The sequence below is a fragment of the Streptomyces sp. NPDC043746 genome, assembly GCF_056436485.1.
In genome coordinates, this window is sequence record NZ_JBWKCM010000002.1 from 264637 (window position 1) to 322307 (window position 57671).

The window sequence follows — 57671 nt, forward strand, 5'->3', positions numbered from 1 at the left end:
TCACGGGAGGCCGCTGATGTCCGCTCCCGACGTGCTGCACACGCTGCTCGACGAGGCCGCTGCGGCCGTGCCCGGCGACCGGGTCGCGCTGGGTTCGGGCACGGGCTCACTGACGTACGGCGAACTCGTGGCGGCCACCGTCGCCGCCGCGCACCGGCTGCGCCGCGAGGGGGTGCGCCGGGGCGACCGGGTGGTGGTCTCCACCTCCGACCCGCTCGCCGCCGCCATCGCCGTACACGCCGCCTCCCGAACGGGCGCCCTGTTCAGCGTGTTGCACGAGCAGGTCCGCGGTCGCCCGCTGGAACACGTACTGGCCGACTGCGAACCGGCCGTGATGGTCACCGACGACCCGGAGGCGGCGGCGACGGCGGCGGCCCACGGCGTACGGGTGCTGGCACCGCGGGACCTGGGTGAACCGCCGTCCTCCCCGGGCGGGTTCGAGGGCGGGCCGCTTCCGGTGGACGGGGCCTGCCTCATCTACACCTCCGGGACGACCTCGCTGCCCAAGGCCGTCGTCTGCACCCACCAGCAGATGCTCTTCGCCGCCCGCGCCATCCACAGCAGGCTGAACTACCGCGCGGACGACGTCGTCCACAGCCCGCTGCCGCTCTCCTTCGACTACGGCCTCTACCAGATGTTCCTGACCTTCCTCGCCCGCGCCCGGCTGCACCTGGGCAGCGTCGCCGAGGCCGGGCCCCCGCTGCTGCGGAGCCTGGAGCGGAGCGGGGCCACGGTGCTGGCCTCCGTGCCGTCCGTCACCGACCGGCTGGCGTGGCTGGTGCGCCGGGCCCGGCGACCGCCCCGGCTGCGGCTGCTCACCAACACCGGAGCGGCCCTGGACCCGGGCACGGTCGCCGCGCTGCGAGCGGCGATCCCCACGCTGAGGGTCCAGCTCATGTACGGGCTGACCGAGTGCAAGCGGACCACGATCATGCCGCCCGACGGGGACCTGGAGCGGCCCGGGTCGTCGGGCAGGGCGCTGCCCGGCACCGAGGTGTTCGTCGTCGACGAGGACGGGACCCGGCTGCCGCCGGGGGAGGTCGGCCAGTTCGTGGTGCGCGGCCCGCACGTCATGGCCGGGTACTGGCGGCGGCCGGAGCTCACCGCCGAGCGGTTCCCGCGCGCCGAGGGCCTCTTCCCCGAGCTGCGTACGGGGGACTACGGGTGGCTCGACGAGGACGGCTACCTGTACTTCTCCGGGCGCCGCGACGACCTCTACAAGGAGCGCGGCTTCCGGGTCAGCGCCACCGAGGTGGAGGCCGCCGCCCGGCGCGTGGCGGAGGTGGCCGACGCCGCCGTGCTGACACCGGGCCCCCGGACCGGCGGCAGGGCCGTGCTCGTCGCGGTGACCGCGCTGGACCCCGCCGACGTCCTGGACCGGATGCGCGGGTTCATCGAGGAGTACAAGATCCCGCGCCGCTGCGTCCCCGTGGCGGCCCTGCCCACCAACGGCAACGGCAAGGTCGACCGGCGCGCGCTCGCCGACCTGGCGGACGCCGGTGCCGGTGCCCGGACAGAAGCAGGCGCCGACGACTCCGTACCGACGAACCGGAAGGGATGAACCCTATGGACCGCACCGATGTGACCACCGCGCTGGAGACCGCGCTCAGTACGGTGCTCGACCGGCCCGTGACCGGACTGCAAGGCGGCACACGGCTCTTCGACGATCTGCACCTCGACTCCACCACGATGCTGGAGATGCTGATGGAGCTGGAGGACTCGCTCGGTCTGGAGGTCGACCCCGAGGAGCTGGACGCGGACGACTTCGAGACCGTCGACACCTTCACCGACTTCGCGCTCGCCCGACTGGCCGGGCAGCAGCGGAGTTCGGGGAAGGCCGCCTGACCACCGCGCCGTAGCCGTTCCATCAGCCGAGGGAAGGAAGAACCGCCGATGATCGTCCGCTCCTTCAAGGACATCGAGAACACCGACCGGCATGTGAGGTCCAAGTCCGGCACCTGGGAGAGCAAGCGCATCGTGCTCGCCCGGGAGGGCGTCGGGTTCTCGCTGCACGAGACCACGGTGTACGCGGGCACGGAGACGTCCATGTGGTACGCCAACCACATCGAGGCCGTCCTCTGCGTCGAGGGCGAGAGCGAGCTGACGAACGACGAGACCGGGGAGAGGCATCTGATCACCCCGGGCACCATGTACCTGCTCGACGGGCACGAGAAGCACACGCTGCGGCCCCGGACCGACTCGCGCTTCATCTGCGTGTTCAACCCGCCGGTCACCGGGCGCGAGGACCACGACGCCGACGGCGTCTACCCGCTCCTCACGGAGGAGGCCGTATGACCGCCCCCGCCCCCGCCACCTCCTCCGCCCGCCTCCGGCCGGAGTTCCGGGCCCCGCGCGTCGAGGACGCCCCCGCGCTCTGGGAGCTGGTCGACGGGACCGAGGAGCTGGACAACAACAGCCCGTACTACTACGCCCTGTGGTGCCGGGACTTCGCCGCCACCTCGCTCGTGGCCACCCTGGACGGCGAGGTCATCGGCTTCCTCACCGGGTACGTCAGGCCCGACGAACCGGACACCTATCTGGTGTGGCAGGAGGCGGTACGGCCCCGGCACGGTATCCCGATGCTCGGCGTACAGCTCTTCGAACGGGCCGCCGACCGGGCCGTGGAGCGGGGCGCGCGCTTCATCGAGGCCACCGTCTCCGCCGACAACAAGGCCATCATCATGGTGCTGAAGAAGGTCGCGAAGCGGTACGCGGCCGAGGTGGAGACCCGGGTCCTCTTCCCCGGTGACCTCTTCCCGGGCGAGCACCACGACGAGGTGCTGTACCGGATCGGTCCGCTCGCGCCGCGGGGCGGGTGAGTCGACGCGGGCCCCCGCCCCGGGCCGCGTACCGCGTCACCCCGTGCCGGTCTCCTCGCCGGTCCCGCGGAAGGTGGTGCGGTACGCGCGCGGCGAGACCCCGAGCGCCTCGCGGAAGTGCTGGCGCATCGCCGTGCCCGTACCGAAGCCGGCCGCCGCGGCGATCCGGTCCACCGGCTGGTCCGTGCGCTCCAGGAGGTGCCGCGCGTGGTGCAGCCGCTGGGCGGCCAGCCAGCGCATCGGGGTCTGGCCGGTCTCCTGGAGGAAGCGGCGGCTCAGCGTCCGTACGCTGACCGCCGCCTCCCGGGCCAGATCCTCCAGCGTCAGCGGCTCGCCCAGGTGGCGCAGGGCGTAGGTGCGGGCGGCGGCCGTGGGGCTGGCACCCGGTTCGGGGACGGGCTGCTCGATGTACTGGGCCTGGCCGCCGTCGCGGTGCGGCGGGACGACGGTGCGCCGGGCGACGGTGTTGGCGATCTCGCTGCCGTGGTCGCTGCGGATCATGTGCAGGCAGAGGTCGATCCCGGCGGCGACCCCCGCCGAGGTGAGGACGTTCCGGTCGTCCGTGTAGAGGACGTCCGGGTCGACGTCGACCTCCGGGTAGAGCGTGCGCAGCTCGTCGCAGGACTTCCAGTGCGTCGTCGCCCGCCGCCCCGCCAGCAGCCCGGCCGCCGCCAGGACGAACGTACCCGTGCAGATCGACGCCACCCTGGCCTCCGCCGGGATCCGGGCGAGCGCCCGGCGCACCGGCTCGGGGACCCGCCCGCGTTCCTGCGGACCGTAGTCCTCCACCGCCGCCGGTACGAGCACGGTGTCGGCGCTCTCCAGCGCCTCGGGGCCGTGGCGCACGTTCACGGTGAAGTCCGCGTCCGTGGTGGTCTCGCCGGGGTCGACGGCACAGGTCACCACCGAGTACAGCGGTCGGCCGGTGGTGTCGAGCGCCGTCCCGAACAGCCGGTGGACGATGCCCAGCTCCATCGGCAGCAGCCCCGGACGTACGAGCGTGACCACCCGGTGCACCGGGTGGTCCGCGGCTGCCGCTGGCCCTGTTCGCCCTGTCTGCTCCCGTTTTCCACTCCCGGTCGTCATGGCCAGATTGTTTCACTACATGTCCAGCTGGCCAGTGGTGGACGATCACCGACCTGCCGAGGATGAGGAACATGGACGAAGAAACGACCGGAAACACCGAGGCGCCACGGCCCCGGCGGATCCACCGCGCGTGGTGGGTCGCGAGCGCCGCCGCCCTCGCCATCGTCGTCGCGGGTGCCTTCTCCACGATGCCCGGCATCCTCATGAACCCGCTCCAGCAGGAGTTCCACTGGTCGCGCGGGACGATCGGGGTCGCCTCGGCGGTGAACATGGTCCTGTACGGGCTCACCGCGCCGTTCGCCGCCGCCCTGATGGACCGCTTCGGCATCCGCCGGGTGGTCGTCGCCGCCCTCAGCACCGTCGCCGCCGGGTCGCTCCTCACCACCGTGATGACCGCGCCCTGGCAGTTCACCCTCTTCTGGGGCTTCCTCGTCGGCCTGGGCACCGGCTCCATGGCGATGGCCTTCGGCGCCACGGTCACCAACCGCTGGTTCACCACCCGGCGCGGCCTGGTCACCGGCATCCTCTCCTCGGGCAGCGTCTTCGGGCAGATGGTGTTCCTGCCCGCGCTCGCCTGGACCATCGACCACTACGACTGGCGGCCGGCCCTCGTCACCCTCGCGCTCGTCGCGCTGGCCGTCGCGCCCGTCATCTGGCTGGTCCTGCGCGACCATCCCGCCGACATCGGCCGGAGCCCGTACGGCAGCGCGGAGTTCGTCCCCAAGCCGCCCCCCGTGGGCGGGGTCGCCCGCCGCACCCTCGCCGTGCTCCGCGACGCGGCCCGCACCAAGCCGTTCTGGCTGCTCGCGGGGGCCTTCGCGATCTGCGGGGCCACCACCAACGGCATCATGTGGACGCACTTCACCCCGGCCGCCCACGACCACGGCATGGCCATCACCACCGCGTCGACCCTGCTCGCCCTCATCGGCGTCTTCAACGTCTTCGGCACCATCGCCTCCGGCTGGCTCACCGACCGCAAGGACGCCCGCAGGCTCCTCGCCGTCTACTTCGCGCTGCGCGGAGTGCTGCTGGTGCTGCTCCCGCTGATGATGGCCGCCACGGTCAACCCGGCGATGATGGTCTTCGTGGTCGCCTTCGGCCTCCTCGACCTGGCCACCGTCCCGCCCGTCATCGCGCTGTGCCGCACGTTCTACGGGGACGACAGCGCCATCGTCTTCGGGTGGGTCAACGCGGCCCACCAGGTCGGCGCCGCCCTGGCCGCCTTCCTGGGCGGCGCGGCCCGGGACGCCTTCGGCAGCTACGACCCGGTCTGGCTGCTGCTCGGTGCCGCGTGCGCGCTCGCCGCGCTGGTCTCGCTGACCATCCGCCGCGACGTCGCCCACCGCTACCCCTCCCCGTCCGGCACGCCGGGCCCGGACCGGGACCGGGGCCACGAGCAGGTGCCTTCCGGCAAGCGCCGGCGTTGAGCGTCAGTCCCCCGGCGGTCCGGATGCTCCGCCGGGGGATCGGCTCGGCGTTCCGGAGCGGCCGGGCCGGTCGCCGCCTACGGCGGTGCCGGTTCCGCCGGGCGGGCTCGGCACGCGAGCGGGCCCGCCCGGCGGCAGGCCGAAGGGCCCCGGGGCGGCCCGGCCTTCACGGTCGGCGGGAGCCACCGCGACCACGGGTTCCGGTCAGCGCACGTCGACGAAGTCGGTGGCGGACGTGGCGGGGCCCGTGGTGGAGGAGCCCTTGTACGTCCAGCGCCAGTGGCCGTCCACCGATGCGGTGACGGTGGTCTTCAGGGCGCCCGCGGAATCCGACTGCACGGTCTTCACGCTGGTGTAGGCCGAGCTGCCCTTCTTGCGGAACTGGAGGGTGGCACTGCCCGCGACGCCGGTGTACTTGCGCTTCGCCCAGTCGGCGCGGGTCAGCTTCCCCGTGACGGTGAGCTTCTTGCCCTTCTTCACCGGCTCGGGGGAGGCGTCGACGGTGGCCTTGCCCCAGCGCTTGACCTGGACGCCGCCGGAGGCCGTCCTGTGCTCCTCGGCCTTCCGGGTCCCGTTGGGGTTGAACAGGCGCATCACGAGGCCGATCTTCCAGGTCGTGGCATCGCTGTTCGTGCGCAGGTCGTAGCGCGGCTCGATGTAGAGCGTGCCCTCGCAGCGGGCGCTGCGCGGACCGGTCGCGTAGCAGATGGACGTACCCATCCGGAGGGCGGTGTCGAACTCGGCCTTCGCGGGGGTGGTGTTCCGGTACAGGAAGGGATGCGCTTGGAAGCGGCCTCCATCGGGCGTGTACCCCGGAGGCAGGGAGATGTTCCACGTGGCCGGGGGCTCCTGCACGTCCGAGGTGCCCACCACGATGGGCTTGCCCTTGTTGATGACGACGTTCGTGATGGAGATCCCGGTGGGCGCGGCCTGCGCCGACGGGGCGGTCAGCGAGGCGAACACCACGGCTCCCGCGACGGCGGCGGCGACGCTGGTTCTTCGGATCTTCGGGCTCCTGCTGCGACCTGGGTTCACTGCGCACCTCTTGGCTGTACGGGCGGTGGGCGCCGACTGCCGGGCCCCTACGGGCGGCAGGCGGCGCGACAGCGTACCAACGCGGCGATCACGGGCGATCGTCGCGGACTCGAGGGCGTGGGTGGGGGCTAGTCGGCGGTCACGGCGCCGAGGAAGGCCGCCCAGGCGGCGGCGGGGAGGACGAGTGCGGGGCCGTGGGGGTTCTTGCTGTCACGGACGGGGACGACGCCGGGGAATCCGTCCGCCACCTGTACGCAGTTGCCACCCTCCTGGTTGCTGTAGCTGCTGCTGCGCCAGGCGGCGCCGGTCAGGTCGGGACGGGACGCGGCTTCCACGGTAATCGGCCTCCAGCACGGATCGGATCAGGTCGAGCGACATCAGCGGCGGGAGCGCCATCGCCCTGAGGTGATCGTAGGTCAGAACGAACCGTTCGACCTCGTCCGGTTCCTCGGTCAGCCGACCGCTGTGCGCGCCCTCGGTGTAGGCCACTTCGGAGCCGTCCGGCATGACGAGCACGGTGAGGGAGCCGCCCAGCGATCCGTGCTCGCCCTGGTCGAACGGCAGCACCTGGAGGGTGGTGCCCGGCTCCTCGGCCGACCGGAGCAGCTTCTCCAACTGGCCGCGCATCACCGGCTTTCCCCCGACCGGCCGTCGCAGCACGGCCTCGTCGAGGACGATCCACAGGTGGGGGCGGTCCGGGCCGGTGAGCCGGTGCTGGCGGTCGAGCCGCGCGCAGACGCGTTCCTCCAGATGCTCGGCGTCCCGCAGCGAGTAGCCCACGCTCAGCAGCGCCCGCGCGTACTCCGGGGTCTGGAGCAGGCCGGGCACGGCGTGCGAGGCGTATTCGCGGATCACCCTGGCCCGGGCCGAGTAGGCGATGAACGCCTGCGACCAGTCCGGGAAGGCCTCCCGCTGTACGAACGGCCACAGGTCGATCAACAGGTCGTCCGCCACCAGTTCACGGTCCAGGGACCGCGTCAGCTCCAGCGTCGGTTTCGCTCCGGTCGCGCGTTCGACCTGGTTGATGCGGCTGCCGACCACATGCGTGCGGGCGCCCACTTCGGTCTGGGTGAGTCCGGCCGCCTCGCGGAGCTTGCGTACGCGGTTGCCGAAGAGGGCGGCCATGGTGGATTGCGGGTCAATTGCTCTGGCCACAGCGTTACTTCCGTTCTTTACGGCCGACGAGGTAAGGCGCTGTCACCTTTCGAGGCTAGGGCGGACGGCCGACTCTTGAGTACGGAACGTCACGGAACTCGCACGTGCGGGTGACGTGAGGAGAGTCGAGCGACGGGAAGATCGGCATGACCGGCAAGAGGGCGACCGCAGTGGGGAAGGCCGACGCGCTGGAGGCGGATCGGCCCGTCCCGCGCGGCTTCGGGCTGAACGGCAACGGGTACGGTTCGCTGGCCCGGCAGTTCCCCTCCACGCCCCGGGGCGCCCAGGAGGCGCGCCACGCGGTGGTGCGGCAGCTGGGGCACTGGGGGTTCGGGCCCATGACGGACGCCTCGTGCACCGTGGCCCTGGTCGTGGCGGAGCTGGCCGCCAACGCGGTGTCCCACGGGCAGCTCCCGGGGAGGGACTTCGGGGTGCGCGTGGACTACGAGGGGCCCGCGAGCCGCTTCCGTATCGAGGTCTCGGACGCCAGGCTCGGCCGGACCCCCGAGGAGCCGGTGCTGCCGCCAGCCGACCGGGAGGCGGGGCGCGGGCTGTTCCTGGTGGAGTGCCTGGCGTCGCGGTGGGGCTGGGAGCCCCGGAACCCGATCGGGAAGACCGTGTGGGCCGAGGTGGCGGCCGCCTCGCCCGCGCGGCCGTCATGAGGAGCTGTCCGGGCGGTGGCGGTCATGCCCGGCCCTTCGGGACGTCGGTGATCATGTCCTTCAGGGGACGCCGTGCCCCCGCTCCCGGGTTCCCCCGCGCGGACCGCGTCCCTCCGGCCGGCGGCGACCCTGACCCCGCCTCCACCGGGAGGACGACTCCCCCTAGGGGGCACCCCCTCAGAGTGGCCAGGGCCCCTTCCTCCCGGCGGAGGACGTGGCGGGCGAGGCCGTTTCCTTAACCTGTTCTTACGTCGCACCTGCGGAGCACGGCAGGGGGGAGGGTGGGGAAAACCCCACCTCAAGACTGCGCTGGGCACCATCGCGCCGGACGGTCACCTGAATCCAGACTGAGGAACGCAAGCAGCGACGCCCAGTCACCCATCGATATAGGAGACATACCGTGACATCGGCTGTAACCATTCCCAGGCACGGGGGCACTGGAGGGCGTACGGCCGTCGCGGCGCGAGCGCGGCAGGTCGTCAAGGCGTACGGCAGCGGGGAGACCCGGGTCGTCGCGCTCGACCATGTCGACGTGGACATCGCCCGCGGGCGGTTCACGGCGATCATGGGCCCCTCCGGCTCCGGCAAGTCCACGCTGATGCACTGCCTGGCCGGTCTCGACACGGTGACGTCGGGCGAGATCTTCCTCGACGAGACCGAGATCACCAAGCTCAAGGACAAGAAGCTCACCCAGCTCCGGCGCGACCGGATCGGCTTCATCTTCCAGGCGTTCAACCTCCTCCCGACGCTCAACGCGATCGAGAACATCACGCTGCCCATGGACATCGCGGGCCGTAAGCCCGACGCCGAGTGGCTGCGCCAGGTCGTGGAGACCGTCGGGCTCGCGGAGCGCCTCAAGCACCGCCCCACCCAGCTCTCCGGCGGCCAGCAGCAGCGCGTGGCGGTCGCCAGGGCGCTGGCCGCCAAGCCGGACATCATCTTCGGTGACGAGCCCACCGGAAATCTCGACTCCCGGGCCGGCGCCGAAGTCCTCTCCTTCCTCCGCAGGTCGGTCGACGAGCTGGGCCAGACCATCGTCATGGTCACCCACGACCCCGTCGCCGCCTCCTACGCGGACCGGGTCCTCTATCTCGCCGACGGCTCCATCGTCGACGAGATGTACGACCCGACGGCGGATCAGGTCCTCGACCGCATGAAGCACTTCGACGCACGTGGGCGGACGTCATGACTGTCTGGAAGACCTCCCTGCGCAACTTTTTCGCGCACAAGGGCCGGATGGCCCTCTCCGCGGTGGCGGTGCTGCTCTCCGTGGCGTTCGTCTGCGGCACGCTCGTCTTCACCGACACGATGAACACCACCTTCGACAAGCTCTTCACCCTCTCCGCTCCGAACGTCACGGTCAGCCCGAAGGACGCCGGAGCGAACGACGAGCACCCCATCGACGGCAAGCCCGCCTCCCTGCCCGCCTCGCTCGTCCAGCAGGTCGAGAAGGCCGACGGGGTGAAGAGGGTCGAGGGCGCGGCCTTCTCCATGGCGGTCACCGTCGTCGACAGCGAGAACAAGAACATGGGCTCCGAGACCGGCGCCCCCACCATCGCGGGCAACTGGACGCAGAACGAGCTGCGTTCGATGGAGATCACCTCCGGGCACGCGCCCCGTGGCCCCACCGAGGTGATGGTCGACGCCGACACCGCGAAGAAGCACCAGCTCAAGATCGGCGACGAGCTGCGCACCATAGCCGTGACCGGTGACATCAGGGCGAAGATCAGCGGCATCGCCTCCTTCACCGTCACCAACCCGGGCGCGGCCGTCGTCTACCTCGACACCGCCACCGCCCAGAAGCACCTGCTGGGCGCTCCCGACGTCTTCACCCAGATCCTGGTGACCGCCGAGAGCGGCATCAGCGACACCCAGCTCAAGAAGAACGTGGCCGCCGTCCTCGACGACTCCGCCGCGTACAAGCTGCAGACCCAGCAGGAGGCCGCCGACGCCAACAGGGACTCCATCGGCGCCTTCCTGGACGTCATGAAGTACGCGATGCTCGGCTTCGCCGGGATCGCCTTCCTCGTCGGCATCTTCCTCATCGTCAACACCTTCTCGATGCTCGTCGCCCAGCGGACCCGCGAGATCGGCCTGATGCGGGCCATCGGCTCCAGCCGCAAGCAGGTCAACCGGTCCGTGCTGCTGGAGGCGGTCCTGCTCGGCATCGTCGGCTCCCTCCTCGGGGTCGCCGCCGGTATCGGGCTCGCCGTCGGGCTGATGAAGCTGATGGGCGCCGTGGGCATGGAGCTGTCCACCCGCGACCTCACCATCGCCTGGACGACCCCCGTCACCGGCCTCGTGCTCGGCGTCGTCGTCACCGTCCTCGCCGCCTACATCCCGGCCCGCAGGGCCGGCAAGGTCTCCCCGATGGCCGCCCTCCGCGACGCCGGGACCCCCGCCGACGGCAGCTCCGGATGGGTCCGGGCCGGAATCGGGCTGCTCCTCACGGCGGCCGGCGGGGCCGCCCTGTGGGCGACCGCTCAGGCCGACAAGGCCACCGAGGGGTCGATGTTCCTCGCCCTCGGCGTGCTGCTGACCCTCATCGGCTTCATCGTGATCGGACCGCTGCTGGCCGGTGTCGTCGTCCGGGCGCTCAGCCTGGTCCTCCTGCGGCTCTTCGGCCCGGTCGGCCGGCTGGCCGAGCGCAACGCGCTGCGCAACCCCCGGCGTACGGGAGCGACCGGCGCCGCCCTGATGATCGGGCTCGCCCTGGTGGCCTGCCTCTCCGTCGTCGGCTCCTCCATGGTGGCCTCGGCCACCGAGGAACTGGACAAGTCGGTCGGCGCGGACTTCATCGTCCAGGACAGCGGCACCGGCCGGCCGATCGTGCCCCAGGCCGCCGAGGCCCTGCGTGCCGTGCCGGGCCTGGAGCACATGACGGACTACACCTACCTCAAGGCGAAGGTCACCGCCCCCGACGGCAGGACGGTCGACGAGGGCATCACCGCCACCTCCCCGTCCTACCGGAAGGACGTCCGCCGCACCGCCGTCTCCGGCGACCTCGCCCAGGCGTACGAGAAGAACGCCATGTCCGTCGGTGAGGACTACGCCGAGAAGCACGGCGTCAAGGTCGGGGACACTCTGACGGTCGCCTTCGCGTCCGGCGAGACCGCGAAGCTCAAGGTCGCGGCCATCACCTCCGACGACACCAACATCGACCGCGGCGCGATGTACACGGATATCGCCACGGCGACCTCCTACATGCCCGCCGACAAGATGCCGCAGAACGTGGTGATGTTCGGCAAGGCCGAGGAGGGCAAGGAGAAGGAGGCGTACGCCGCCCTCAAGAGCGCCCTCGCGGAGTACCCGGTCTACAAGGTGCAGAACCAGGCCGACTTCAAGGAGGACCTGAAGAACCAGATCGGCCAGCTCCTGAACATCGTCTACGGACTGCTCGCCCTCGCGATCATCGTCGCGGTGCTCGGAGTGGTGAACACCCTCGCCCTCTCCGTGGTCGAGCGGACCCGGGAGATCGGCCTGATGCGGGCCATCGGCCTCTCCCGCCGCCAACTCCGCCGGATGATCCGGCTGGAGTCCGTGGTCATCGCCCTCTTCGGCGCCCTGCTCGGACTGGGCCTGGGGATGGGCTGGGGGACGGCGGCCCAGAAGCTGCTGGCCCTGGAGGGGCTGGAGGTCCTGGAGATCCCGTGGCCGACGATCCTCACGGTCTTCGCCTGCTCGGCACTGGTGGGGCTCTTCGCCGCCCTCGTCCCGGCCTTCCGGGCGGGCCGGATGAACGTCCTCAACGCCATCGCGACGGACGGCTGAGGAGGCCGCCGGGGCCGGCCCGCCGGATGCCCGAGGCCGCCGGGGGTGGACGCGGCCGTCGGCTGAAGTCACCGCCCGCCAGCCTCAACTGGCGGCTGGTGAAACGGAGTTCACCGTAAGATGGTCCCCAGGCCCCGGGGTGTTCCTCCAAACGCCCCGGGGCCGGACACGTTCCCCTGACAGCGCTCTCCCAGACGGGGGAGCGCTGTCAGCTTGTTGCACGCGCGGTCGCGGCCCTGTGCAGCAAGCTGACACGACCACACCTCTGCCTCCCCGCCCCGCGCTGGCATCGTCGTCCGTGCCGGACCCACCCGGCACGGATGCCAACGCCGAAAGGGGACAACGTGTTGAGGACTTCGCCCCACCCGGAGCCGCGCCGCGCGCCCCGTACCGCCGCCGCCCTCACCGCCGGGATCGCTCTCGCCGCCGTCACCTTCCTGGCCGGACCCGCGGTGGCCGCCGCACCCCAGCAGACCGCACCCGCCTCCCCGCCCCGCGCCGCCGCGGCCGCGTCCGCGGGCCCTGCCTCCTCAGCCGGTGCGCATGAGCCCGCCACCCGGCTGATCTGCACGGGGCTGGCAGGGGCCATCGGCCATCTGCCGCCGGAATCCGCGCCCGTACGGGTGTGCAAGCTGGTCAACGGCTGGGACTAGGGCCGGGCCGATCGTGATGCGGTTTCAGCTCCTGGGCCCGCTGGCCCTCGCGGACGGCCCCGATGTCGTCGTCCTCCAGCCCTCCAAGCCCGTGATCCTGCTCGCGGCGCTCCTCCTGAACGCCAACTCCACCGTCTCCGCCGACTACCTGCAGCGGGCGGTGTGGGGCGAGGAGCAGCCCGCCACCGCCAGGGCCGCCCTCCAGACCTGCGTCCTGCGGCTGCGTCGACTCTTCGCCAAGCACGGAGTCACCGGCACCTCCATAGAGGCGGCCCCCGGCGGCTACCGGATCACCGCCGCGCCCCCCACCCTGGACCTTCTCGGCTTCCGCGACCAGGTGCGCCGGGCCACCTCCCTCGCCCGGGATCCGGAGGCGGAGCTGTACACGCTCAGGGACGCGCTCTCCCTCTGGCAGGGCTCGCTGCTCGCCAACGTACGGTCCGACGTCCTGCACCGGGACGAGGTGCCCCGGCTCTCCGAGGAGCGGCTGCGGGCGGTCGAGCGGGTCTGCGACCTGCTGCTGGGGCTCGGGCGCTGCGGTGACGCGCTGGTCGACCTCTGGGCCGCTACGCGCGTATACCCAGGTCATGAGCGGTTCCACGAACAGCTCATCGAGGCGCTCTACCGCACCGGCCGCCAGTCCCAGGCCCTTGCCGAGTACCGCAGGGTCAAGGGCTTCCTCCTGGACGAGCTGGGCGTGGACCCCTCGCCGTCCTTACGGCAGCTGGAGCTGTCCATCCTGCGTGGCGAGGATCTGGGGACAGCCGTGCCCACCGGGGCTGTAACCTCCGGGGCTGTGCCCACCGGGGCCGTGCCGACCGGGGCCGTGGCCTCTGTGACCGCCGCACCCGTGCCCGGTGTGCCTGCCCCGAAGACCGCCGCGCCGGAACCGGGGCCGTACCCGGCGCCCGCCCCGCGCGTCGCCCCGCAGGCGGCCGTTCCGCTCCCGGCAGCCGCCCCCGGGGTCGGGCCCGTCGCCGCCGTGCCGCTCTTCACCGGGCGGGCGGCCGAGGCCGAGGCCCTGGCCGCCCGCCTCACCGCCGAGCCGTCCTCCGGCACCGACGGCGGGCGGCCCCTCGCCGTGCTGGTCTCCGGCGCCCCCGGCACCGGCAAGACCGCCCTGGCCCAGCATGTCGCCCACCTGGTGCGGGACAGCTTTCCCGCCGGGCGGCTGCTCGTCCGGATGACCCGGCCGAACGGCCACCCCCGTACGGCGGATGAGGTCGCCGCCGACGTGGCCGCCGCACTCGCGCCCGGCGGAACCGTCGGGCCCGGCGGAACGGGCGGCACGGGTCATACCGGCGGCACGCGCGGGCGGGCGCTGCTGATCCTGGACGACGTGGTCGACGCCGACCAGGTCCGCCCGCTGCTCACCCCCGGCGTGTTCGCGCCAGGCCCGCCCCGGTCGCCCGCCGGAGGAGCCCCGGGGGCGCACCCCGACGGCCCGGAGCCGGCTGTCGTCGTCACCAGCCGGATGGGGCTCGGCGGCCTCATCGCCACCCACGGCGGCTGGGTGCACCGGCTTACCGCCTTCACGCAGGCGGAGTCGTACGCGTTCCTGCTCGCCGCCCTCGGCACGGAACGGGTCGAGGGCGAACAGCGGGCCGCCCACCGGCTCACCGCACTCTGCGGCCACTTCCCCGCCGCCCTGCGCATCCTCACCGCCCGGCTGCTCACCCGCCCCGGGCTGCTACTCGGGGACGCGGTCGACTGGCTGGGCGACGACCCGCTGGCCCGGCTCACCCTGACCGACTCCCCGGACCACTCGGTGAGCGGCCTCTTCGACGGCGCGCTCGGCCGCCTCGACCCCCGGCTCCGCGAAGCACTCCTGCGTATCGGCACCGGACCGCCGGAACTCCTGCGCGCGGCCGACGGCCCGGACGGCAGGGGAGGCCGCCCGGCCGTCCCCGAAGACGTACTGGAGCAGCTCGCCGACGCCGGTCTCCTGGAGGACGGGCCGCCGGGCCCGTACCGCGTCCACGATCTGCTCCGCGCCCATCTGCGAAGAACCGTCCGGATCCGCGACCGCCGCACAGAGAAGGTGTGATCCCCATGGCCGAGAGCGCCGCCCCCGCCCGCACCGCCCCCGCACCCCCCGCATCCGCCCCCACCGGAGCCTTCGACGCGCTCGCGGCGACCCGCCCGCGCATCCGCCGGGACGTCCTGTTCACCGAGACCCCCGGTGGCGTGCTCTTCCACAACGCCGACGGCGGCTTCCACCTCACCGGCCGCACCGCCTACCGCTTCGCCTCCCTCGTCGTCCCCCACCTCACCGGCCGCCACCGGCTGGACGAACTGTGCGCCGGATTCGGCCCGGCCCAGCGGGCGATGGCCGCCGAACTGGTCAAGACGCTGTACGCGCGCGGCTTCGCCCGCGACATCCCGGCCACCGAGAGCGCCACGGGCACCACCGGGGCAGCCGGGGCCACCGGAACCGCCGGGGACGACGGCCTCCCCGAAGAGATCGCCGAACGGTTCGCCGCCCAGATCGCCTACGTCGACCACTACACCGACGGCGCCCCCGCCCGCTTCGCCCGCTACCGCGCCACCCGCGTCGCCGTCCTCGGTGACGACGAGACCGCCCGCTGGTGCGCGCTGAGCCTGGTGCGCAACGGCTGCGCCCGGATCGGCACCACCGTCCCCCACGACGACGTCACCGCCGAGGCCGCCGGGGCCGGAGCGCGGACCGAGACGATCGGCACCCGAGCCGCAGCGGACACGGGCTGGCCGGAGCTGGCGGGGTACGACGTCGTCGTGGTCACCGGCGCCGGGGCGGCAGCGCGCACCCACGCGCTGCTGGCCGCCGGGGTCCCCGAGGGCGTGACGCTCATCCCCGCGTGGATCTTCGGCCGCCGCCTCGTCGTCGGCCCGCTCGCCACCGCCACCTCCACCGGCTGCTGGTCCTGCGCGCTCCTGCGCCTCGGCGCCAACGTCGACGCGGGCACCGCCGCCGAGCTGTGGAGCCAGGCCGCCGGTGCCGTACCGGTCTCCGACGACGCCCTGACCGGGCCGGTCGCGGCGATGGTCGGCAACCTCGTCGGCTACGAGATCTTCCGCCTCACCACCGGCGCCCTCCCCGCCGAGACGGCCGGTCAGCTCCTCGTCCAGGACCTCGCATCGCTGGACGTGACGAGCGAACCGGTCCACCCCCACCCCCGCTGCTCCCGTTGCGCCGCCCTGACGGCCGGCCGGGCTCCGGCCCCCGCCGCGCTGCCGAGCGCCCTCGCGCTGCCCGCCACCCCGACCGTGGAGACCGCCCGGCACGCGGAGGCGCTGGTCGAGGAGTTGAACCGGGTCAGCACGGCTCTGGTGCGCCCGTACGCGGGGATCTTCAGCCGGTACGACGACGAGGATCTGACCCAGACCCCGCTGAAGCTCAGCCGGGTGGAGGTGGCGCTCGGTGGCGGCGTGCGCCGGCTGGTCGCCGCGTTCGACGTGCACCATCTGGCGGGGGCGCGGATGCGGGCGCTGTACGCGGCGGCGGACGTGTACGTCGAGCATGTCGTGCCGCTCCCGGCGCAGGACGGCCCGGGGCGCGCCGTGCGCACCCTCCGCCCCGCCGCCCTCACCACCGGCGGCGGCACCGGCGCCGAGCCCACCGCCTGGGCGACGGCGACGTCGCTGATCAGCAAGGAGCCCGTACGGGTCCCGGCGGCGGCCCTGCGCCCCTTCGGCCCGCACAACCGGAACCGGGCGCACCTGGCGAGCCGGGCCGGTTCCGGCGCGGGTGGCAGTGCGGCGGAGGCGGCCGGGCAGGGGCTGCTCTCGGCGCTCGCGCACGACGCCCTGGTCCGGGCGGTGCGGGGAGCCGCCCCCGTGAGCCCGGTCGCGGCCGACGGCGACGACCCGGAGCTGGTGTTCCTGCTCAAGTCGGCCGCCAACCTGGACATCGCGGTGGAGCTGCTGGACCTGGGCGAGGAGGGACGCACCTCGGCCCACGTGGTCCTGGCCCGCGAGGCGGAGGGGGCTTCGGCGCAGGGCGGGTCAGCGCAGGGCCGCTGGGCGGTCGGGGCCGGGCTCTCCCGGCGTACGGCGGCGGCCTCGGCCCTGCGCGACCTGCTCGGCCAGGTCCAGCTGGCCGCCGAGGACCCGGGGGCGGTGGTCGACCTCGGGGACCCGCTGCTGGGAGACCTCGCTCCCGCCGCGATCGCGGTCGACGGGGAGTCGGTGGCGGTGAAGGGGGCGGAGACGACGTTCGACGCGGTGCTGGACCGGCTGCGTGCCACCGGGCGCGACGCGCTGTACGTGGACACCACCCCGGCGGACCTTACGGCGGGCTCCATCGCCACGGCCCGGGTCCTGGTGACGGTGGACTCCCTCATGCCGGGCGGTACCGATGCCCGTTGAGACACCCGTGGCCGCCCCGCCCGCCCTGGGGGAGTCCACCGCCCTGTTCACCGAGCTGGTACGGGCCGGGCTCGCCCGGCACGGTGAGGCCGGGGCCGCCACCGTGCCTCTGGACGTCCAACCCCTCGGCGTACGGGATGCGTTCAGGGCCGAGGGCGCCCCGCCCGCCGCCGTCCCCGTCCGCTACTACGGCCGCCACGCCGTCGTCGGCCCCTTCCCGACGGCGGAGGGGGAGGACACTCCCCGGCTCCCCTGCGCCCGCTGCCTGGAGCGCCGGTGGCAGGCCGTGCGCTCGGTGCCCCTGCGCGAGGCGCTGGAACTGGGCGCGGGGACCCGGGCGGCGGGCCCGTCCCCGTATCTCACGTCCTTCGCGGCCCAGGCGGTGGCCGGGCTGATCGCCGCCCGGCTGACCGGCGGCGGCCCGGAGACCGGGGCCTTCCCCGCCGTCCACCTGGTCGACCTCCAGACCCTGGCCGTCCGCCACTACCCGCTCGTCCCGGACCCCGAGTGCCCGGTCTGCGCCACCCCCGAGCCCGACACCGACGAGGCCGCCACCATCACTCCGGGGCCCGCGCCCAAGCTGCGCCCCGGCAGCTTCCGGGTCCGGGACATCGGGACGTACGAACTGCCGATCGAGCCGTACGCCAACCCGGTCTGCGGCTCGCTCGGCCCCTCCGTCGTCCAGGACGTCTCCTCCACCTCCACCTCCGCCACCATCGGCTGCTTCTCGATGCGCTCGGGCCCCTACCTGCGGGAGACGTTCTGGGGCGGGCACGCCGACACCTTCGCCGAGAGTGTGCGGATCGGAGTGCTGGAAGGCCTTGAGCGGTACGCGGGGATGCGGTCGCGGGCCAAGCGCGCCCAGGTGCGCGCGAGCCTGGACGACTTGCGGGCGGACGACCGGGCGGTGGTCGACCCCCGGACTGTGGGGCTCTACTCGGATGCCTTCCACGCCGCCAACCCCCGTGTCTCGCCGTTCACTTCGGACCGGCCCATCCCGTGGGTGCGGGGCTGGTCGGTGCGGGACGAGCGGACGGTCCTCGTGCCGGAGGTGCTCACGTACTACCACGCGCCGGGCCTGGAAAACCGGTTCGTGCAGGAGAGCTCCAACGGCTGCGCCTCCGGCGGCGCGTTGGAGGAGGCCGTCTACTTCGGGCTGATGGAGGTCGTGGAGCGGGACGCGTTCCTGCTCTCCTGGTACGGGCGGGCCGCGCTGCCCGAGATCGACCCGCGCACCAGCCGCCGTCCGGCCACCCGCCAGATGGTGGACCGGCTGGAGATGTACGGCTACGAGGCCCGGTTCTTCGACACCCGGATCTCCTTCCCCATCCCCGTCGTCACCGGGGTCGCCGTCCGCCCCGACGGAGGCCTCGGCCGGATGTGCTTCGGCGCCGGCGCCGGACTCGACCCGGAGGCGGCCCTCACCGGGGCGCTCTGCGAGATCGCCACGGACGCCGTCAACCTCCAGGGCCGCACCGAGCGCGACGAGGAGCGGCTGCGGGCGATGGTGGACGACTTCGACAAGGTGGCCGCCCTCCACGACCACCCGCTCGCGTACGGCATCCCGGAGATGGGCGACCACGCGGACTTCCTGCTCGGCGCCCCCGGCTCCGTACGCCAACGGCCCTCCTCCTTCGAGGAGCTGTACGGCGACGGGCCCGGCGCCCGGCCGGTCCTCCCGGTCTCCGACGATCTCCGCGAGGACCTCCGGCGGTGCGTGGACGCCGTCGCGGCCGCCGGGTTCGACGTGGTCGTGGTCGACCAGACCATGCCCGAGCAGCGGGCCCTGGGGCTGACCACGGTGAGCGTCCTCGTGCCCGGTCTGCTGCCGATCGACTTCGGCTGGACCCGTCAGCGCGCCCTGCGGATGCCCCGGCTGCGGACCGCGCTCCGCGAGGCGGGGCTGCGGACGGCGGACCTCACCGACGCCGACCTCAACCCGGCCCCGCACCCCTTCCCATGACCCGTCCCTCTCCCGTCCCTCTCCCGTCCCTCTCCCTCCCTCCCCTGCCCTCCTGCCGTGACCAAGGAGCCCGCCATGGGATACGCCCATGAATACGCCGACGCGATCATGCACCGCGGCCGGGTCCCGATGGACCCCGTCGACTACGTACCGAACTGGCAGGACGGGCCCCGGAAGGCCAAGTTCTACCCGGGCGCCGACAGCTTCCCGCTGCCCGACGCCCCGTACCCCGCCGACGCCACGCTCGACCGGGGCCTGTTCAGGGCAGGCTCCCCGGGCGAACAGGGCCCAGAAGAAAGGGGGTTCGACCTCGTGACCCTCTCCGGGATGCTCCGCGACTCCTACGGGCTCACCGGCCGCCGCCTGGGCGTCCAGGCCAACACCGACCTGCGCGCCCTGCCCTCCTACCCGCTGGCCAACTGGTCGCGCGGCACGGCCTCCGGCGGCGGGCTCTACCCGGTCGCCGTCCACTGGGTCTCCGGGCCGAGCGGCCCCGTACCGCCCGGGGTGCACTACTACTCCACCCGCCACCACACCATGCAGCGGCTGCTCACCGGTGACGTGACCGGCCGGGTGCGCGCCGCCCTGGGGGAGGGGGCGCCGGGGCCGGAGACTGACCAGTACCTGGTGCTCTCCGTCAAGTACTGGCAGAACGCCTTCAAGTACAACAGCTTCTCCTTCCACGCCGTCTCCATGGACCTCGGCGCCTGTGTCCAGACCTGGCGGATGTGGGCGGCTGCCCGAGGGCTGGCGGTCGAGCCCGCGCTCTGGTTCGACGAGGAACGGCTCGCGGGGCTGCTGGGGGTGGACCCGGAGGAGGAGGGGGTCTTCGCGGTCGTGCCGCTGAAGTGGGCCGGTCACGACAGGCGTTCGGCCCGTGTTCCCAGCGCCCCGGTCTCCGTACGCCGCAAGGACGTGGAGCGCTCCCGTACGGTCCTCACCTTCGACGCGCTGCTGCGGATGCAGGCCGCCACCTCCGCCGACGCCGCCGCCCGCCCGGCCCCCGGGGCCCTCGCCCCGGCCGCCGCGCGCCCCGTCGACCCGGCGGCGGCACAGGTGGCACTGCCGCCCGCCCGGCCGCTGGAGACCGACGTGCGCACCGCGCTCCGCGAGCGCCGCTCCAGCTTCGGTCGCTTCGACGCCCAGCAGCCGGTCACCCGCCCGCAGTTGGCGGCCTGCCTGGCCGCGGCGGTGGCCGGATCGCGGCTCGGCGGGGACACCGGTGACGTAGGGCTGGCGAAGCTGTACGTGTTCGTCAGCCATGTGGAGGGGGTGGAGCCGGGGTCGTACGCGTATGACTCCGAACGGCACAGCCTGCGGCGGGTGAAGGAGGGGCGGCCGGGGCAGTTCCTCCAGCGGAACTACTTCCTGGCCAACTACAACCTGGAGCAGGCCGGGGCCGTCCTGGTGCCGACCGTCCGGACCACCGCCGTGCTGGACGCGGTCGGGGACCGGGGATACCGCCTGGTCAACGCCACCGTCGGGGCCGTCGCCCAGTCCCTCTACACCGCCGCGTCCGCCGTCGACCTGGGCTGCGGGGTGGCCCTCGGCTTCGACAACATCTCCTACATCGAGGAGCTGGGGCTCGGCGGGACGGGCGAGGCGCCGCTGCTCATCATGATGATCGGCAACGAGCGGCCCGCGCCAGCCGACTTCCGCTACGAGATCGCCTGAGCGGGGGAGCCGGCATGAGCCTTCCGACGAACGCATCGGGTCTCCGACCCGCCTTCATGGTCCGGGTCGCCGGGCTGCCGGTCGAGAGCGTGCGGGGGCTGCGCTGCCCCGGGAGCCGCCGCTGGGCCGACGAAGTCCTCGACGAATCAGCGCAGTTGACGCTGGTCGCCAAGAAGGCCGGGGACCGGCTCCACGACCTGATCGGCGGCAGCGACGACGAACCGCTCCGCCGCGCCCTGCTCACGCTGCGCCGGGACATCTTCAACGACCGGCTGCCCGCCGCCGATCTCGCCGACGCCCTGCTCTCCCGGATCCGCGCCCTGGATCCCGCGGCAGCCGTCACCCTCACCGACTGGCTGACCGGTCGCCGCGCCCTGGACGAGCGGCGCGCCGCGGGGGCCGCCCTGCTCGCCGCCGAGACCGGCCGCAGCCGTGAGGCGCTGCGCGAGCTGGCCGGCCACGAGCGGCTGCGCCGGGGGCTGCTGCTCGCCTCACCGGCCCTGGACGCCCAACTCGACGCGTACCGGCGGACGGTCCCGGCGGATGGCGGCCGACCCGACAAGAAGCAGCGCAAGATCGAGCGCTCGCTGCTCTCCTACCTCTACCGCACGGCGTGCAAGACGAGCCCCTTCTCCACCTTCACCGGGGTCGCGCTCGGCTCGCTGACCGGCTCCGACGGGCTGCGGCTGAGGGTGGACGAGGAGTGGCGGGCGCAGGCCCGGCTCAACGTCGTCGCACTGGGCCGCCTCGCGGACGCGGTGGTCGCGGACCCGGCCCGCCGCGCCGATCTGCCGGTCGCGCCCGCGTCGGGGTGGGGCCGCGACGACGACCGGGTGCGGTATGTGCGGCGGTGGGTGACGGCGGGTGACGACGACACGGCCGTCACGTTCGACGCGGTGAAGGACCGGCTGTTCTTCCTGCGCCGCAGCGGCACCCTGGACCGGCTGCTCGGCCTCTTCGAGGAGCGGCGGGGGAGCGTGCTGCGGTACGGGGAGCTGGTGGAGTGGCTGGCCCGCGACCAGGGGGCCGCCCGTGAGGAGTGCGAGCAGTACCTCGGGGCGCTGCTGGAGGTGGGCATGGTCCAGGTGCCGTGTCTGCGGACCGAGGTGCACGACACCGACCCGCTGCGGGCGTTCCAGGGGGCGCTGGGCGGCCTGGAGCGCCCCTGGGCCGACCGGCTCGCGGACCGGCTGGAGGGGCCCGCCCGGTGCGTCGGGCGGTTCGCGGACGCCTCGCCGCAGGAGCGGCGCGTGCTGCTGGACGCGCTGCGGGCGCAGCTGCGGGCGGTGCAGGAGGAGCTGGGCGCGGAGCGGGCGAAGGTGCCGCAGACGCTGCTGTACGAGGACGTGGCGGCGGGCGGCCGGGGGCCGGGGGGCGCGGGGGCCGGGGCCCGCGTTCCCGGCGGACCGGCGGGTGCCGGGGGTGCTCCGGGCGGTGCCGCGGAGGGGGTGCGCACGGAGCTGGACCCCGCCGCCTGGGCGGAGCTGGTCGCCGGGCCGCTGGCGGCCGTCGAGCGGGTGCTGCCCGCCTTCGACCTCACCCTGCCGCAGCGGATCACCTTCGAGGGCTTCTTCCTCGCGCGGTACGGGCGCGGGGGCCGGTGCGAGGACCTCCTGAAGCTGGTCCACGACTTCCATGAGGACTTCTTCGACCAGTACATGACGTTCACCGCCGCCCGCACCCCGTACGGTGCCGACGGCACCTACGTCCCCGAGGTCAACTGGCTGGGCCTGGACCGGCTGCGCGCGCTCGACACCGCACGGCGCACCTTCACCGCCCGGATGACCGCCCTGTGGGAGGCGGCCGGACCGGAGGCGGCCGAAGTGCGGCTGGACGACGGCCTCCTGGCTGAGGTGGCCGGGCAACTCGACGGGCTGGCACCGCACTTCGCGCCGATGAGCCACCACCTCCAGATCGCGGACCGCCCCGGCGACCCGCTCGTCGTCCTCAACCGGTCCTACGGCGGCGTCTCGTTCCCCTTCAGCCGGTTCACCCAGCTCTTCGACGGGCTCGACGAACGGCTCCTCGCGGACGCCGACACCCTCGTGCCCGAAGGGGCCGTTCTGGCCGAGGTCACCGGCGGGCCGGTCACCAGCAACCTCAACCTGCACGGCAGGCTGGTCCCGTACGAGATCGTCTGCCCGGGCGAACGCGGCACCCTGGAAGCCGAGTTCAGGATCACCCTGGACGACCTCTTCCTCGTCCACGACCCCGGGGGCGACCGGCTGGCCCTGCGCTCGGCCCGCCTGGGCCGCGAGGTGATCCCCGTCTACCTCGGCTACCTGGTCCCCCTCGCCCTCCCCGAACTGCCCCGCACCCTGCTCCTCCTCTCCCCGACCTCCATGGCCCCGCTCAACGTCTGGGGCGGGGTCCCCGAGGGCGCCCCGGACACGGGCGGGGTAACCGCCCGGCCCCGGGTCCGGCACGGCTCGCTGGTCCTCAGCAGGCGCAGCTGGAGCGCCCCGGCCGCCGCCCTGCCGCTGCACCGGGCCGGGGCGCCGGAGGACGGCTGGTTCCTGGACTGGCACGCCTTCCGGCGCAGCCGCGGGCTGCCCGACCGGGTCTTCGCCACCGTCTCCGACTCCGGGGCCCGGGGCGCGACGGGGGCCAAGCCGCAGTACCTGGACTTCGACAGCCCGCTCTCCCTGGCGGCCTTCGAGGCCCTGATCAGGACCCCGGAGGCCCGGGTGGTGTTCCGCGAGGCGCTCCCCGACGAGGACGCCCTGCACACCGTCTCCGGCCACGGCCGCCATGTCGCCGAACTGGCCGTGGAGACGGCCGTACCCGCCCGCAGGAGGACCCCATGACGCTCCCCGCCGCCCCCACCCCCACCGCCCCGGCCGCCACGCCCGCGACCACCGCCGGTGCCTGGCAGGCCACCCATGTCTTCTACGCCGCCAACCCCCGCCCCTTCCTCCTGCACTGCGTCCGCCCGCTGGTCGCGGAGCTGGAGGCGGACGGGCTGCTCGCCGGCTACTTCTTCATCAACTACTGGCTGGAGGGCCCTCACGTACGCCTCCGCCTCAGGCCTTCGTCGCCCAGCGCCGAGGCCGAGGTGGCCCGCCGCACCGAGCGGGCCGTGGACGCGTTCCTCGCGGAGCGGCCCGCGCTCTACGAGGTCGACTCCGGGTTCCTCAACGACTTCTACAACAGCCTCTTCGACATCGAGTTCCCCGGCAGCGAGCGCGGCCACTACATGGACGACCAGGGCCGGATGAACCTGCGCCCCAACAACTCCCGCCACCGCGAGCGTTACGAACCGGAGTTCGGGAAGTACGGCGGCCCGGCCGGGATCGAGCTGGCCGAGTGGCACTTCCGCCACTCCAGCGATCTGGTCGTCGACGCGCTCGCCACCAAGAACCTCCACCTGCGCACGGTCCTGCTCGGCACCTCGGCCCAGCTGATGATGGTGATGTCGTCGACGTTCCTGCCGGAGCGCGACGAACTGACCCGGTACCTGGACAGCTACTACGAGTTCTGGCACCGCGCCTTCCCCGGCACCGGCTTCATCGGCACCGACGAGTACGACCGCAACTACGCCCGGACGGCGGACGGGCTGCGCGACCGGTTCGCCCGCATCCGGGCCGCCACCGCACCGCCCGGGAGCGCCCGTTCGCTGCCCGGATCGCTGGCCGGGTGGGCCGAGCACTGCGCCGAACTCCGGGACCGGGCCCGGAAGCTGGCCGTCGACGGGGACCTGGTCTTCCGGTCCTGGGACGGCGAGCGGGACGAGCGGGTCACCGATCCGGCGGTGGCGCTGCCGCTGCTGCTCTCCCCCTACATGCATATGACCAACAACCGGCTGCACGTGACGATCCGGGACGAGGCGTATCTCAGCCATGTTCTGGGCCGGGTCCTCAAGGAGTCCGCATGAGCGCGTCCGGGGGGTCCCCGGGGGCCTTTGCCGGGCTCGCCGCCTACCGGCCCGAGCTGCGCCCCCGTGTCCTGCTCAGCGCCCCGCTGCTCGACGGGGCCGCCACCGTCCACCTGATCAAGGACACCGAAAGCGGCAACTCCTTCAGGGTCGGGCCGAAGGAGCACTTCCTCATCGCCCGCATGGACGGGGAGCGGAGCCTGGCGGAGATCGGTGAGGAGTACGCGGGGGAGTACGGGCGGCGGCTGGGCGAGGCCCACTGGCAGCAGATCCTGACCAAGCTGGGGACCAGGGGGCTGCTGGCCGGAACGCCCGCCCCGGCCGCACCGGTCACCCCGCCCGAGCCGCGCACCCTGCTGCGCGGCACCCTCCCCCTGGTCGCCGACGCCGACGCCACCACCGCCCGCCTCCACCGGTCCTTCGGCCTCCTGCTCGCGCCCTGGGTGCTGGTCCCGCTGCTGGCGCTGGTGGTGGCGATGGAGGCGGTCGTCGTCGTCCGGTCCGGCGAACTGCTCGTCGCCGTAAGGGAACTGCTGACCAGCCCCGTCCTGCTGACCGGCACCGCGATCCTGCTCTGGGTGAGCACCGCGCTCCATGAACTCGCCCACGGCGTGGTGGCCCGGCACTACGGCGGACAGGTCGCGGAGATCGGGCTGCGCTGGCGGCTGCCCGCCGTCATCATGTACTGCACGGTCGACGACTACCTCTACCTGAGCGGCCGTTGGCCCCGTATCGCCACCGCTGTCGCGGGCGCGGTGATGAACCTCCTCTTCCTGCTCCCCTTCTGCGCGCTGTGGCTCTTCGCCCCGCTCGACGACGCCACGTACGAGGCGCTGTCCGCGCTGCTGCTCCTCGGCAGCATCCAGGCGTTCGCGATGCTCGTACCGCTGCCGCCGCTGGACGGCTACAAGATCGCGGGCCAACTGGCCGGGGCCACCGAACTCGCCGCCTCCACCGGCTCCTACCTGCGGCTCGCCCTGCGCCGCGCCCCGGAGGCGGCGGCCTACCCCCGCCGGGCCCGAATCGCCTACCCCGCCTATGCGTTGAGCGTGGTGCTGGTTCTCGCCGCTCTGGTCGCGGCGGCCGTCGCGGGCGTCCATCATCTGCTGACGGCCTGAGCCCCCTCCGGGCCCCGAAGCCCCGTGTTCCACCCCAAGGAGAGTTCCATGACGTCCACCACCCCCCGCACCCCGCACGACCCCCCGGTGGAACCGGCCGCCGGGCCCGCCGCCGTCGCGCTGACCGGCGTCCACAAGGCCTACGGCACCACCCGGGCGGTCGACGGGGTCTCGCTGACCGTCGAGCGCGGGGAGTTCTTCGGGCTGCTCGGGCCCAACGGGGCGGGCAAGACCACCCTCGTCGAGATCATGGAGGGCCAGCGGCGCGCCGACTCCGGGACGGTGGCGGTCCTGGGCGAGAGCCCCTGGCCCCGCAACACCGCCCTGCTGCCCCGGCTCGGCGTGCAGACCCAGAGTTCCTCGTTCTTCGTCCGGCTGACCGCCCGCGAACACCTGGCCACCATGGCCGCCCTCTACCGGTGCGACCCGGCCGCCGCCCAGCGGGCCCTGGCCTCCGTCGGCCTCACCGAGCAGGGGAGCACCCGGGTCGACGACCTCTCCGGCGGGCAGCGGCAGCGGCTCGCCATCGCCTCCGCCCTCGTCCACGACCCCGAGCTGATCTTCCTGGACGAGCCGACCGCCGCCCTCGACCCGCAGGCCCGCCGCGCGCTCTGGCAGGTGCTCCGGGACCTCAAGGGCGCGGGCCGCACCATCGTCTACACCACCCACCACCTGGACGAGGCCGAGGCGCTCTGCGACCGGGTCGCGATCATGGTCGCGGGCAGGGTCGCCGCGCTCGACAGCCCCGGCCGGCTCATCGCGGCCTCCAGCCCCACCACCCGGCTGCTCGTCCCGGCGGACCGGCTCAGCGTGGAGCGGGCCCGGGCCATCCCGGGCGTCGACCGGGTCACCGAGGAGGGCGGCTCGGTCGTCCTGGAGACCCTCACCTCGGGCCCGGTGCTCGCGGCCGTGGACGGGATCGCGGGGCTCCAGGGCGTACAGACCAGGACGGCGAGCCTGGAGGACGTCTACCTGGCGCTCACGGGTGCCGAGGCACCCCTGCCGCCTGCGTAGCCCCCCGCCCGGGCCGCCTGAGCAGCCCGCCGCCCCGCGCCCGCGAACCACCGATACGGAGACACCCCCATGAGCGCCTACACCGCGCTGAGCCAGGCCGGATACCGGGCCTACACCCGCGACCGCACCACCCTCTTCTTCACCTTCGCCTTCCCGCTGATCTTCCTGGTCGTCTTCGGGCTGATCTTCCACGGCCAGACCGTCGAGGAGAGCGGCAAGCCCTACATCAACTACATCGCGCCCGGCGTCCTGTCCTGGGGCGTCGGCAACGCCGCCGTCTTCGGCGTCGGGTTCGTCCTCATGCAGTGGCGGCGCGACGACATCCTCCGGCTGATCCGGATGACGCCCACCCCCGTCTCCGCCGTGCTCGCCTCGCGCTACGTGCTGGCGCTCGGCATCGGGGCCGTCCAGGCGGTGCTGTTCGTCGCCGTGGCCCTGCTGCCCTCCTTCGGGCTCCAGTTGGACGGCCGCTGGCCGCTCGCCGTGCCGGTGCTGGTGCTCGGCATCACCGCGTTCCTCGCGCTCGGCGTCATCGTCGGCAGCTACGCGAAGACCCCGGAGGCGGTCGCAGCCGTCGCCAACTGCCTGATGATCCCCATGGCGTTCCTCTCCGGTTCGTTCTTCCCGCTGGACGCCATGCCCGGCTGGATGCAGAACCTCTCCCGCGTCCTGCCGCTGCGCTACCTCAACGACGGAGTCTCCGGCGCGCTGACCGGCGGCGGCTCCGTCCAGGACATCGGCATCGCCTGCGCGGTGCTCGCCGGATTCGCCCTCGTCCTCGGCGCGGTGGCGCTGAAGACCTTCCGCTGGAGCGACAAGTCATGACGACGGTGACCGCCGACTCCCCCCTGGACCTGGCCCGCACCCACCTCCAGGACGCCCTGTCCGCACGGCACCGGGGCGAGCGGCCCGGCAGCCTTCCCGCTCCGTACGTCGTTCCGCTCGGGGCCGCCGACACCCTCGGCTTCGGCCGCCGGGACCCGTACGCCGACACCCGACCGGCCGCCAACGTCCAGCTCACCTCCCGGGCCGTGCTGATCGGCCCCTGGGGCGGCGGACCCGGGACCACGGCCTGCGGGCAATGCCTCGCGATGCGGTGGCAGCGGCTGCGCAGCCGGTCGGAGCGGGAGGCGCTGGAGCTGGGGTACGAGCCGAGGGGCGCGGCGTACTGGCCGGTGCTCACGCCGTACGCGGTGGACGCGGTGTGGGCGGTCTACGGGGCGGTGCTGGAGGGCGGGGCCGGGGGCGGCCCCGGTGCCCCCGGCCCCGCCCCCGCGAGGACCGCCGACCCCGACGCCACCCCCGCCGACCGCGCCCTCCCCCAGGTCACCCGGGTCGACCTGGGCACCCTCGCCACGGCCACCTTCCCGCTGCTCCCCGAACCCCTCTGCCCCGCCTGCGTCACCGAGGTCCCCGACACGGCGGAAGCCGCCCGGATGGCGCCCGCCCCCACCCCCAAGCCGTCTCCCGACGCCTACCGCGTCCGCACCCTGGACTCCTTCCCCCTGCCGACGGCCGCGCTCGCCAACCCGGTGTGCGGGGCGCTCGGTTCGAGCATCTGGATCAACCCCGCGTCCACCACCACCGCCCCGGCCGCCGGCACCCACTTCGTCCGCGGGTACGCCGGTCTCAACGACGTCACCTGGAGCGGCCAGGCCAACCGGTACACCACCAGCCGCACCCTCGCCCACCTGGAGGGCCTGGAGCGGTACGCGGGCACCCACCGCAGGCGCGGCACCTCCCCGGTCCTCGACAGCTACAACGCCCTCGCCGCCCGGACCGGGACCCGGGCCCTGAACCCCGCCGACTGCGGCTCCTACGCCCCCGAGACCTACGCCTCTGACCCCCTGGTCAGCCCCTTCGACCCGGACCGGGCCATCCCCTGGGTCTGGGGCCACTCCCTGCGCGACGAGGAACCGGTCCTGGTCCCGGCCCGGCTCGCCCACTACGGGGCCGGGGTCGACGCCGACAACTTCGTCTTCGAATGCTCCAACGGCTGTGCCACGGGCGGGAGTCTGGAGGAGGCCATCCTCTTCGGCCTCCTCGAACTGGTCGAGCGGGACGCCTTCCTCCTCGCCTGGTACGGCCGCGCCCGCCTGGCCGCCATCGACCTCACCACCGCCACCACCGCGCCCGCCGTCCGCTCCATGGTCGACCGGGCGGCCCTGCACGGCTACGACGTGCACGCCTTCGACACCCGGATGGACCTGGCCGTCCCCGTCGTCACCGCCCTCGCCGTCCGGCGCGACGGCGGACCCGGCACGCTCTCCTTCGGCGCCGCGGCCGGCTTCGACCCGGCGGAAGCGGTGGAGGCGGCGCTCTCGGAAGTGCTCACCTACATCCCGCACCTGCCCGGCCAGGTGGCCGACCGCCGCAGCGAACTGGAGGCGATGGAAAGGGACTTCACCAAGGTCCTGCACCTCAAGGACCACGCACAGCTCTACGGGCTGCCGTCGATGGCCCGGCATGCGGCCGAGTTCCTGGAGCCGGTCGCCGTCCTCCCTCTGGAGGAGACGTTCGCCGACTGGGTGCGGCTGCGCCCGCGCACCGGAGACCTGCTGGACGATCTGCGGTGTCTGCGCGACCAGTTGACGGGCGCCGGGTACGACGTGATCGCCGTCGACCAGACGACCCACGAGCAGCGGCGGATGGGCCTGCACACCGTCTCCGCCATCGTCCCGGGCCTCCTGCCCATGGACTTCGGCTGGGGCAGGCAGCGGGCCCTGCGCATGCCCCGGCTGCGGACCGCGCTGCGGGAGGCGGGGCGGCGGGCGGATGACCTGACGGAGGCGGAGATCAAGGCCGCCCCGCACCCGTTCCCGTGACCGGGCCCGTTCCCGTACGGGGCGACCGGCTCCGTCCACCCCGTACGCCGGCCCCCTCCGACCGACGGAGGGGGCCGGCGTACGCGCGCCGGGGGGAGGGCGTCAGGCGCTGCAGGAGGTGGTGCTGGTGGTGCTGGAGCAGGTGGAGGTGGAGGAGGTGGACGTGCAACCGGCGAGGACGACCTCCGCCGCGTCGGAGTAGTCCGAGATCTCGAAGGTCTCCGACTCCAGCTCCAGGATCTCGTCGGCGAGGGTGGTCAGCTCGGTCTTGGGGGCCATGGTGTTCTCCCTGGTCTCGTGGGGACCGGCCGGCGGCTCCGGCCCGGTGTCCCCGTCCTGGATCCATTGGAGGGGTGGCCGCTGTCAGATCGGCCGCGCTTTCGCTGTCACTTCGCTGGCACCCGATGACAGCGGGACGGCGGGGGCTCTGACAGCCCGACGGATCAGGCTCGTTGAGCAGAGATGAGGTGCGAAGTGGTCGCAGCGGCGAGAGCGGCGAAGAACACGAACGGCGCGGACGGCGGCGGGCGGGCGGGAGCGGGCCCGGGCGACGAGGCGCGCGCGGACGACGGCACGAGGGACGACGGACCCGGGGGCGGCGACGGGTGCGCGGGGGCGGACGCGTACGGCGACGGTTGTGCGGGGGCGGACGCCTACGACGACGGGCGAGCGGGGGCCGGAGGCACGCCCCCGCCCCGCCCCCTGCTCCGCGCCGCCCTGGCGCTCTACCTCGACCTGCACGCCCACCCCGAACTCTCCGGCCACGAGCACCGCACCGCAGGCGCCCTCGCCGCCCGGCTGGCCGAACACGGCTGCACGGTCACCCGGGCCGTCGGCGGCGGCCACGGGCTCGTCGGGGTCCTGCGCAACGGCCCCGGCCCCACCGTGCTCCTGCGCACCGAACTCGACGCGCTCCCCGTCACCGAGGCCACCGGACTGCCGTACGCGAGCACCACCCCCGGGGTCATGCACGCCTGCGGCCACGACCTGCACATCGCGGCCCTCACCGGGGCGGTGGCCCTCCTCGCCGCCGACCGGGAGAGCTGGCGCGGCACCCTGCTCGTGGTGGGCCAGCCCGCCGAGGAGACGCTGAGCGGGGCCCGGTCGATGCTGGCGGACGGGCGGCTGTACGAGCGGTTCGGCACCCCGGACGCGGCCCTCGCCCAGCACGCCGCCCCGCTCCCCGCCGGGACCCTCGCCCACGCTCCGGCCGGGGCACCCCTCATGGCGGGCAGTGTCGCGGCCGACATCACGCTGCACGGCAGGGGCGGCCACGCGGCGACCCCGCACCTCACCGTCGACCCGGTCCTGATGGCCGCCGCCACCGTGCTCGGGCTCCAGCCGGTGGTGGCCCACGCGACCGCCCCCGCCGAACAGGCCGTGCTCACCGTGGGCTCGGTGCGGGCCGGGGAGCGCGGAAACGTCACTCCGGACCGCGCCGAACTCTCGCTCACCGCAAGGGCGTTCACCGATTCGGCCCTCGACCGCCTGCTGGCCGCCGCGACCCGTGTCGTACGGGCCCAGGCCGCCGCGTCGGGTGCCCCGCGCGACCCGGACCTCACGGTGACGGCCCGCTCACCCGCTCTGCTCCCCGACCCGGCGCTCACGGCGACGGTCCGCCACGCCCACGAGAGGGCGTTCGGTGTGGGCCGGGTCCTGGACGCCGCCCCCGCGACGGCCACCGAGGACTTCCCGCACTTCGCTGCGGGCGGGGTGGCGACGGCGTACTGGCTGCTCGGCACCACCGGCGTACGGCAGTGGCGCGCGGCCCGCTCCGGGGGCGCCCCCGTGCCCCCGAACCACGCCCCCGGCTTCGCCCCCGACGTGTCCACGGCCCTCCCGGCCGGCATCACGGCGCTGGCGACGGCGGCCCGGCAGGTACTGGACCCGGGGCCGGACGGCGGCGGGCGGGCCGCACAGGGCCCCGTACGGCCCACGGCACGGGCCGCGCACCCGGCCCGCGCCCGGGAGGCGGGCTCATGACGCCCGCGCGGGGCCGGGGCGGGGTCGCCCACGTCGTCCTGGTACGCCGCGACCGGGCCGCCCCGAGCGGCTGGACCACCGTCGTACGGCTCCTGGGGCTGCTCCCCGGCCACTGGTCCTGCCACCCGGAGGTGGGCCAGGACAGGGTGGTGCTGCGGGTCGAGTTGGCGGGGGCGACGGACGCCCCGGCGGTGCGGAGGGCGGTCTCCTGCGTCCTGGCGGACACGGCGCTGCGGGGCTGGACGGAGGGGGACTGAGCGCCTGCGGGGCTGGACGGAGGGGTTGACGACGCACCTCCCCCACGGCCCCCGATCCGATTGCCCGGGACCGTGCCCCGGACGCGCGGGGCCGGGCCCCTCGAACGCCCCGGAAAGCCGTGCCCCGGACGCCCGGGACCGTGCGCGCCCGGACGGTCAGATCCAGCCCCGCTCGCGGGCGAGCAGCGCGGCCTGGGCGCGGCTGGCTGCGCCGAGGGTCTGCATCAGCTCGGCGACATGGCGCCGGTAGGTCCTCACGGACACGCCCAGCTCCCGGGCCCCGGCCTCGTCCTTGCCGACCGTGCACATCGCCACGAGGACCCGCCGCTCCATGGTGGAGAGCCCGTCGCGGGACGGCCCGTTCCCGCCGCCGGCCGCGGGCAGCTCCTCGGCCTGGTCCCAGATCCGTTCGAAGAGCGCGATGATGTTGGAGACGAGGCCGCTGCGGTGGGCGAGCAGGGCGCCCCGCGATGTGTCGCGGGGGTCCAGCGGGACGAGGGCGGCCCGGCGGTCGTAGACGAGGAGCCGTTCGGCGGTGTCGGCGGTGACTCGGATCGACGCCCCGTGGTCGGACAGCTCCCGCAGGTAGGCGGCGGTGGGCGGGTCCTGGAGGGCGACGGCGGAGACGACGTTGCGGATCTTGACGCCCCGTCTCAGACAGCGCAGGTCCAGCGGTCTGGAGCGGGCGATGTTCTCCGGGGAGAGCCGGGTGTACGGCTCCACGGAGAGGATCTCGTCCCGGGCGAAGAAGGCGAGGTCGTCGATCCGGTTGCGGATCTGGGCCAGTCCCTCCAACTGCTCGATGCCCTGCGGAGGCGGCGTACGGGCCCCCTGCTCCGCGCGTAGACCGTCAATGACGTGCCGCGACCGGGTGACGCGCTGGAGCTCCTGGTGGAGTGCGTGGAGCCGCAGGTCGATCAGGCGGGACAAGGCGGTCTCGGGGTCCTCGGGGGCGATCCGGCGGCCGTCGTCCTCCACGCGCAGCAACCCCAGCTCCCGCAGCCGGTCGATCCGGGCGCGGGCCTGGCCGGGCTCGGTGTGCAGGAGGAGGTGGAGGTCGTCGGCGGTGGTGGAGGGGTTGCGCAGGAAGTGGCGGTAGATCTCCTCCTCGGCGTCGGAGACTCCGAAGACCGCCATCTCGTTCTCGCCCACGTACGCCCCCGATACCCGATACCTGGTGTCCGCTTGAGTCCGTGCACCGCGGGGGACCGCCCCGCGGTGCCGGTCGCCGCCCGCCGTGGCGGCCGGTGGAACTGTTCGTGCGCCGGTGGATCCCTCGGAAACCGTTCGTGCCATGGTCGGCCACAGACTAGACGCTGGGATCATTCCTGTGAGGGCCCCGGACGGAACTGTGTGCCGTACGGAGATGAACGGTGGGCGACCGGCGACGAGCGGTGCCCGTGGAGCGACGGACGGAGGGGGACAGGCGCCGCCGGTACCGACGGACGGCCTCGCGTCGGCCCCAGGGCCGACCGCCCCCGCCCACGGCCGACCGCCGCCCCGCCCACGGCTGAACCCCCGCGTACGGGAACAGCGCCTGGCACCCGTGGGGACCTGGCACCCGTGGGGCCCGGAGAATCCCCACACGACCGTCCCGCCACGCCTCCCGCGCACGGTCCGGCATGCCCCCGCACCACCGTCCCGGCATGCCCGCATATCGGCCACCCTCCGGTGTGCGGGAGCGACTGTCACTACCGGGTCGTAGTCTGGAACCCCCGGCTCGTCCCACGTGTCGGGCTCTTCGCGTTGCCCCCGGCCGCGGCAGCCGGCTGCCGCGCCCACACCTGAACACCTCATGACCCGGACGGATGCCCTTATGAGCCTGCACGGTCTGCTGGATGTCGTCGTGACGGACCCGGCGATCGCCGAGGCGGTCAAGGCCGCCACCGACGGCCACCGTACGCATGTCGACCTGGTGGGTCCGCCCGGCGCCCGGCCCTTCGCGGTGGCCGCGCTGGCCCGGCAGACCGGCCGGACCGTGCTGGCCGTCACCGCGACCGGCCGGGAGGCCGAGGACCTGGCCGCCGCCCTGCGGACACTGCTGCCGCCGGACACGGTGGCGGAGTTCCCGTCCTGGGAGACCCTGCCGCACGAGCGCCTCTCGCCGCGCTCGGACACCGTGGGCCGCCGCCTGGCCGTGCTGCGGCGGCTGGCGCACCCGCGCGAGGACGACCCGGAGACGGGCCCGGTCTCCGTCGTCGTCGCGCCGATCCGGTCCGTGCTCCAGCCGCAGGTCAAGGGGCTGGGGGAGCTGGAGCCGGTCTCGCTCACCAGCGGGCAGAGCGCGGACCTGGGCGAGGTGGTGGAGGCGCTGGCGGCCGCCGCGTACGCGCGGGTGGAGCTGGTGGAGAAGCGGGGCGAGTTCGCCGTACGGGGCGGGATCCTGGACGTCTTCCCGCCGACCGAGGAGCACCCCCTTCGGGTGGAGTTCTGGGGCGACGACGTGGAGGAGATCCGGTACTTCAAGATCGCCGACCAGCGGTCGCTGGAGGTCGCCGCGCACGGACTGTGGGCGCCGCCCTGCCGTGAGCTGCTGCTGACCGACGAGGTACGGGAGCGGGCCGCCGCCCTCGCCGAGGCCCACCCGGAGCTGGGCGAGCTGCTGGGCAAGATCGCGGAGGGCATCGCCGTCGAGGGCATGGAGTCGCTGGCCCCGGTGCTGGTGGACGACATGGAGCTGCTGCTCGACGTGCTGCCGAAGGGTGCGATGGCGCTGGTCTGCGACCCGGAGCGGGTGCGGACGCGGGCGGCGGACCTGGTGGCGACGAGCCAGGAGTTCCTGACGGCGTCGTGGGCGGCGAGCGCGGGCGGCGGCGAGGCCCCGATCGACGTGGGCGCGGCCTCGCTGCGGAGCATCGCGGACGTCCGGGACCGGGCCCGTGAGCTGGGGATGCTGTGGTGGTCGACCTCCCCGTTCGCGGCGGAGGACGCCGAGCTGGACGAGGACACCCTCAAGCTGTCGATGCACGCTCCCGAGGCGTACTGGGGGGACACCGCCCGCGCGCTGGCCGACACCAAGGGGTGGCTGGCCGAGGGCTGGCGCACGGTGTACGTGACGGAGGGCCAGGGGCTCGCCTCCCGTACGGTCGAGGTGCTCGGCGGCGAGGGCATCGCGGCCCGCTTCGTCCCGGACCTGGCCGAGATCGCCCCGTCCGTGGTCCATGTCTCCTGCGGCGCGCTCGACCAGGGGTTCGTGGACCCGGCGCTGAAGCTGGCGGTGCTCACCGAGACCGACCTGACGGGCCAGCGCACGGCCACCAAGGACCTGGGCCGGATGCCGGCCCGGCGGCGGAAGACGATCGACCCGCTGACGCTGGAGGCGGGCGACTACATCGTCCACGAGCAGCACGGTGTGGGCCGGTACGTGGAGATGGTGCAGCGCACGGTCCAGGGCGCGACCCGCGAATACCTGCTGGTCGAGTACGCCCCGGCCAAGCGCGGCCAGCCCGGCGACCGGCTCTACATCCCGACCGACCAGCTGGAGCAGGTCACCAAGTACGTGGGCGGCGAGGCCCCGACCCTGCACCGGCTCGGCGGCGCCGACTGGACGAAGACGAAGCAGCGGGCGAAGAAGGCGGTCAAGGAGATCGCCGCCGACCTGATCAAGCTGTACTCGGCCCGGATGGCGGCCCCCGGCCACTCCTTCGCCCCGGACACCCCCTGGCAGCGGGAGCTGGAGGACGCGTTCCCGTACGCGGAGACGCCCGACCAGCTCTCCACCATCGCCGAGGTCAAGGAGGACATGGAGAAGACGGTCCCGATGGACCGGCTGATCTGCGGTGACGTCGGCTACGGCAAGACGGAGATCGCGGTCCGGGCGGCGTTCAAGGCGGTCCAGGACGGCAAGCAGGTGGCGGTGCTCGTCCCCACCACGCTCCTGGTCCAGCAGCACTACGGCACGTTCACCGAGCGCTACGCCCAGTTCCCGGTCAACGTCCGCGCCCTGAGCCGTTTCCAGTCGGAGACGGAGTCCAAGGCGACGCTCGAAGGCCTGAGGGACGGCTCGGTCGACCTGGTCATCGGCACCCACCGCCTCTTCTCCTCCGAGACGAAGTTCAAGGACCTCGGCCTGGTCATCGTGGACGAGGAGCAGCGGTTCGGCGTCGAGCACAAGGAGCAGCTGAAGAAGCTCCGCGCCAACGTGGACGTGCTCACCATGTCCGCGACGCCCATCCCCCGTACGCTCGAAATGGCGGTCACCGGCATCCGCGAGATGTCCACGATCACCACCCCGCCGGAGGAGCGCCACCCGGTGCTCACCTTCGTCGGCCCGTACGAGGAGAAGCAGATCGGCGCGGCGATCCGCCGTGAACTCCTGCGCGAGGGCCAGGCGTTCTACATCCACAACCGGGTCGAGTCCATCGACCGGGCCGCCGCCCGCCTGCGCGAGATCGTCCCCGAGGCGCGGATCGCGACAGCCCACGGGCAGATGTCCGAACAGGCCCTGGAACAGGTGGTGGTGGACTTCTGGGAGAAGAAGTTCGACGTCCTGGTCTCCACGACGATCGTCGAGTCCGGCATCGACATCTCCAACGCCAACACCCTGATCGTGGAGCGCGGCGACAACTTCGGCCTCTCCCAACTCCACCAGCTGCGCGGCCGGGTGGGCCGAGGCCGGGACCGAGGCTACGCCTACTTCCTCTACCCGCCCGAGAAGCCCCTGACGGAGACCGCCCACGAGCGCCTGGCGACCATCGCCCAGCACACGGAGATGGGCGCGGGCATGTACGTGGCGATGAAGGACCTGGAGATCCGGGGCGCGGGCAACCTGCTGGGCGGTGAGCAGTCCGGCCACATCGCGGGCGTCGGCTTCGACCTGTACATCCGCATGGTCGGCGAGGCGGTGGCCGACTACCGGGCCCAGATGGAGGGCGCCGTGGAGGAGGAGCCCCCGCTGGAGGTCAAGATCGAGCTCCCGGTCGACGCGCACGTCCCGCACGACTACGCCCCCGGCGAGCGCCTCCGCCTCCAGGCCTACCGCGCGATCGCCCAGGCCAACTCCGAGGACGACATCCGAGCGGTCCGCGAAGAACTCACCGACCGCTACGGCCCCCTGCCCGAACCGGTCGAGAACCTCCTCCTGGTCGCCGGCCTGCGCATGCTGGCCCGCGCCTGCGGAGTGGGCGAGATCGTCCTCCAGGGCTCCAACATCCGCTTCGCCCCCGTGGAGTTGCGCGAGTCCCAGGAACTCCGCCTCAAGCGCCTCCACCCGAAGACGGTCATCAAGCCGGCCGCCCACCAGATCCTGGTCCCGCGCCCGACGACGGGCAAGATCGGCGGCAAGCCGGTGGTGGGCCGCGAACTGCTGTCGTGGACGGGCGAGTTCCTGGCGACGATCCTGGGGTCGTAGGGCCGGCGGGGCACGGGGCGTTTCTGTACGGTGCGCCGGGTCGGCTAGGGCGCTGCGGGCCGCTTGAACGCGGCCCAGACCGTCTTGCCCACGCTGTGGTGGTCGATGCCGAAGTCCGAGGCGAGTTCACTGACGAGGAACAGGCCGCGCCCAGAACAACTGCCCTCGTCGGCGTCCTGGATCACCGGTCGGCCGTCGCCGCTGTCGCGGACCTCCAGCCGTAGGAAGTCGTCCGTCAGGTCGAGCCGAACGGCGAATTCCCGTCCCGGTGGGGCGCCGTGGAGCAGGGCGTTGGTGGCCAGCTCGGAGACGCAGAGCTGTATGTCGTCGATCAGGGCGGTGAGCTGCCACTCCGTGAGGGCGTCGACGACGAAATCGCGGGAGGCGCGGACAGAGGTGCGCCGTCGGGGAAAGAGCCGTAACTGAGACAGGGACACGGTGGTTCACCGCCTTGCTCGTGGATGGCAACGAGAGGACCGTACTGCTATTCGCGAAAGCTAGCAAGGTACTCTTTGGGGTGTTCGACGGAGTCGCCTACCGTGTGCAGCGGCACGGTCCGAACGGCGAAGGAGAAGCCATGGGTGACGGCGAGATGGTCAGTGCGTCCACTCGCTACCTGGCGCCGTCCACCCCGGGCGATGCCTGGGGAGCCGAGGCGGCGGCAGCAGGGCGGCGGGGTACGCAGAAGGTGGTGCGCGCCGGTGAAGTGGCCGTCCCGGACCGGGTGGCCGACCTGCTCGGCGTGGAGCGGGGCGGGCAGGTCGTCGAGCGGCGCCGGATCATGTATCTCGACGGTGAGCCCTGCGAGTTGACCGACACCTACTACCCCGTGGGGATCGCCCGGGGCACAGGGCTGGCGGGCACGGCGAAGATCCGTGGCGGAGCCCTCGCCCTGCTTGCCGAACTCGGTCACGTCGGCACCCGGGCACAGGAGGATGTGGTGGCCCGCATGCCGTCCGAGAGTGAGCGGGCGGCCCTGTCGCTGAAGGACGGCGAGCCGGTCCTCGAATTGACCCGGCTCACCCTGGACGCGACCGACCGGCCGATCCAGGCCGACGTGATGGTCATGCCTCCCTGGGGTCAGCGACTGCGGTACGAGATCAGGATCGGATGACGGTGCGCGGACCGGAGACAGAAGAGGCGGACGGCCGCCCTCTGCACGAGCGGATCGCGGCCGATCTGCGGGACGACATCATGTCCGGGGAGCTGGCTCCGGGGGACAGTCTTCCCTCCACCGCCCAGCTGAAGGAGAGGTTCGGCGCTGCGAACGCCACGGTCCAGAAGGCTGTGCAGCGCCTCAAGAGCGAGCGGTTGGTGGTCGGACGGGCAGGCGCGTCGGTGACCGTACGCGAACACCGCCAGCGCACGATACGGCCCGCCGCGTACATGGCACCGTCACCATCGGGCGAGCCCTACCGCTGGCTGACCGAAGCGGCGAACTCCGGCGCACGTGCCCACAGCACGCTGCTGGACGTCACCGAGGCGGCCCCTCCGGCGGATGTGGCCGACGCGCTCGGGCTCCGGCAGGGCGGTACGGCCATCCTCCGCCGCCAACTGCTGTCCATTGACGACGAGCCCGCCGAACTCGTGTCGTCCTACTACCCGCTGGACATCGCCGAAGGCACCGCCATCACCGAGCGTCGCCGGATCCGGGGAGGCACGCCCACCCTCCTGGCCTCCCTGGGGCACCCGCCCCGCCTCAGCGTGGACCGGGTCTCGGCGCGGGTCGCCACCCAGGACCAGTACCGCCTCCTCCGCCTCCCCGGCGACCTGCCGGTCCTGCGCACCCTGCGCGTGGTGTTCAGCGACCACGACCGGCCCATCGAGGCCACGGTGATGGTCAAGGCGGGGCATCTGTACGAGGTGCAGTACGAGTTCACCCCGGAATCCGGCTGAACCCACGGGCGCGGAGCCGCCGTCCGGCCGCGAGCCGCCCATGGGCGCGCACCCCTCGGGACAGGAGCTACGTCCGAGCGCTTCACCGTCGGGCGCGAACGGCCGCATTCCACCGGGGTGGGGTCGGTGGTCCAGTGGTTGCCGAACCAGAAGTCCGTGTCGACGGCCGGCAGCCGTATGGCATAGCGATCTCGGACGCCCTGTCCGCGTTCTCGGACACGCCGTCAGCATGCGGATGGGCCCGACGGGAGCGACGTCCCCCCAAGTGGAGCCGACCGAGACCAAGCGCCCGTGGCAGGGTGGGCGAATGGCGACGAACCGCGAGTACTCATCCGATCTCCACCCTAGACCGTGGGGGGACACCGCCCCGGCCCACGAAGATCTCATTGCGGCGAAGGCGCTCGTCTACGACCCCTGTGGATTCACCTGCTCGCAGCCAGTGCCCGAAGCCGAGGGTGCCGCTTACGCCGCCCACGAGTTCACACTTGACGGCCTCTTCATCCGGTTCCGCGCAGCCAAGACGACCCCCACCAAGGTCGGCCAGTTCGTCACCGTCTGGAAGAGGTCCCCGGCCGGTCCTATCCAGCCCTTCGACGCCACGGACCCCGTCGACCTCTTTGTCATCAGCACCCGCGACCGTCACCACTTCGGCCAGTTCGTCTTCCCCACCGACGCGCTCCGTCGACACGGTGTCGTATCAGCAGGCGGTTCCGTTGGGAAACGGGCCTTCCGTGTCTACCCGCCCTGGGCGACCACCACCAACCGCCAGGCCGGCAGTGCGCAGGCGTGGCAGCTGGGCTTCTTCCTGCACCTGCACGAGGGCGGCCCGGTCGACCTGACCCGCGCTCAAGAGCTCTACCACCCGCAGGCCGGCGCTGGCACGACCACAGGACCGGCCGGCCCGGCACACGATCGCTGATCGCCCACGGCCACTGATCATGCGGAATGACTCGTCTAGGATGCTCGGCGTCCCACTCCCGCCCCGCCAGGACGGCTTCACGTGACATCTCCCCGTACGTCCCGGGCAGTGGCCTCGTCCGCCCTGGGCGCCCTCACCGCGCTCGCCCTGGCCGGGTGCGGCCCCGACGAGCGCGCGGGCGGGATCGGTAGTGGGGCGTCCGTCGACGGGTTCGGGGTCAGTCCGCTGGGCAATCCCGACGGGACGGGGCCGGGGCTCGCGCCCATCGTGTCGGACGGGGAGCGGGCCGCCGCGCGGGCGGTCATCGAGAGGGTTGCCACCCAGGGGCGCGGCCCGAGGACCGGGTACGAGCGGGGCGCGTTCGGTCCGGCGTGGAAGGACGAGGTCGATGGCATTCCGTTCGCCCGGAACGGCTGTGACACCCGCAACGACCTCCTCGCCCGCGACGGCCAGGACATCGAGCACCGCTCGGGCTCCCGCTGCGTCGTCGTCGCGATGAAGCTCAAGGACCCCTACACGGGCGAGACCCTCGACTGGCGCAAGCGGCAGGCGGACCGGGTGCAGATCGACCATGTGGTGCCGTTGTCGTACAACTGGCAGATGGGCGCCGCCCGCTGGAGCGCGGCCAAGCGGCAGCGGATCGCCAACGACCCGCTCAACCTCCTGCCGGTCGACGGCCCGGCCAACAACGCCAAGGGCGACTCCGGACCGGCCTCCTGGCTGCCGCCGTACAAGCCGGTCCGCTGCTCGTACGCGGTGCGGTTCGCCCAGGTCGCGCTGAAGTACGAACTCCCCGTCACCGTGCCGGACAAGCGGGCCATGCTCGCCCAGTGCGGGGGATGAGTCCGTCTGCGCGGTGGGCCGCGGGCCGGGCGCGGCCGTGGTCCGCGGCCCACCGGGCGACCGCCTAGACCTTCCCGCCGCAGATCACGTCGTACGGGCGGCCCATCGCCATCATCAGCTGCATCGGCTCCGTCGTGGCCGCCGGGCACTCCTCCTTCTCCTTCACCAGGTCGAGGACCTTCAAGGCGTCGGACCCCGCCTCGGCGCAGGCGATCTCCTTGGCCGTCGGCGTGATGCAGTCGCCCTTCACCAGCTGGCCGCCGCCGGCGCCCGCGTCCTCGGGGTGGTCGTCGGAGAGGTTCCGGCCGCAGACGGTGTTGGTGGGGATGCCGCTGCTCTTCTTGTCGTCGCCGGAGCCGAAGACCCGCGAGACCTGGATGATCAGGTCCGTACCGGCCGGGCACTGGATCGCGTTCGGCAGGATGCTCGCGCTCTTGATCTCCAGCGCCTTGAAGGTCGCCCCCTCGTCGTCGCAGTCGAACGCCCGGTAGCCGCCCGGCTTGTTCTCCGGGTCCGGCCCGCCGCAGTCACCGACCTCCCAGGAGCCTCCCTTGCCGTCCGAGGCGGAGGAGGACGAGGACGGCGCGGACGACGAGTCCTTGTCGCCGAAGACCTTGGACGCACCGTAGGCCAGGCCGAGGATCACCGCGAGCACCACGAGGCTCTGCAGACATCCGGCACCTCTCCTGGGGCGGGGCGGAGTACTGCCTGGCTGGGTCATGGTGCTGCTCCTCATCGGGATCGGACGCGGCTGCGACGTACGAAGTCACGGGTGGGGACGCGGCATGCACACCTCACGGTTCCGCGGCGGACGGCCTCGGCGTACCGCCGCCCGACGTCCGTCCCGTCGGCACCGGCACGCGGAAAATGCCTGGTCAAGGCGGTGAGGTGCGTCTACGGTCGGCCGCATGAACGACCTGCACATCACCACGCTCGCCGAACGCCCCGAACTCGCGGAGGCGCTCGGGCGGATGCCGGACACCTGGCCGGAGTTCGTCCTGGAGGACCTCGTCGGCTGGGCCAACTACCCCCGGATCGCCGTCGAGTTCCCGGAGTTCGTCCTGGTCGCCACCGGCCCGGACGGCGGCGTGGTCGCCCGCGCCTACAGCGTCCCCTTCGAACTGAACGCCCCCGGGCGCGGGAGGCTCCCCGTCGGCGGCTGGGACCGGGTGCTGCTGTGGGCCTTCTCGGACCTGCGGCGGGGGCGGACCCCCGACACCGTCAGCGCGATCGAGATCACCGTCGCCACCGGTCACCAGGGCAAGGGGATCTCGGGCCGGATGCTGGCCGCGATGCGGGAGAACGCGGGGCGGCGCGGCTTCGGTGAGGTCGTCGCCCCGGTACGGCCGAGCGGCAAGCACCTGCGGCCCGCACTGCCGATGGAGGAGTACGCCCGGCTCACCCGCCCCGAGGACGGGCTCCCCGAGGACCCGTGGCTGCGGGTCCACGTGCGGGCGGGCGGGGTCCTCGACTCGGTGGCCCCGGTCTCGATGACGGTGAGCGGGACGCTGGAGCAGTGGCGCTCCTGGACCGGGCTGCCGTTCGACACCGAGGGCCCGGTGGAGGTGCCGGGCGCGCTGGTCCCGGTGCACTGCTCGCCCGCGCACGGGTACGCGGTCTACACCGAGCCCAACGTCTGGGTACGGCACCGGGTGTGACGGGCGACGGCGCTCCTTCGGGGGCCGTGCGCGGCTCCCGTGCCCGACCGCCCTGCCGGCACCCGCGTCCGCCCGTACCGCACCCTCCCGCCCTTCTCGTCATCGACGGCCACGGCACCCGGCGGTCACGGGCAACCCGTCGTCCGGCACCGTCGCGGTCCTCCCCGGCCCACCGGAGCGGGCGCGGCGGGGTCCGCTCGTCGCGGACGGGCCCGCCGCGTCGTCCCGGGCCCGCCGCGTGGCTCCGGGCCCACCACGTCGCGGACGGGCCCGCCGCGTGGCTCCGGGCCCGCCGCGTGGCTCCGGGCCGCCCCGGCCTCGCCCGGCCTCCGGGGGAGGCCCGGCGCCGGCAGGGCGGTACCGTACGAGCGTTTCCGTCGCCCACCTGGCCCGTAGGGCCGTCCAGCCCGAGAGAGACCCCCAGTGAAGACCTCACGTACCCACGAAACGCCGCAGACGTCGAAGCCACCGCGTACGCGACGCACGTGGAGGAACCGCCCGGCGAAGAGCCGTCCCGGCGCGGCCCGCAGGGTGTCCCTGGTGGTGCGCCGGGCCCTCGCCGCGGCGTGGAGTGCGGTGCGCTCCCGGCGGGGCCGCTGGGTGGCGGGCGGGACGGTGGTCGTGGCGCTGGCCGTCGTCGCGGGTGTCCTCCTCTTCCCGGGCGAGCAGTCCGGTCCGCCGGATACGCGTGCCCGTGAGTACCGGGATGTCAACTCCTGCCTTCTGACCGGGGAGCAGGGCATCGTCGCCGGGACGCCCGCTGCGCCGGTGTGGGCGGGGATGCAGAAGGCGTCCCTGGAGACCCGTACCCGCGTGAGCTACGTCCCCGTCATGGGCGAGCAGTCGGTGCAGAACGCCCTGCCGCACCTGAATTCGCTGCTTCAGCGCAAGTGCGCCGTGGTGGTGGCCGTGGGCGAGAGCCAGGTGGAGGCGGTGCGCAAGGAGGCGGGTGGCCACCGGGCGATCCGCTTCGTCGTCGTCTCCGGCGGCGATGCGGCCACGGCCGACGGGAAAGAGGGGCACGGCACTCCGGAGAACGTGACGGTCGTCGTGGAGACCGGCAACGGGCTGGAGGAGCGGATTGCCGGAATCATCCGGAAAGATCTCCCTACGGGCGCGTAGTTGAGACGCGTTGGCCCGTCACGGAGTGATCACAGTCACTGAATTGGCGATCGAAAATGTGTTTCTTTCGTTCGCAACTCGTGCAATCTTATGGAGGTTTTGTAAGCGGAGCATAAGTAGAGGGCAGCGCAGATGCGTTCTCGATGGGTACGACCGGCTCGACTCTTCCCGTCCGGCCCGCGAGGGCGCGGGCGGCTCAGACGGACAGCCCTGTTCGTCCTCGTCGTCTTCTCCCTGACCATCACCACGGAGACGGCCGCTGCCACCGGGGCCACGCTGCCCCGGCTCTCCATGCCCCAGATGTCCCTGGCCGGGCTCTGGAAGTGGGCGGGCACCTCCCCGCTGGACGTTCCCGAACAGCAAGGGGGAACCGCTCGCGGCAAGAGCCACGCCGCCTCCACCGCCGCCACCTCGGCCGAGGGCGGCGCAGGCCGCAAGCCCGGCAAGGGCCGCGGCGAACTCGACCCGTACGAGCGGCCGACGCCGGACACCGAGAAGGCGACGACCGAACCGGCCACCGGCACCGACGAGAGCTTCGACGAGAAGACCAGCGAGCGGGACGCCGCGAAGTCCACGGAGACCACGGACCACTTCGTCAACGCCGACGGCTCCACCACGGTCCGCCACTATCCGGGCCGCGCCAACTTCCGTGCGCAGGACGGCACCTGGAAGCCGATCGACACGACGCTCACCGAGGCCGAGGACGGCCGGCTGGAGCAGACCGCCAACTCCCTGAAGGTCGGATTCGCTCCGGACGCCGCCGACCAGGCGCTCGTCTCGGTCGACTTCGGCGCCGGCCGCTCCCTCGCCTACGCGCTGCAGGGCGCCCGGGCGGCGTCCCCGGTCGTCAACGACGACGGCACGGTCACCTACCCGGACGCCCTGCCCGGCACCGACCTGATGCTCGCCCCGCTCGCCGAGGGCTTCAAGGAACACCTCGTCCTGCATTCCAAGGACGCCGCCAACTCCTGGGTGTTCCCCCTCGACCTCAAGGGCCTGACCCCGCGCATCACCGCCGACGGGGACGTGGAGTTCACGGATGCCGGCGGAGAGGTCACCGCGACCATCCCGCACGCCTTCATGACCGACGCCAAGATCGACGAGCGGTCGGGCGACCCGACGCTCTCGCGGGCCGTGGACTACGAGATCACCACCGTCGACGGCAAGCCCGCCCTGCGGATGACCGCCGACCGCGCGTGGCTCGACGATCCCGCCCGCGTCTACCCCGTCACCGTCGACCCGACCATCGCGGCGAGCAACTCCACCTACGCCCAGAACACCTTCCCCGGGAACCACTCCACCGAGGACCAGATCAAGGTCGGGTCGTACGACTCCGGCACCAACCGGGCCCTGTCCTTCCTCCAGTTCTCCTCCCTGGGCACCACCCTCAAGGGGCAGCGGGTCACCGCCGCCACCCTCAACCTGCACGCCCTGTGGTCCTCGACCTGTACGGCCAAGCCGTTCTCCGTGCACCCGATCACCCAGTCCTGGACGCCGGCCGGAGTCACCACCTACCCCGGTCCGTCCTACGCGTCGGCCATCGGCACCGCCACCGTCGCCCCCGGCGCCTCCTGCTCCAACACCAGCGGCAGCACCAGCGTCGGCGTGCCGATGCCGGTCAAGCTCTCCACCGCCTGGTTCGACGCGGTCGCCACCGGCAGCGCCAACCGCGGGCTCGCCGTCACCGCTCCGGTCAACGACGGTCTGCACTGGAAGAAGTTCCACTCCTCCAACGCCTCCAAGGCCGCCTTCCGCCCGGCGCTGGACCTCACCTACACGGCCAACAAGAAGCCGCAGGTCAACGCCCAGTACCCGCCGGAGAACTACCAGGCGCCCACGCTGCGCCCCGAGCTGTTCGTCTACGCCAGCGACGCCGACAACTGGCCGATGCCCAAGCTGAGTTACGCCTTCGAGGTGTACGACGCCGACAGCACCAGCGAAACCCCCGTCGCCACCTCCGGCGTGATCAACAAGGGCAGCTGGAAGGTCCCCGCGGGCAAGCTCAAGTGGAGCAAGAACTACCAGTGGTTCGTCAGCGTCTCCGACGGCTACGACTCGGTGATGTACTCGGCCAGCAGCTTCTCCACCGCCGTCCCCCAGCCGCCGGTCACCTCGGGCCTTGCCCAGAACACCGACGGACATGAGTTCGACCCCAGCGACGGCAACTACACCACCACCGACACCGACGCCGAGGTGGAGGTCGTCGGCCCCTCGCTGTCCGTCGAGCGCGCGTACAACAGCCGTGACCCCCGCAGCGACGGCGCCTTCGGCGCCGGCTGGTCCACCGCCATGGACATGAAGGCCGTCGAGGTCAAGGACGGCACCGGCGCGATCTCCAGCGTCGTCATCACCTACCCCGGCGGTGAGCAGGTCGCCTTCGGCCGCAACAGCGACGGCACCTTCGTCCCGCCGATGGGCCGCTACGCCCGGCTCGCCGCGGCCACCAGCGGCGGCGGCTACACGCTGACCGACAAGGACTTCACCACCTACGCCTTCCAGCAGGCCACCGGTCAGGCCGGTTCCTTCGCGATATCCGGCATCAAGGACTACGCGGGCCGCTCGGAGACCTTCACCTACACCTCCGGCCGGCTCTCCAAGGTCACCAACGTGACGTCAGGCCGGTCCCTGTCCTTCGCCTGGGTCACACCCGCCGGGGCGACCGCCCCGCACGTCTCCACCGTGACCACGGACCCGGCCACTCCCGGTGACGCGGGCTCCGCCCAGATCTGGACCTACGGATACGACGGCGACCGGCTCACCAAGGTCTGCCCGCCCGCCGACGCCACCAAGTGCACCACCTACGGCTACACCACGGGCAACCACTACCGCACCACCGTCCTCGACGCCTCCCCGTACGCCTACTGGCGGCTCGGCGAAGCCGCCGGGGAGACCGGCGCCAAGGACTCCGTCGACCTCAACCAGGGCAAGTACAACGGCCAGTTCCGCAATGTGACCCTGGGCGCCGCGGGACCGCTGGCGGGCTCCACCCAGAAGGCCGCCACCTTCAACGGCACGACCTCCTACGTGGAGATGCCCAGCGCCCCCGGCGCCACCCCCACGTACGCGTCCGTCTCCCTGTGGTTCAAGACCACCAAGGCGGGCGGTGTCCTCTTCTACTACGGTGACAAGCCGCTCAGCGGCACCGACCCGGTCGGCACCACCACCAAGAACACCCCCGCGGTCTACGTCGGCATGGACGGCAAGCTGCGCGGCTGCCTGGCCATGTCCCCCGGCTGCATGAGCACCATCACCTCCAGCGCCACCGTCACCGACGGCAAGTGGCACCAGGCGGTCCTCACCGGCGCGGCCAACACCCAGACCCTGTACCTCGACGGCGTCAGCCAGGGCACCCTGGCCGGCACCATCAACGACTGGGAGCAGCCCTACATCTCGCTCGGCGCCGGCGTGAACACCGACGGCTGGCCCAGCATGAACCCGAACGACAAGCTCGGCCACTTCACCGGCCAGCTCGCCGAGGTCGCCATCTACTCCGACGCACTCCAGCCGTCGGTCATCACCGCCCAGTACCAGGCCGCCACACGGCCCGCCGGACTCCTCAACAAGATCACCTCGCCGGGCGGCAGGATCCAGTCGTCGGTCACCTACGGCACCACCGACGACCTGGTCCTCGACGCCACGGACAGCGACGGCGGCACCTGGAAGCTCAACCCCGCCACCGTCACCGGCTCCTCCCAGGTCTACCGCTCCGCCGTGATGGGTTCGGCGCCCACCGGCTACTGGCGCCTCAACGACACCCAGGGCGCTCCCGAGGCCGCCAACGAGATCCACACCGGGTTCGGTACCTACAACAGCGTCACCCAGGGCACCACCGGGCCCTTCGGCGCCGGTGACTCGACAGCGGTCACGTTCAACGGCACCTCCTCCTTCGCGGAGATCCCCTTCGGCCCCTGGCACGGCAAGCAGGACCGCGCGGTCGAACTGTGGTTCAAGACCAGCAAGCCCGGTGTCCTGATGGCCGACCAGAACCGCGCCCCCAACGACCCGGCCGGCGTCGGCGGCACCTGGACACCGACCCTGTACGTGGGCAGCGACGGAAAGCTGCGCGGCCACTGGTGGAGCGTCTCCGGCTCCGGCGGCGTCGACTTCGGCTCGAAGGCCGCGGTCAACGACAACAAGTGGCACCACGCGGTGCTCTCCGCGAGCGGCAACCAGCAGACCCTCTACGTCGACGGCGTCAAGCAGGCCGACTTCACCGGCGCCGCCAAGGACCAGTCCAACACCCGGACCTTCCTCGGCGCGGGCTTCGCCAAGTCCTGGTTCAACTCGCCCGGCGACGTCAGCTACTTCACCGGTGCGATGGCGGACGTCTCGGTCTACTCCGCCCCGCTCAGCGCCGACGACGTCGAGCGCCACTGGTCGGCGTACAAGGCGTCCTCCGGCATCGCCCCGGTCCGCACGGTCAAGCTGACCGACCCCACCGACAAGACCCTGACCTACGTGTACGACGCCGAGATGGGCAACCGCCTGCTCGCCGCCATCGACACCAACGGCAAGCGCACGACGTACGGATACGACACCGGCGGCTTCCTGCGCACGGTCACCGACGCCAACGGCAACCGCAGCATCACCGGCCACGACGTCCGCGGCAACACGGTCTCCACGACCACCTGCCAGGACACGGCCAAGAACAAGTGCGCCACCGAGTACTACACCTACTACCCGGACGCGACCACGGCCTTCCCGCCGATGGACCCGCGCAACGACCTGTTGCTCACCGAGCGCGACGGCCGCTCCTCCGGGCCCACCGACAACACCTACCTCACCAGCTACACCTATGACGCCGGTGGCAATCTCACCTCGGTGACGAGCCCGCCGGTGCCGGGCTTCCCGCAGGGCCGTACCGCCACGACCACGTACACCACCGCCTCCACGCCGGCGGCCGACGGGGGAACCGCCCCCGCGGGGCTGGTCGCCGAGGTGGTGACCCCGGGCGGCAAGAGGACCACGTACACCTACAACAAGAACGGCGATCTCGCCGAGACCACGGACGCCAACGGCGCCAGGCTGAAGCAGGTCTACGACGCCCTCGGCCGCCAGACGGCGAGCACGGAGATATCCGACGGCTCCCCGGCCGGCCTGACCACCCGCTACACCTACGACAAGAACGACCAGGTCGTCACCGAGACCAGCCCCGCCGTCACCAACCGGGTCACCGGCGCGGTCCACACCGCGCGGACCACCACGGTCTACGACGCCGACGGCAACGTCCTGGAGCAGACCGTCTCCGACGTCACCGGCGGTGACGCGCCGCGCACCACCAAGGTGACGTACGACGCGCACAACCGGATGGCCAGCCGTACCGACCCCGGCGGTGCCACCACGACCTTCGCGTACGACGTCTACGGGAACAAGGTCCGCGAGACCGACGCCGAAGGCAACGTCAACACCTACACCTTCGACGCCGAGGGCCGCCCCCTCACCACCAACCTGCTCAACTACACGGGCGACCCCGCCAACCCGACCGCACCCACCACGCTCGTCCAGGAGTCCCGCGCCTACGACCCGGCGGGCCGCCTCGCCTCGCTCACCGACGCGATGGGCTGGGTGACCGCCTACACCTACACCGACGACGGGCTCTCGGCCACCGTGGTCCGCAAGGACCCGCAGACCGGCGCCTCGTTCACGGAACAGGCCAACACCTACGACGCGGTCGGCAACCTGATCAAGCAGGTGACCAACGACGGCCGGACCACGACCACGTTCACCGTGGACGCGGCCGACCGGGTCACCTCCAGCGTGCTGGATCCCGGCGGTCTGGCCCGCGCCACCACCGTCTCCTACGACCCCGACGACAATGTCGTCACCGAGAGCGACTTCGACCCGGCGACCGGCCGGACCAAGACCACCGACACCACCTACGACAACCTCGGCAACGTCACCGGCAACACCGTGCACGACGGCACCACCGCCCCGGTCGGACGCTGGAAGCTGAACGAGACCCAGGGCACGGCCGCCAAGGACTCCTCCGGCGGTACCCGTGACGCGTCCTTCGGCAGCGGGGTCACCCGCTCCACCGAGCGCGGCGGCTCGGCCGTCTTCGACGGCACGGCCAACGCCTACGGCACGACGGACGCACCGGTGCTCAACACCACCGGCAGCCTCACCGTCTCCGCCTGGGTCAAGCTGGACTCCACCGCGGCCAACAGGACCTTCGTGGCCCAGAACGGCACGAAGGCGAGCGGCTTCCAGCTCTACTACTCCACGGCCTACGGCTGGACCTTCAACCGCCACGCCACCGACACCACCGGCCCGGTGATCGCCCGCGCCAGCTCCGGCACCGCCGCGGTCAGCACCGGCACCTGGACCCACCTCGCCGGTGTCTACGACAAGGAGGCCGGCCAGCTCCGGCTGTACGTCAACGGCACGGCCGTCGGCACCCCGGCCGCCTTCAACGCTCCCTGGGACGCCAACGGGCCGCTCCAGATCGGGCGCCTCTGGTACAACGGCGGGTACAGGGAGAACCACCTGGGCGCGCTCTCCGACGTCCAGGTCTACAGCGAGGCACTGACCGCCGCCCAGGTCTCCGCCGTGCGCGGAGGCACCCTGCCCGCCGCGGGCAGCCAGGTGCGCACCGTCACCTGGAAGCTCGACCAGCGCGGACTGCCGGTCTCCTCCACCGACCCCAACGGTGACACCACCGACTACGGGTACGACGAGGCCGGCCAGCAGACCACGGTCACCGAACCGGCGGTCCAGACCGAGCAGAACGGCGGGGCCCCGGTCACCATCCGGCCCGTCTCGATGACCGGTTACAACACCTACGGCGAGCCGACGGAGACCTCCGACCCGCTGGGCAACGTCGTGGTGACGGCCTACGACGCCGAGGGCCAGGAGTCCTCGACGACGTTCCCCGCGTACACCCCGCCCGGCGGGGGCACCCCCATCACCGCGACCTCCTGGAACGAGTACAACAGGCTCGGCCAGGTCACCGCGGAAGTGGACCCCCTGGGCAACCGCACCACCTACACCTACACGCAGCTCGGGGACCTCGCCTCGGTCACCGAACCGGGCGGTGGCACCACCCGCTTCGCGTACACCCCCAACGGTGACCAGCTGTCGGCGACCCGGCCCGGCGGCGCCCGTGAGGAGACCACCTGGGACTACCTCGGGCGCCCGCTGACCAGCACCGACATCGTGCGCCAGCCCACCCAGCGGGCGATCACGGCGATCAACGAGTACAACGCTCCGGGCGGCGAGCTCTCCAGGTCCGTGAGCCCCACGGGGGCCAGCGAGTCGTACACGTACGACGCCCTGGGCGAGACGACCTCGGTCACCGACAGCGCCGGGAACGTCTCCCGCTTCACCTACGACATGGACGGCCGGCTGCTGACGTCCACCGGTCCGGACGGCACCAGCACCCGCAACACCTACGACGGGTTCGGCCAGCTGACCGCCACCAGCGACCTGGCCGCGGACGGGGCGGGGATCCGCACCAGCCGCGCGACCTACGACCGGGCGGGCAACCCCCGTACGATCACGGACTACCTGGGCAACACCGTCACCCTCACGACCGACGCGACCGGCCAGATCACCAAGGCCGTCCAGCCGGTCTCCGACACCGAATCGATCACCACGACCTTCGGCTACGACGCGGCGGGCAACCGCACGCGCTTCACCGACGGCCGCGGCAACCCCTTCATCACCACGTACAACACCTGGGGCCTGCCCGAATCGGAGATCGAGCCCGCCACCCCGGCCCACCCGGACCCGGCGGACCGCACCTTCACGATGGTCTACGACGGCGCCGGGCGGCCCAGCCAGTCCCGCTCGCCCGGCAACGTGGTCATCGACAACACCTACGACAGCAAGGGACGGATCACCAAGCAGACCGGCAGGGGCGCCGAGGCGGCGACCGTCGACCACAGCTACACCTACGACTCCGACGGCCGGGTCACCTCCGTCGCCGGCCTGGACGAGGACCGCAACACCTTCACGTACGACGACCGCGGCCTCCTGCTCAGCGCCAAGGGACCCTCCGGTGACTCCTCCTTCAGCTACAACGAAGACGGAGCGATCACCTCACGCACCGACGCCTCCGGAACCTCCACCTACGGCTACGACACGGCCGGCCGGCTCAAGACGGCCAAGGACGCCTCGACCGGCACGTCCATGACCTACGGCTACGACGTCAACAGCAACGTGACGTCGGTGGACTACGGGCAGGGCAAGTCCCGGCGGACCTTCTCCTACGACTCCCTGGAGCGCCTCACCTCCGACCGGCTGACCTCGCCGAGCGGCAAGCTGCTGGCCTCGGTCACCTACGGCTACGACGCCAACGGCAACGAGATCTCCAAGACCACCACCGGCGTGGCGGGAGCCTCGTCGAACACCTACACCTACGACCGCGCGAACCGGATCACGTCCTGGAGCAACGGCTCGGTCACCGAGCAGTACGGCTACGACGCGTCCGGCAACCGCACCCGGGTCGCCGGTGACACCTACACCTACGACGCCCGCAACCGCCTCACCTCGGACGGCCACAACACCTACCGGTACACGGCCCGCGGCACGCTGAGCGTGCTCACCGACGAGGCCGGGCAGCAGACGTCGATCAGGGCGGACGCCTTCAACCGGGTCATCGAGGAAGGCAACCGGAAGTACACGTACGACGGCTTGGACCGGGTGCTCACGGCCCGGGACGAGGACGGCGGGCAGTCGGACTTCGCCTACAGCGGCGCGGGCAACGACGTCGCCTCGGACGGCTACACCACCTACAGCCGCAACGCGGACGGCTCGGCGCTGGGCATGAAGTCGGCGCTGTCGGCGGTACTGGTCCTGACCGACCTGCACGACGACGTGATCGGGCAGTTCACGGAGTCCGGTGAGGCACTGGCCGGCTCGACGAGCTACTCCCCGTTCGGCAAGGTCCTGGCGTCGCAGACCATGGTCGGTCAGCTCGGCTACCAGTCGGGCTGGACGGACCCGGCGACCGCCAAGGTCAACATGGCCGCGCGCTGGTACTCACCGGAGACGGGCCAGTTCAACAGCCGGGACACGGTCTCGCTGAATCCGCTGCCCAATTCGGTGAGCGCCAACCGGTACGCGTACGCGGACCAGAACCCGCTGACCGCGACCGACCCGACCGGCCACTGGCCGAAGTTCGTCGACAAGGCCGTCAAGAAGGTCACCAAGAAGGTCAAGAAGGTCACCAAGACGGCCTGGAAGAAGACCAAGGCGACGGTCAAGAAGGTCGCGAAGGTCACCAAGAAGGCCGCGAAGAAGGTCAAGAAGGTCGTCAAGAAGGTCGTCAAGAAGGCGAAGCGGGTGGTCCGCAAGGCCGTCCACTACGTCTCCGACAAGGTGGTCAAGGCCAAGAAATACGTCAAACGCACGTACAAGGCCGTCAAGAAGGTCGCCCATAAGGTCACCAAGACCGTCAAGGCGAAGGCGAAGGCGGCGGCCAAGGTCGTCAAACACGCGGCGAAGAAGGTCGTGAAGCAGGCGAAGAAGGTCGGCAAGGCCGTCAAGAAGGCGGCCAAGGCGTCGGCGAACTTCGTCAAGCAGCACGCGGGCACGATCGTGTCGGTCGCCGTGGGCGTGGCGGTCTTCGCGGGCTGCACGGCCGCCACCGGCGGCGTCGGGGTGATCGGCTGCGGAATGCTCGCGGGCGCCGCGGCGAACGCGGTCGGCTACGCGATGAGCGACGGCCCGAAGACACTGGGCGGCTTCGCCGCCGCGGTCGGTGTGGGCGCCCTGACCGGCGCCCTGGGCGGTGCTGCGGGCGGCGTTGCGGTCGGCGCGGTCAGTCGCCTCCTGGCGGGTGTCGGCGGCCGTACGGCCACGGGCGCGGCGATGGGCGCTGCGGGCGGCGGGGCCGAGGGTGTCGTGGGCTACGGCATCTCCTGCGCGGCCCAGCGCAACTGCACGGCGAGCGGCGCAGCCACGTCGATGGTGGTGGGCGCGGCGACGGGCGGCGTCGGCGGCGCGGCGGCCAGCCGCTTCGGCCCGAAGGCGGACCCGCAGCCCCAGGCGAACTCCCAGCCGGCCTCTCCCCGCCCGGGCGGCTGCCGGGTCGGAGGGAAGACCCCGCACAGCTTCACCGGCCTGACCGGCGTTCTGATGGCGAACGGCACGGTGAAGCCGATCTCCGAGGTGAAGGCCGGGGACCAGGTCCTGACGGCGGAGCCGGGCAAGAAGGAGAAGGAGAAGCACAAGGTCAAGGAAGTGATCGTCACCAAGACCGACCGGGACTACGTCGATGTCGTCGTGAAGACGGACGCCGGTCCCAAGACGATCGAGACGACCAAGCACCACCAGTTCTACGAGATCACCCGCAACTCCTGGACCCAGGCCGGCGACCTCAAGCCCGGCCAGGAACTCCAGGACGGCAAGGGCGAACCGGCCCGCATCCTCGACGTCACCGCGTACACGGCCGAACGGACGACGTACGACCTGAGCGTCGAGGGGCTGCACACGTACCATGTGCTGGCGGGCGAGACGTCGGTTCTCGTTCACAACAACAACGGCTGCCCCACTGGGAGGTTGTCGGATCCCCTGCCCAGGGGGATGAACAATAAGATCGCTTCGGCCTACGACGATGTGAGGGCAGGGCGGATTCCTTCGCACGATACGTACGGGGGACGTGAACACCCGCGGTGGGCAGGTTCTAAGGAGTACCGCGTCCCGGGTAGGCCTGAAACTGACAGAATCCTGGAAAAGGAGCTGCCGAACGGCGTCAAGGTATACGGCTGGACGTCCACGCATTACACGAAGATTCAACGCTTCAGTGCACCCCATTTCCCTGACTCGGGGTGGAATTAGTAGCTCTATTGGTTAACTGGTGCAGCGACTTGATTGTCGCTGCACCAGTTCCGGTTTGGGGATTAGGCGTGGCTGACGAACTGCCCGTAGTGGGCAAAGCGGATTTTCCGCTGTACGTGGTATCGGATGAAGAGTCCGGGGGGGTGTTTGTTGCCGCTGAAGGAGTGGAGGGGTTTTTCGTCGACCCGGAAGCAGATTCGCCGGAAGTGGCCTTCCTGAGGGTCCATGAGGTCGAACAGGGTAGGCGGAGGGTCGAAGATGCAGTGATGGCGGTCATGAATCGTCAACGGGAGAAGGTTGGCGAGTACTTCATTGGTCGGGCCGTGCTCGGAGACCCTGGCGTAGGGGAGCCAGGCGGAAATATTCCAAGAGTCGCTTTCCGGCTCTTTGGTAATCGTTGCGAGTATCCCGAAGCTCAGAGAATTTGGCCACGTTGGGCATCAGGGGTCGCCCTGGAGAAGGGTGAATGGGTTCGGTGGCCGGCGAACTATCAGGGCGCATGGCTGCACGTTGTTCAGAATTCCTGGTTCGCTTCGAATCGTAGGGCTGCTCGCTATGGATTGGAGGACGTTGTCCACTTGGACGGTGGGCAAATTTCCACGAAGTCGGGGTTCTACTGCGCACTGGGCGAGGCGGTCAATGGCCCGGGCGGGTACTTTGGATCGAATCTTGACGCTCTCGCAGACTGTATTTCTTCGAGCTTCGGCGAGGGGCCCCCGGCGAGAATTATTTGGCGGAACTTTCAGACGTCTCAAGAATACCTTGATCATGCCTTCTTGGATTCGATCGTGGAACTAATGCGAGAATTCCGCGTAGATCTCGCCACTTGCTGACCTTGGGGCGCGTGCGCGAGCAAATATGACGCCCCGCCAGATGGCATCTGGCGGGGCGTTTGGGCGGGGTGCCGCTGAGGTTGAAAGGGTGAGGTGACAGGGCTACGGAGGCTCCAGCCCGAGTCCAGTCTCGGCGATGAAGCCGTCGAGGATCTCGGGTCGGCGTTGGATGCCGCGCAAGCGGTTCTTCACGAGTGGAGTGAGGTCGTCGATCGTCCGGGGTGCGAGGTTGGCCAGGGACTTCTTCAGGTGGGCCCACACGCCTTCGACCGGGTTGAGGTCGGGTGCGTAGGGCGGGAGTTTGACGATGGTCAGCCAGTCGCTATTGCGTTCGCAGAACTCCCGCAACGCCTTGGCGTGGTGGGTGCTGGCGTTGTCCCACACCACGATCAGCGGGGCACCGCCGAGCTGCTGGCGGGCAGAGGTCAGCAAGTCCGCGAACTCGCGTGCCCGGAAGCCCTTCTTCTCGCCGGTCCGGCCCCGGTACGTCTGGGTCCGGTAGATCAGCCTGGTCTCGCGGCCCGGCCTAACGCAGATCATCCCGGTCATCAGGACCCGGCCCGATCCCTTCCCCGTCACCTTGGCCAACGGAGTTCGGCCCCGCCGCGACCAGGTCCTGCCCTTGCCGGGCTTCAGGCCCTGCCCGGCCTCGTCCTCGAAGACTATCCACGCGCCCAGGAGCTGGGCCGTCCTCTTACCCGTGGCCCCTGCTCCGTCCGCCACACGGCGACGGCCTCTTCGTTCCGCTCAACCGCCCGGTGCGCGGGGACCTGCGGTGACCAGCCCAGCCGGTGCAGCAGATACGACACCCCACGCGGGGTGTACCGGTGGCCGAACAGGCGGTGAATCAGCTCCGCGACCCTGGCCAGAGTCCACCGCTGGTCCTCCATCCAGCCGTGCGCCGCCGGCCCGGCCTCCAACTCGGCCTGCAACCGCTCCGCCTGAACATCGCTCAGCCGGCACGGAAAGCCACCAGCCCCCTTGGACGCCAGAGCCGTTCTGCCGCCTTGGCGCCAAGCGGCGCGCCAGGCGTAAGCCGACCTCCGTGACACCCGTAACCTGCGGGCCACCTCCGGCGGCCGCACCCCGTGCTCGTACATCTCCGCGGCCTCAAAACGCACTGCTTCACGCTTCGCTCGCCCCGCAGCGGTCAGCCCGCCGCCATCCGCGTACCTCATAACGAGGATGTAGCACCGCCAACGCCCCCTGTCACCCCACCCTTTCAACCTCAGCGGCAACAGGGGCGCACAGCACGGCACTTCCACGCACACCTACGGACCAGCCGGAATTCGCTGACCAGCGAAAATGCAGGTGACGGCCGCCCGGCGAGCACACGTACTATGTGCTGGCCGGGGCCACGCCGGTCCTCGTTCACAACTGCGGGACTGGGGCTGTCTCGGATAAGGTGATGGATAAACATATCCTCCCGAGGCATGACGCGAAACACGCGGACTCCTGGAAATGGGCGGAGAAGTCAAAATTCGAGGACTGGGTTACGCCAGACCATATCCGCAACTGGTCCAAGCTGGCGATGAGAAAGCCGATGGATAACATGAACCTCGGCACCGGTTCCGCCCACCGCCACATTCTCGACATTAGAAGCCGTCACCCGATCGGCTACGACGCGGACGGGAACGATCTGTTTTCGGTTGCGGTATGGGTGCGGAACGGTGCGGTCGAGAGCGTTCACCCGAACTGACGAGGTGGTGGCTGATGATCAATGCCCAGGTGCGCACGGAGAGCGGCGAAATTGTGCTACGCGGATCTTGCAGACTGGATTGGATGGAAACCGTCCAGTGCATTGATGAAGACAGATTTCCGTTCTTGAGCAGCCTGCTGCCTTACGCGGATACCATGTTCAATTCGCGGCAGGTCGAGAGGCTTCGACGGGAAATCGCTCACCAGTCTGTCCGCGAGATTATTGGGCAGGATTCAGCAGCGGAGATCGAAAGGCTCTGTCTGCAGGTGGAGAATGGATCACATCTCTATCTGTGGTTTCTGGGAGACTAGTGCGTGAGTGTTGTAGCTATGTGTAGCTGCAGCAAACTGGAAGCCCCGTCGGGTGTGCCCCGGCGGGGCTTCTGCGTGGGGTGACGGCAGTAGTTGCCGCAGCGGCAACACCCACGGATTTCCCCGCACAACCACGGACACCAGCGGACTGAGAAACTGCCGTTGACCTGCGAATATGCAGGTAGAGGGGGGACGCGTAGAACACGCACCATGTGCTGGCGGGCGAGACTCCGGTCCTCGTTCATAATTGTGGCAGTGCACCTGCCGAAACGGTCAAAAACCTGCCGGAGGTCACGGCCCCCAAGCCTCTTAAGCCTTCTCAGGCCGATCAGGCGTGGAGTGATTTCTTGGGGCCTGGTCCATACACGAACATTCACCCGCGAACTGGGCAGGTGGATCCCAACCGTCTCGTGTCTTCCGATGGACGCCGCAGCATCCGGATGGGGGATCACGAGATGAACAGCAAGCCCACGAAGTTCCACTTCCATATGGAGACGTGGGATTGGAACTCCGTCACAAACGTATGGACTGTCGGCAATACGATGCAGCGAGTTCCCTTGGGGGTGAAATGATGAGAGTAGAAGTTCTGCAAGTC

Annotated in this window: 42 protein-coding genes (1 of these 42 running past the window's edge); 33 read left to right on the forward strand and 9 right to left on the reverse strand. The window is 71.8% G+C overall.

The annotated features are described in order from the left end of the window. The 5 genes in view from AC0682_RS03300 to ectA are tightly spaced (at most 48 nt apart) and all read left to right on the forward strand, a layout consistent with a single transcriptional unit that may run on beyond the window. On the forward strand, positions 1-17 hold the final stretch of the coding sequence (locus AC0682_RS03300; protein ID WP_478530695.1) for a hotdog domain-containing protein. The gene continues 436 nt to the left of window position 1, outside the view; 17 of the gene's 453 nt are visible here — the last part of the coding sequence; the start codon falls outside the window, past its left edge; it ends in the stop codon at positions 15-17. Next, complete coding sequence (locus AC0682_RS03305) at positions 17-1561, forward strand: class I adenylate-forming enzyme family protein (RefSeq protein ID WP_478530696.1); 1545 nt, start codon at positions 17-19, stop codon at positions 1559-1561. Before AC0682_RS03300 ends, AC0682_RS03305 begins: the two co-directional genes overlap by 1 nt. Positions 1562-1566: 5 nt before the next feature. Continuing rightward, on the forward strand, positions 1567-1845 hold the full coding sequence (locus tag AC0682_RS03310) for an acyl carrier protein (protein WP_478530697.1): 279 nt from the start codon (positions 1567-1569) through the stop codon (positions 1843-1845). Positions 1846-1893: 48 nt separating this feature from the next. Further along, positions 1894-2295 (forward strand): ectoine synthase, encoded by a 402-nt coding sequence (locus AC0682_RS03315; protein ID WP_478530698.1) that lies wholly within the window; start codon positions 1894-1896, stop codon positions 2293-2295. Further along, positions 2292-2819 (forward strand): diaminobutyrate acetyltransferase, encoded by a 528-nt coding sequence (gene ectA, locus AC0682_RS03320; protein WP_478530699.1) that lies wholly within the window; start codon positions 2292-2294, stop codon positions 2817-2819. The genes AC0682_RS03315 and ectA overlap by 4 nt, the downstream gene beginning before the upstream one ends. Positions 2820-2855: 36 nt before the next feature. Here ectA and AC0682_RS03325 read toward each other — a convergent pair whose 3' ends face one another. Next, the gene (locus AC0682_RS03325; protein ID WP_478530700.1) at positions 2856-3836 is read right to left on the reverse strand and encodes a GlxA family transcriptional regulator; all 981 of its coding nucleotides are present in this window, start codon (positions 3834-3836) and stop codon (positions 2856-2858) included. A 140-nt stretch (positions 3837-3976) separates the two neighbouring features. Between AC0682_RS03325 and AC0682_RS03330 the strand changes: the two genes are divergently transcribed. Beyond that, positions 3977-5332 carry an MFS transporter gene (locus tag AC0682_RS03330; protein WP_478530701.1) on the forward strand — a complete coding sequence of 452 codons (1356 nt, stop codon included), beginning with the start codon at positions 3977-3979 and terminating at the stop codon, positions 5330-5332. A gap of 204 nt (positions 5333-5536) precedes the next feature. Here AC0682_RS03330 and AC0682_RS03335 read toward each other — a convergent pair whose 3' ends face one another. From AC0682_RS03335 to AC0682_RS03345, 3 genes are all read right to left on the reverse strand, one after another. After that, positions 5537-6367 (reverse strand): hypothetical protein, encoded by an 831-nt coding sequence (locus AC0682_RS03335; RefSeq protein WP_478530702.1) that lies wholly within the window; start codon positions 6365-6367, stop codon positions 5537-5539. Positions 6368-6495: 128 nt separating this feature from the next. Then, positions 6496-6615 (reverse strand): DUF397 domain-containing protein, encoded by a 120-nt coding sequence (locus AC0682_RS03340; RefSeq protein WP_478530703.1) that lies wholly within the window; start codon positions 6613-6615, stop codon positions 6496-6498. Beyond that, entirely contained in the window at positions 6578-7492 is a 915-nt protein-coding gene (locus AC0682_RS03345) for a helix-turn-helix domain-containing protein (RefSeq protein ID WP_478530785.1), read from the reverse strand. Before AC0682_RS03345 ends, AC0682_RS03340 begins: the two co-directional genes overlap by 38 nt. Before the next feature lie 176 nt (positions 7493-7668). Here AC0682_RS03345 and AC0682_RS03350 point away from each other — a divergent pair, with 176 nt between their 5' ends. From AC0682_RS03350 to AC0682_RS03415, 14 genes are all read left to right on the forward strand, one after another. Next, on the forward strand, positions 7669-8184 hold the full coding sequence (locus tag AC0682_RS03350; RefSeq protein WP_478530704.1) for an ATP-binding protein: 516 nt from the start codon (positions 7669-7671) through the stop codon (positions 8182-8184). Positions 8185-8584: 400 nt separating this feature from the next. After that, positions 8585-9373: an ABC transporter ATP-binding protein gene (locus tag AC0682_RS03355; protein WP_254812379.1), complete on the forward strand. Its 789-nt coding sequence runs from the start codon at positions 8585-8587 to the stop codon at positions 9371-9373. Next, entirely contained in the window at positions 9370-11955 is a 2586-nt protein-coding gene (locus AC0682_RS03360; RefSeq protein ID WP_478530705.1) for an ABC transporter permease, read from the forward strand. Before AC0682_RS03355 ends, AC0682_RS03360 begins: the two co-directional genes overlap by 4 nt. A 344-nt stretch (positions 11956-12299) precedes the next feature. Beyond that, entirely contained in the window at positions 12300-12608 is a 309-nt protein-coding gene (locus tag AC0682_RS03365; protein WP_478530706.1) for a hypothetical protein, read from the forward strand. 16 nt (positions 12609-12624) lie between these two features. Then, positions 12625-14655: an AfsR/SARP family transcriptional regulator gene (locus AC0682_RS03370; RefSeq protein WP_478530707.1), complete on the forward strand. Its 2031-nt coding sequence runs from the start codon at positions 12625-12627 to the stop codon at positions 14653-14655. 5 nt (positions 14656-14660) lie between these two features. After that, a complete protein-coding gene (locus tag AC0682_RS03375) occupies positions 14661-16955 on the forward strand; it encodes a TOMM precursor leader peptide-binding protein (RefSeq protein ID WP_478530708.1) in 2295 nt (764 codons plus the stop codon). Then, on the forward strand, positions 16945-18918 hold the full coding sequence (locus AC0682_RS03380) for a TOMM precursor leader peptide-binding protein (protein ID WP_478530709.1): 1974 nt from the start codon (positions 16945-16947) through the stop codon (positions 18916-18918). The genes AC0682_RS03375 and AC0682_RS03380 overlap by 11 nt, the downstream gene beginning before the upstream one ends. Positions 18919-18993: 75 nt before the next feature. Then, positions 18994-20592, forward strand: a complete 1599-nt coding sequence (locus AC0682_RS03385; RefSeq protein WP_478530710.1) for a nitroreductase family protein — start codon at positions 18994-18996, stop codon at positions 20590-20592. A gap of 14 nt (positions 20593-20606) precedes the next feature. Further along, entirely contained in the window at positions 20607-23399 is a 2793-nt protein-coding gene (locus AC0682_RS03390; protein WP_478530711.1) for a lantibiotic dehydratase, read from the forward strand. Beyond that, a complete protein-coding gene (locus tag AC0682_RS03395; protein WP_478530712.1) occupies positions 23396-24466 on the forward strand; it encodes a lantibiotic dehydratase C-terminal domain-containing protein in 1071 nt (356 codons plus the stop codon). The genes AC0682_RS03390 and AC0682_RS03395 overlap by 4 nt, the downstream gene beginning before the upstream one ends. Further along, a complete protein-coding gene (locus AC0682_RS03400; RefSeq protein WP_478530713.1) occupies positions 24463-25584 on the forward strand; it encodes a M50 family metallopeptidase in 1122 nt (373 codons plus the stop codon). Before AC0682_RS03395 ends, AC0682_RS03400 begins: the two co-directional genes overlap by 4 nt. Positions 25585-25632: 48 nt before the next feature. Then, a complete protein-coding gene (locus AC0682_RS03405) occupies positions 25633-26598 on the forward strand; it encodes an ABC transporter ATP-binding protein (RefSeq protein ID WP_478530714.1) in 966 nt (321 codons plus the stop codon). Between the two features lie 69 nt (positions 26599-26667). Next, positions 26668-27423 (forward strand): ABC transporter permease, encoded by a 756-nt coding sequence (locus AC0682_RS03410; RefSeq protein WP_254812385.1) that lies wholly within the window; start codon positions 26668-26670, stop codon positions 27421-27423. Then, a complete protein-coding gene (locus tag AC0682_RS03415) occupies positions 27420-29423 on the forward strand; it encodes a TOMM precursor leader peptide-binding protein (RefSeq protein WP_478530715.1) in 2004 nt (667 codons plus the stop codon). The genes AC0682_RS03410 and AC0682_RS03415 overlap by 4 nt, the downstream gene beginning before the upstream one ends. Before the next feature lie 102 nt (positions 29424-29525). Here the strand turns inward: AC0682_RS03415 and AC0682_RS03420 are convergent, their stop codons facing one another. Beyond that, the gene (locus AC0682_RS03420) at positions 29526-29702 is read right to left on the reverse strand and encodes a thiazolylpeptide-type bacteriocin (protein ID WP_478530716.1); all 177 of its coding nucleotides are present in this window, start codon (positions 29700-29702) and stop codon (positions 29526-29528) included. A gap of 183 nt (positions 29703-29885) precedes the next feature. On the opposite strand from AC0682_RS03420, the gene AC0682_RS03425 reads away from it, so the two are divergent. Further along, complete coding sequence (locus tag AC0682_RS03425) at positions 29886-31406, forward strand: amidohydrolase (RefSeq protein WP_478530717.1); 1521 nt, start codon at positions 29886-29888, stop codon at positions 31404-31406. Then, on the forward strand, positions 31403-31663 hold the full coding sequence (locus tag AC0682_RS03430; protein ID WP_478530718.1) for a hypothetical protein: 261 nt from the start codon (positions 31403-31405) through the stop codon (positions 31661-31663). Before AC0682_RS03425 ends, AC0682_RS03430 begins: the two co-directional genes overlap by 4 nt. A gap of 156 nt (positions 31664-31819) precedes the next feature. Here the strand turns inward: AC0682_RS03430 and AC0682_RS03435 are convergent, their stop codons facing one another. Then, positions 31820-32815, reverse strand: a complete 996-nt coding sequence (locus tag AC0682_RS03435) for a helix-turn-helix transcriptional regulator (protein WP_478530719.1) — start codon at positions 32813-32815, stop codon at positions 31820-31822. A 664-nt stretch (positions 32816-33479) separates the two neighbouring features. Between AC0682_RS03435 and mfd the strand changes: the two genes are divergently transcribed. After that, entirely contained in the window at positions 33480-37013 is a 3534-nt protein-coding gene (mfd, locus tag AC0682_RS03440) for a transcription-repair coupling factor (protein WP_478530720.1), read from the forward strand. A 44-nt stretch (positions 37014-37057) separates the two neighbouring features. Here the strand turns inward: mfd and AC0682_RS03445 are convergent, their stop codons facing one another. Then, a complete protein-coding gene (locus tag AC0682_RS03445; RefSeq protein WP_478530721.1) occupies positions 37058-37450 on the reverse strand; it encodes an ATP-binding protein in 393 nt (130 codons plus the stop codon). Positions 37451-37590: 140 nt separating this feature from the next. Between AC0682_RS03445 and AC0682_RS03450 the strand changes: the two genes are divergently transcribed. From AC0682_RS03450 to AC0682_RS03465, 4 genes are all read left to right on the forward strand, one after another. Further along, on the forward strand, positions 37591-38127 hold the full coding sequence (locus AC0682_RS03450) for a GntR family transcriptional regulator (protein ID WP_478530722.1): 537 nt from the start codon (positions 37591-37593) through the stop codon (positions 38125-38127). Further along, positions 38124-38909, forward strand: coding sequence for a GntR family transcriptional regulator (locus AC0682_RS03455; protein WP_478530723.1), 786 nt, complete (start codon positions 38124-38126; stop codon positions 38907-38909). The genes AC0682_RS03450 and AC0682_RS03455 overlap by 4 nt, the downstream gene beginning before the upstream one ends. A gap of 307 nt (positions 38910-39216) precedes the next feature. After that, positions 39217-39828, forward strand: a complete 612-nt coding sequence (locus AC0682_RS03460; protein WP_478530724.1) for a MepB family protein — start codon at positions 39217-39219, stop codon at positions 39826-39828. 81 nt (positions 39829-39909) lie between these two features. Beyond that, a complete protein-coding gene (locus AC0682_RS03465) occupies positions 39910-40671 on the forward strand; it encodes an HNH endonuclease family protein (protein WP_478530725.1) in 762 nt (253 codons plus the stop codon). 64 nt (positions 40672-40735) lie between these two features. Here the strand turns inward: AC0682_RS03465 and AC0682_RS03470 are convergent, their stop codons facing one another. Continuing rightward, a complete protein-coding gene (locus tag AC0682_RS03470; protein ID WP_478530726.1) occupies positions 40736-41392 on the reverse strand; it encodes a hypothetical protein in 657 nt (218 codons plus the stop codon). Between the two features lie 187 nt (positions 41393-41579). Between AC0682_RS03470 and AC0682_RS03475 the strand changes: the two genes are divergently transcribed. From AC0682_RS03475 to AC0682_RS03490, 4 genes are all read left to right on the forward strand, one after another. Then, positions 41580-42329, forward strand: a complete 750-nt coding sequence (locus AC0682_RS03475) for an N-acetyltransferase (protein WP_478530727.1) — start codon at positions 41580-41582, stop codon at positions 42327-42329. Between the two features lie 540 nt (positions 42330-42869). Then, positions 42870-43451 carry a BMP family ABC transporter substrate-binding protein gene (locus AC0682_RS03480; protein WP_478530728.1) on the forward strand — a complete coding sequence of 194 codons (582 nt, stop codon included), beginning with the start codon at positions 42870-42872 and terminating at the stop codon, positions 43449-43451. 132 nt (positions 43452-43583) lie between these two features. Then, positions 43584-54233 carry a LamG-like jellyroll fold domain-containing protein gene (locus AC0682_RS03485; RefSeq protein ID WP_478530729.1) on the forward strand — a complete coding sequence of 3550 codons (10650 nt, stop codon included), beginning with the start codon at positions 43584-43586 and terminating at the stop codon, positions 54231-54233. Between the two features lie 68 nt (positions 54234-54301). Beyond that, positions 54302-55066: a barstar family protein gene (locus AC0682_RS03490; protein WP_478530730.1), complete on the forward strand. Its 765-nt coding sequence runs from the start codon at positions 54302-54304 to the stop codon at positions 55064-55066. 102 nt (positions 55067-55168) lie between these two features. On the opposite strand, the gene AC0682_RS03495 is transcribed toward AC0682_RS03490, so the two are convergent. Beyond that, a protein-coding gene (locus AC0682_RS03495) for an IS630 family transposase (RefSeq protein ID WP_478530731.1) occupies positions 55169-56244 on the reverse strand; the annotation gives its coding sequence in 2 pieces (ribosomal slippage) (positions 55169-55765 and positions 55768-56244; 1074 coding nt in all). Between the two features lie 230 nt (positions 56245-56474). Between AC0682_RS03495 and AC0682_RS03500 the strand changes: the two genes are divergently transcribed. Continuing rightward, positions 56475-56765, forward strand: a complete 291-nt coding sequence (locus tag AC0682_RS03500) for a hypothetical protein (RefSeq protein ID WP_478530732.1) — start codon at positions 56475-56477, stop codon at positions 56763-56765. A 14-nt stretch (positions 56766-56779) separates the two neighbouring features. Then, the gene (locus AC0682_RS03505; RefSeq protein WP_351873554.1) at positions 56780-57076 is read left to right on the forward strand and encodes a hypothetical protein; all 297 of its coding nucleotides are present in this window, start codon (positions 56780-56782) and stop codon (positions 57074-57076) included. Positions 57077-57671: the final 595 nt, after the last annotated feature.

Bases quoted from the DNA above. Each gene is read 5' to 3' on its own strand.
- AC0682_RS03305 (WP_478530696.1), top strand. From the start codon at position 17: ATGTCCGCTCCCGACGTGCTGCACACGCTGCTCGACGAGGCCGCTGCG.
- AC0682_RS03310 (WP_478530697.1), top strand. From the start codon at position 1,567: ATGGACCGCACCGATGTGACCACCGCGCTGGAGACCGCGCTCAGTACG.
- AC0682_RS03315 (WP_478530698.1), top strand. From the start codon at position 1,894: ATGATCGTCCGCTCCTTCAAGGACATCGAGAACACCGACCGGCATGTG.
- ectA (WP_478530699.1), top strand. From the start codon at position 2,292: ATGACCGCCCCCGCCCCCGCCACCTCCTCCGCCCGCCTCCGGCCGGAG.
- AC0682_RS03330 (WP_478530701.1), top strand. From the start codon at position 3,977: ATGGACGAAGAAACGACCGGAAACACCGAGGCGCCACGGCCCCGGCGG.
- AC0682_RS03345 (WP_478530785.1), bottom strand. From the start codon at position 7,492: ATGGCCGCCCTCTTCGGCAACCGCGTACGCAAGCTCCGCGAGGCGGCC.
- AC0682_RS03350 (WP_478530704.1), top strand. From the start codon at position 7,669: ATGACCGGCAAGAGGGCGACCGCAGTGGGGAAGGCCGACGCGCTGGAG.
- AC0682_RS03360 (WP_478530705.1), top strand. From the start codon at position 9,370: ATGACTGTCTGGAAGACCTCCCTGCGCAACTTTTTCGCGCACAAGGGC.
- AC0682_RS03370 (WP_478530707.1), top strand. From the start codon at position 12,625: ATGCGGTTTCAGCTCCTGGGCCCGCTGGCCCTCGCGGACGGCCCCGAT.
- AC0682_RS03375 (WP_478530708.1), top strand. From the start codon at position 14,661: ATGGCCGAGAGCGCCGCCCCCGCCCGCACCGCCCCCGCACCCCCCGCA.
- AC0682_RS03380 (WP_478530709.1), top strand. From the start codon at position 16,945: ATGCCCGTTGAGACACCCGTGGCCGCCCCGCCCGCCCTGGGGGAGTCC.
- AC0682_RS03385 (WP_478530710.1), top strand. From the start codon at position 18,994: ATGGGATACGCCCATGAATACGCCGACGCGATCATGCACCGCGGCCGG.
- AC0682_RS03390 (WP_478530711.1), top strand. From the start codon at position 20,607: ATGAGCCTTCCGACGAACGCATCGGGTCTCCGACCCGCCTTCATGGTC.
- AC0682_RS03395 (WP_478530712.1), top strand. From the start codon at position 23,396: ATGACGCTCCCCGCCGCCCCCACCCCCACCGCCCCGGCCGCCACGCCC.
- AC0682_RS03400 (WP_478530713.1), top strand. From the start codon at position 24,463: ATGAGCGCGTCCGGGGGGTCCCCGGGGGCCTTTGCCGGGCTCGCCGCC.
- AC0682_RS03405 (WP_478530714.1), top strand. From the start codon at position 25,633: ATGACGTCCACCACCCCCCGCACCCCGCACGACCCCCCGGTGGAACCG.
- AC0682_RS03410 (WP_254812385.1), top strand. From the start codon at position 26,668: ATGAGCGCCTACACCGCGCTGAGCCAGGCCGGATACCGGGCCTACACC.
- AC0682_RS03415 (WP_478530715.1), top strand. From the start codon at position 27,420: ATGACGACGGTGACCGCCGACTCCCCCCTGGACCTGGCCCGCACCCAC.
- AC0682_RS03420 (WP_478530716.1), bottom strand. From the start codon at position 29,702: ATGGCCCCCAAGACCGAGCTGACCACCCTCGCCGACGAGATCCTGGAG.
- AC0682_RS03425 (WP_478530717.1), top strand. From the start codon at position 29,886: ATGAGGTGCGAAGTGGTCGCAGCGGCGAGAGCGGCGAAGAACACGAAC.
- AC0682_RS03430 (WP_478530718.1), top strand. From the start codon at position 31,403: ATGACGCCCGCGCGGGGCCGGGGCGGGGTCGCCCACGTCGTCCTGGTA.
- mfd (WP_478530720.1), top strand. From the start codon at position 33,480: ATGAGCCTGCACGGTCTGCTGGATGTCGTCGTGACGGACCCGGCGATC.
- AC0682_RS03450 (WP_478530722.1), top strand. From the start codon at position 37,591: ATGGGTGACGGCGAGATGGTCAGTGCGTCCACTCGCTACCTGGCGCCG.
- AC0682_RS03455 (WP_478530723.1), top strand. From the start codon at position 38,124: ATGACGGTGCGCGGACCGGAGACAGAAGAGGCGGACGGCCGCCCTCTG.
- AC0682_RS03460 (WP_478530724.1), top strand. From the start codon at position 39,217: ATGGCGACGAACCGCGAGTACTCATCCGATCTCCACCCTAGACCGTGG.
- AC0682_RS03470 (WP_478530726.1), bottom strand. From the start codon at position 41,392: ATGACCCAGCCAGGCAGTACTCCGCCCCGCCCCAGGAGAGGTGCCGGA.
- AC0682_RS03475 (WP_478530727.1), top strand. From the start codon at position 41,580: ATGAACGACCTGCACATCACCACGCTCGCCGAACGCCCCGAACTCGCG.
- AC0682_RS03485 (WP_478530729.1), top strand. From the start codon at position 43,584: ATGCGTTCTCGATGGGTACGACCGGCTCGACTCTTCCCGTCCGGCCCG.
- AC0682_RS03500 (WP_478530732.1), top strand. From the start codon at position 56,475: ATGGATAAACATATCCTCCCGAGGCATGACGCGAAACACGCGGACTCC.
- AC0682_RS03505 (WP_351873554.1), top strand. From the start codon at position 56,780: ATGATCAATGCCCAGGTGCGCACGGAGAGCGGCGAAATTGTGCTACGC.